Source organism: Vibrio sp. A1-b2 (assembly GCF_021726015.1).
GTDB classification, from domain to species: domain Bacteria; phylum Pseudomonadota; class Gammaproteobacteria; order Enterobacterales; family Vibrionaceae; genus Vibrio; species Vibrio diazotrophicus.
On the sequence record NZ_JAKKCI010000001.1, the window covers coordinates 922,740 to 980,410 of the forward strand.

General features: G+C 44.1%; 53 protein-coding genes, 8 tRNA genes and 1 other RNA gene (1 of these 62 only partly in view). 9 read left to right on the top strand and 53 right to left on the bottom strand.

Features of this window, described 5'->3' with window-relative positions; all coding sequences use genetic code 11:
* Window positions 1-69 precede the first annotated feature (69 nt).
* From lpxC to rsmI, 16 genes are all read right to left on the bottom strand, one after another.
* On the bottom strand, window positions 70-987 hold the full coding sequence (gene lpxC, locus L3V23_RS04175) for a UDP-3-O-acyl-N-acetylglucosamine deacetylase (RefSeq protein ID WP_042480433.1): 918 nt from the start codon (window positions 985-987) through the stop codon (window positions 70-72).
* Window positions 988-1,084: 97 nt separating this feature from the next.
* A complete protein-coding gene (ftsZ, locus tag L3V23_RS04180; protein WP_042480436.1) occupies window positions 1,085-2,299 on the bottom strand; it encodes a cell division protein FtsZ in 1,215 nt (404 codons plus the stop codon).
* Window positions 2,300-2,329: 30 nt separating this feature from the next.
* Window positions 2,330-3,592: a cell division protein FtsA gene (gene ftsA / locus L3V23_RS04185; protein WP_102940468.1), complete on the bottom strand. Its 1,263-nt coding sequence runs from the start codon at window positions 3,590-3,592 to the stop codon at window positions 2,330-2,332.
* The gene (locus L3V23_RS04190) at window positions 3,585-4,334 is read right to left on the bottom strand and encodes a cell division protein FtsQ/DivIB (protein WP_102954427.1); all 750 of its coding nucleotides are present in this window, start codon (window positions 4,332-4,334) and stop codon (window positions 3,585-3,587) included. Before L3V23_RS04190 ends, ftsA begins: the two co-directional genes overlap by 8 nt.
* 215 nt (window positions 4,335-4,549) lie before the next feature.
* A complete protein-coding gene (murC, locus tag L3V23_RS04195) occupies window positions 4,550-6,010 on the bottom strand; it encodes a UDP-N-acetylmuramate--L-alanine ligase (protein ID WP_102954428.1) in 1,461 nt (486 codons plus the stop codon).
* Between the two features lie 10 nt (window positions 6,011-6,020).
* Window positions 6,021-7,085 carry an undecaprenyldiphospho-muramoylpentapeptide beta-N-acetylglucosaminyltransferase gene (gene murG, locus L3V23_RS04200; protein ID WP_102954429.1) on the bottom strand — a complete coding sequence of 355 codons (1,065 nt, stop codon included), beginning with the start codon at window positions 7,083-7,085 and terminating at the stop codon, window positions 6,021-6,023.
* Window positions 7,075-8,265 (bottom strand): cell division protein FtsW, encoded by a 1,191-nt coding sequence (ftsW, locus tag L3V23_RS04205; protein ID WP_042480449.1) that lies wholly within the window; start codon window positions 8,263-8,265, stop codon window positions 7,075-7,077. The genes murG and ftsW overlap by 11 nt, the downstream gene beginning before the upstream one ends.
* 37 nt (window positions 8,266-8,302) lie before the next feature.
* Window positions 8,303-9,631 carry a UDP-N-acetylmuramoyl-L-alanine--D-glutamate ligase gene (gene murD, locus L3V23_RS04210; protein WP_042480452.1) on the bottom strand — a complete coding sequence of 443 codons (1,329 nt, stop codon included), beginning with the start codon at window positions 9,629-9,631 and terminating at the stop codon, window positions 8,303-8,305.
* A gap of 74 nt (window positions 9,632-9,705) precedes the next feature.
* Window positions 9,706-10,788 (bottom strand): phospho-N-acetylmuramoyl-pentapeptide-transferase, encoded by a 1,083-nt coding sequence (mraY, locus tag L3V23_RS04215; RefSeq protein WP_042480455.1) that lies wholly within the window; start codon window positions 10,786-10,788, stop codon window positions 9,706-9,708.
* Window positions 10,785-12,146: a UDP-N-acetylmuramoyl-tripeptide--D-alanyl-D-alanine ligase gene (gene murF / locus L3V23_RS04220; protein WP_102966086.1), complete on the bottom strand. Its 1,362-nt coding sequence runs from the start codon at window positions 12,144-12,146 to the stop codon at window positions 10,785-10,787. Before murF ends, mraY begins: the two co-directional genes overlap by 4 nt.
* Window positions 12,143-13,627 carry a UDP-N-acetylmuramoyl-L-alanyl-D-glutamate--2,6-diaminopimelate ligase gene (gene murE / locus L3V23_RS04225; protein WP_102966085.1) on the bottom strand — a complete coding sequence of 495 codons (1,485 nt, stop codon included), beginning with the start codon at window positions 13,625-13,627 and terminating at the stop codon, window positions 12,143-12,145. Before murE ends, murF begins: the two co-directional genes overlap by 4 nt.
* A gap of 20 nt (window positions 13,628-13,647) precedes the next feature.
* Complete coding sequence (locus L3V23_RS04230) at window positions 13,648-15,330, bottom strand: penicillin-binding transpeptidase domain-containing protein (protein ID WP_237291961.1); 1,683 nt, start codon at window positions 15,328-15,330, stop codon at window positions 13,648-13,650.
* Window positions 15,331-15,401: 71 nt separating this feature from the next.
* Window positions 15,402-15,719: a cell division protein FtsL gene (ftsL, locus tag L3V23_RS04235; RefSeq protein WP_042480467.1), complete on the bottom strand. Its 318-nt coding sequence runs from the start codon at window positions 15,717-15,719 to the stop codon at window positions 15,402-15,404.
* Between the two features lie 7 nt (window positions 15,720-15,726).
* The gene (gene rsmH, locus L3V23_RS04240) at window positions 15,727-16,677 is read right to left on the bottom strand and encodes a 16S rRNA (cytosine(1402)-N(4))-methyltransferase RsmH (RefSeq protein ID WP_102940477.1); all 951 of its coding nucleotides are present in this window, start codon (window positions 16,675-16,677) and stop codon (window positions 15,727-15,729) included.
* A gap of 186 nt (window positions 16,678-16,863) precedes the next feature.
* An RNA gene (gene rnpB / locus L3V23_RS04245) (RNase P RNA component class A) lies at window positions 16,864-17,293 on the bottom strand.
* A 91-nt stretch (window positions 17,294-17,384) separates the two neighbouring features.
* Window positions 17,385-18,248 carry a 16S rRNA (cytidine(1402)-2'-O)-methyltransferase gene (rsmI, locus tag L3V23_RS04250; protein WP_042480473.1) on the bottom strand — a complete coding sequence of 288 codons (864 nt, stop codon included), beginning with the start codon at window positions 18,246-18,248 and terminating at the stop codon, window positions 17,385-17,387.
* Window positions 18,249-18,318: 70 nt separating this feature from the next.
* Between rsmI and L3V23_RS04255 the strand changes: the two genes are divergently transcribed.
* From L3V23_RS04255 to L3V23_RS04270, 4 genes are read left to right on the top strand one after another with little or no spacing between them, the layout of a single operon-like run.
* Window positions 18,319-20,139, top strand: a complete 1,821-nt coding sequence (locus L3V23_RS04255; RefSeq protein WP_102966164.1) for a penicillin-binding protein activator — start codon at window positions 18,319-18,321, stop codon at window positions 20,137-20,139.
* Window positions 20,111-20,482 carry a YraN family protein gene (locus L3V23_RS04260; protein WP_042480476.1) on the top strand — a complete coding sequence of 124 codons (372 nt, stop codon included), beginning with the start codon at window positions 20,111-20,113 and terminating at the stop codon, window positions 20,480-20,482. The genes L3V23_RS04255 and L3V23_RS04260 overlap by 29 nt, the downstream gene beginning before the upstream one ends.
* Window positions 20,483-20,485: 3 nt before the next feature.
* Window positions 20,486-21,076 carry a phosphoheptose isomerase gene (locus tag L3V23_RS04265; RefSeq protein ID WP_042480478.1) on the top strand — a complete coding sequence of 197 codons (591 nt, stop codon included), beginning with the start codon at window positions 20,486-20,488 and terminating at the stop codon, window positions 21,074-21,076.
* A gap of 16 nt (window positions 21,077-21,092) precedes the next feature.
* Window positions 21,093-21,665, top strand: coding sequence for a BON domain-containing protein (locus tag L3V23_RS04270; RefSeq protein WP_102954435.1), 573 nt, complete (start codon window positions 21,093-21,095; stop codon window positions 21,663-21,665).
* A 69-nt stretch (window positions 21,666-21,734) separates the two neighbouring features.
* Here the strand turns inward: L3V23_RS04270 and sspB are convergent, their stop codons facing one another.
* The 8 genes from sspB to zapE all read right to left on the bottom strand — a co-directional run bounded on the left by sspB (window position 21,735) and on the right by zapE (window position 28,030).
* On the bottom strand, window positions 21,735-22,205 hold the full coding sequence (gene sspB, locus L3V23_RS04275; protein ID WP_102966083.1) for a ClpXP protease specificity-enhancing factor: 471 nt from the start codon (window positions 22,203-22,205) through the stop codon (window positions 21,735-21,737).
* A gap of 12 nt (window positions 22,206-22,217) precedes the next feature.
* Window positions 22,218-22,853: a stringent starvation protein SspA gene (gene sspA / locus L3V23_RS04280; RefSeq protein WP_042480488.1), complete on the bottom strand. Its 636-nt coding sequence runs from the start codon at window positions 22,851-22,853 to the stop codon at window positions 22,218-22,220.
* A 99-nt stretch (window positions 22,854-22,952) separates the two neighbouring features.
* Entirely contained in the window at window positions 22,953-23,690 is a 738-nt protein-coding gene (locus L3V23_RS04285) for a cytochrome c1 (protein WP_102966082.1), read from the bottom strand.
* Entirely contained in the window at window positions 23,687-24,952 is a 1,266-nt protein-coding gene (locus tag L3V23_RS04290; RefSeq protein ID WP_042480494.1) for a cytochrome bc complex cytochrome b subunit, read from the bottom strand. Before L3V23_RS04290 ends, L3V23_RS04285 begins: the two co-directional genes overlap by 4 nt.
* Window positions 24,952-25,545: a ubiquinol-cytochrome c reductase iron-sulfur subunit gene (gene petA / locus L3V23_RS04295; protein ID WP_042480497.1), complete on the bottom strand. Its 594-nt coding sequence runs from the start codon at window positions 25,543-25,545 to the stop codon at window positions 24,952-24,954. Before petA ends, L3V23_RS04290 begins: the two co-directional genes overlap by 1 nt.
* A 332-nt stretch (window positions 25,546-25,877) precedes the next feature.
* Window positions 25,878-26,270: a 30S ribosomal protein S9 gene (gene rpsI, locus L3V23_RS04300; protein WP_042480501.1), complete on the bottom strand. Its 393-nt coding sequence runs from the start codon at window positions 26,268-26,270 to the stop codon at window positions 25,878-25,880.
* 15 nt (window positions 26,271-26,285) lie between these two features.
* Window positions 26,286-26,714: a 50S ribosomal protein L13 gene (rplM, locus tag L3V23_RS04305; RefSeq protein ID WP_042480504.1), complete on the bottom strand. Its 429-nt coding sequence runs from the start codon at window positions 26,712-26,714 to the stop codon at window positions 26,286-26,288.
* A 212-nt stretch (window positions 26,715-26,926) separates the two neighbouring features.
* Entirely contained in the window at window positions 26,927-28,030 is a 1,104-nt protein-coding gene (zapE, locus tag L3V23_RS04310; RefSeq protein ID WP_102966081.1) for a cell division protein ZapE, read from the bottom strand.
* Between the two features lie 151 nt (window positions 28,031-28,181).
* On the opposite strand from zapE, the gene zapG reads away from it, so the two are divergent.
* From zapG to degS, 3 genes are all read left to right on the top strand, one after another.
* Complete coding sequence (gene zapG / locus L3V23_RS04315) at window positions 28,182-28,622, top strand: Z-ring associated protein ZapG (protein WP_042480508.1); 441 nt, start codon at window positions 28,182-28,184, stop codon at window positions 28,620-28,622.
* 142 nt (window positions 28,623-28,764) lie between these two features.
* Window positions 28,765-30,132: a Do family serine endopeptidase gene (locus L3V23_RS04320; protein ID WP_042480511.1), complete on the top strand. Its 1,368-nt coding sequence runs from the start codon at window positions 28,765-28,767 to the stop codon at window positions 30,130-30,132.
* Between the two features lie 293 nt (window positions 30,133-30,425).
* Window positions 30,426-31,484 carry an outer membrane-stress sensor serine endopeptidase DegS gene (gene degS / locus L3V23_RS04325; protein WP_042480791.1) on the top strand — a complete coding sequence of 353 codons (1,059 nt, stop codon included), beginning with the start codon at window positions 30,426-30,428 and terminating at the stop codon, window positions 31,482-31,484.
* A 109-nt stretch (window positions 31,485-31,593) separates the two neighbouring features.
* Here the strand turns inward: degS and rplS are convergent, their stop codons facing one another.
* From rplS to ffh, 5 genes are all read right to left on the bottom strand, one after another.
* Window positions 31,594-31,947, bottom strand: a complete 354-nt coding sequence (gene rplS, locus L3V23_RS04330) for a 50S ribosomal protein L19 (RefSeq protein WP_042480514.1) — start codon at window positions 31,945-31,947, stop codon at window positions 31,594-31,596.
* A 41-nt stretch (window positions 31,948-31,988) separates the two neighbouring features.
* Window positions 31,989-32,735 (bottom strand): tRNA (guanosine(37)-N1)-methyltransferase TrmD, encoded by a 747-nt coding sequence (trmD, locus tag L3V23_RS04335; protein ID WP_102963603.1) that lies wholly within the window; start codon window positions 32,733-32,735, stop codon window positions 31,989-31,991.
* Window positions 32,736-32,760: 25 nt separating this feature from the next.
* Window positions 32,761-33,315 (bottom strand): ribosome maturation factor RimM, encoded by a 555-nt coding sequence (rimM, locus tag L3V23_RS04340; protein WP_042480520.1) that lies wholly within the window; start codon window positions 33,313-33,315, stop codon window positions 32,761-32,763.
* 27 nt (window positions 33,316-33,342) lie between these two features.
* A complete protein-coding gene (gene rpsP / locus L3V23_RS04345) occupies window positions 33,343-33,591 on the bottom strand; it encodes a 30S ribosomal protein S16 (RefSeq protein ID WP_042480523.1) in 249 nt (82 codons plus the stop codon).
* 252 nt (window positions 33,592-33,843) lie between these two features.
* Window positions 33,844-35,232: a signal recognition particle protein gene (gene ffh / locus L3V23_RS04350; protein WP_042480526.1), complete on the bottom strand. Its 1,389-nt coding sequence runs from the start codon at window positions 35,230-35,232 to the stop codon at window positions 33,844-33,846.
* 246 nt (window positions 35,233-35,478) lie between these two features.
* Between ffh and L3V23_RS04355 the strand changes: the two genes are divergently transcribed.
* Together L3V23_RS04355 and L3V23_RS04360 are read left to right on the top strand one after the other, a co-directional pair.
* Window positions 35,479-36,273: an inner membrane protein YpjD gene (locus L3V23_RS04355; protein WP_042480529.1), complete on the top strand. Its 795-nt coding sequence runs from the start codon at window positions 35,479-35,481 to the stop codon at window positions 36,271-36,273.
* 100 nt (window positions 36,274-36,373) lie between these two features.
* Window positions 36,374-37,648 carry a CNNM domain-containing protein gene (locus L3V23_RS04360; RefSeq protein ID WP_042480532.1) on the top strand — a complete coding sequence of 425 codons (1,275 nt, stop codon included), beginning with the start codon at window positions 36,374-36,376 and terminating at the stop codon, window positions 37,646-37,648.
* A 70-nt stretch (window positions 37,649-37,718) separates the two neighbouring features.
* Here the strand turns inward: L3V23_RS04360 and luxS are convergent, their stop codons facing one another.
* From luxS to cysW, 24 genes are all read right to left on the bottom strand, one after another.
* Window positions 37,719-38,237 (bottom strand): S-ribosylhomocysteine lyase, encoded by a 519-nt coding sequence (gene luxS / locus L3V23_RS04365; protein ID WP_042480533.1) that lies wholly within the window; start codon window positions 38,235-38,237, stop codon window positions 37,719-37,721.
* A 113-nt stretch (window positions 38,238-38,350) separates the two neighbouring features.
* Entirely contained in the window at window positions 38,351-39,916 is a 1,566-nt protein-coding gene (gene gshA, locus L3V23_RS04370) for a glutamate--cysteine ligase (RefSeq protein WP_102966080.1), read from the bottom strand.
* A 125-nt stretch (window positions 39,917-40,041) separates the two neighbouring features.
* Entirely contained in the window at window positions 40,042-42,897 is a 2,856-nt protein-coding gene (locus L3V23_RS04375) for a pitrilysin family protein (RefSeq protein ID WP_102966079.1), read from the bottom strand.
* A 19-nt stretch (window positions 42,898-42,916) separates the two neighbouring features.
* Window positions 42,917-43,372: a YqaA family protein gene (locus tag L3V23_RS04380; protein ID WP_042480540.1), complete on the bottom strand. Its 456-nt coding sequence runs from the start codon at window positions 43,370-43,372 to the stop codon at window positions 42,917-42,919.
* On the bottom strand, window positions 43,369-44,316 hold the full coding sequence (locus L3V23_RS04385) for an NADP-dependent oxidoreductase (protein ID WP_042480544.1): 948 nt from the start codon (window positions 44,314-44,316) through the stop codon (window positions 43,369-43,371). The genes L3V23_RS04380 and L3V23_RS04385 overlap by 4 nt, the downstream gene beginning before the upstream one ends.
* A 160-nt stretch (window positions 44,317-44,476) precedes the next feature.
* Entirely contained in the window at window positions 44,477-45,607 is a 1,131-nt protein-coding gene (locus tag L3V23_RS04390) for a sodium ion-translocating decarboxylase subunit beta (protein WP_042480546.1), read from the bottom strand.
* A 9-nt stretch (window positions 45,608-45,616) separates the two neighbouring features.
* Window positions 45,617-47,401 (bottom strand): sodium-extruding oxaloacetate decarboxylase subunit alpha, encoded by a 1,785-nt coding sequence (gene oadA, locus L3V23_RS04395; protein WP_102966078.1) that lies wholly within the window; start codon window positions 47,399-47,401, stop codon window positions 45,617-45,619.
* Between the two features lie 19 nt (window positions 47,402-47,420).
* Complete coding sequence (locus L3V23_RS04400; protein WP_102954445.1) at window positions 47,421-47,705, bottom strand: oxaloacetate decarboxylase subunit gamma; 285 nt, start codon at window positions 47,703-47,705, stop codon at window positions 47,421-47,423.
* Window positions 47,706-48,089: 384 nt separating this feature from the next.
* A tRNA-Arg gene (locus L3V23_RS04405) sits at window positions 48,090-48,166 on the bottom strand.
* 41 nt (window positions 48,167-48,207) lie between these two features.
* A tRNA-Arg gene (locus tag L3V23_RS04410) sits at window positions 48,208-48,284 on the bottom strand.
* Between the two features lie 97 nt (window positions 48,285-48,381).
* A tRNA-Arg gene (locus L3V23_RS04415) sits at window positions 48,382-48,458 on the bottom strand.
* A gap of 39 nt (window positions 48,459-48,497) precedes the next feature.
* Window positions 48,498-48,574: transfer RNA gene (locus L3V23_RS04420), tRNA-Arg, on the bottom strand.
* Between the two features lie 103 nt (window positions 48,575-48,677).
* Window positions 48,678-48,754: transfer RNA gene (locus L3V23_RS04425), tRNA-Arg, on the bottom strand.
* Window positions 48,755-48,820: 66 nt separating this feature from the next.
* A tRNA-Ser gene (locus tag L3V23_RS04430) sits at window positions 48,821-48,913 on the bottom strand.
* Between the two features lie 47 nt (window positions 48,914-48,960).
* Window positions 48,961-49,037, bottom strand: a tRNA-Arg gene (locus L3V23_RS04435).
* 42 nt (window positions 49,038-49,079) lie between these two features.
* Window positions 49,080-49,172: transfer RNA gene (locus L3V23_RS04440), tRNA-Ser, on the bottom strand.
* 182 nt (window positions 49,173-49,354) lie between these two features.
* Window positions 49,355-49,552 (bottom strand): carbon storage regulator CsrA, encoded by a 198-nt coding sequence (gene csrA / locus L3V23_RS04445; RefSeq protein WP_042480555.1) that lies wholly within the window; start codon window positions 49,550-49,552, stop codon window positions 49,355-49,357.
* A 90-nt stretch (window positions 49,553-49,642) separates the two neighbouring features.
* On the bottom strand, window positions 49,643-50,830 hold the full coding sequence (locus L3V23_RS04450; RefSeq protein WP_102964573.1) for an aspartate kinase: 1,188 nt from the start codon (window positions 50,828-50,830) through the stop codon (window positions 49,643-49,645).
* Window positions 50,831-51,019: 189 nt separating this feature from the next.
* The gene (gene alaS, locus L3V23_RS04455; protein WP_102964574.1) at window positions 51,020-53,602 is read right to left on the bottom strand and encodes an alanine--tRNA ligase; all 2,583 of its coding nucleotides are present in this window, start codon (window positions 53,600-53,602) and stop codon (window positions 51,020-51,022) included.
* Window positions 53,603-53,779: 177 nt separating this feature from the next.
* Window positions 53,780-54,247 (bottom strand): recombination regulator RecX, encoded by a 468-nt coding sequence (recX, locus tag L3V23_RS04460; protein ID WP_102967130.1) that lies wholly within the window; start codon window positions 54,245-54,247, stop codon window positions 53,780-53,782.
* A gap of 99 nt (window positions 54,248-54,346) precedes the next feature.
* Window positions 54,347-55,396, bottom strand: coding sequence for a recombinase RecA (recA, locus tag L3V23_RS04465; RefSeq protein ID WP_042480567.1), 1,050 nt, complete (start codon window positions 55,394-55,396; stop codon window positions 54,347-54,349).
* Window positions 55,397-55,552: 156 nt separating this feature from the next.
* Window positions 55,553-56,035, bottom strand: coding sequence for a nicotinamide-nucleotide amidase (pncC, locus tag L3V23_RS04470; RefSeq protein ID WP_102955402.1), 483 nt, complete (start codon window positions 56,033-56,035; stop codon window positions 55,553-55,555).
* A gap of 128 nt (window positions 56,036-56,163) precedes the next feature.
* Window positions 56,164-57,294, bottom strand: a complete 1,131-nt coding sequence (locus L3V23_RS04475) for a sulfate/molybdate ABC transporter ATP-binding protein (protein WP_042480572.1) — start codon at window positions 57,292-57,294, stop codon at window positions 56,164-56,166.
* Window positions 57,291-57,671 carry the 3' end of a sulfate ABC transporter permease subunit CysW gene (gene cysW, locus L3V23_RS04480; RefSeq protein WP_042480575.1) on the bottom strand. It continues 498 nt past the right edge of the window, so only the last 381 of its 879 coding nucleotides appear in the window; its start codon lies beyond the right edge, outside the window; it ends in the stop codon at window positions 57,291-57,293. Before cysW ends, L3V23_RS04475 begins: the two co-directional genes overlap by 4 nt.

Consider the following 57,671-nt stretch of genomic DNA (forward strand, 5'->3'; position numbering starts at 1 on the left):
TAAAGTAGTTTTACCAACGATAGACACAAAAAAGCCAGACTTAGTCTGGCTTCTTAAAATCTTGATGTTTTACGCTAGAACCACGTTTGGGTCTGCAAACGCTACTGGTGAACCAACTTCCTCTTCGAAAGTCGCCCACTCCCAAGCTTCTTGATCTGCCAATACTTTACGTAGTAATTGGTTATTCAGACCATGACCTGATTTATAAGCACTGAACTCACCAACAATAGCATGACCACACATGTACAAGTCACCAATTGCATCAAGTACTTTGTGAGTCACAAACTCGTTAGCGAAACGCAGGCCTTCTTCGTTAAGAATGCGGTAATCATCCAAAACGATAGCACAGTCAAAGCTGCCACCTAAACATAGGTTTTGCGATTGCAAGTACTCGATATCACGCATGAAACCGAAAGTACGAGCGCGAGAAATCTCTTTGATAAAGCCTTGAGTTGAAAAATCAAACACTAAGCGTTGATCGTCACCATCGATTGCTGGGTGGTCAAACTCAATTTGGAAATCCATTTTGAAGCCGTTATGTGGACGCATTTCAGCCCACTTATCACCATCTTCAAAACGAACAGGCTTTTTAATACGGATGAATCGCTTAGGCGCGTTTTGAGTCTCGATACCTGCTTGTTGAAGAAGGTATACAAACGGACTCGCACTACCATCCATAATTGGAATTTCTGGTGCATCCACTTCGATAATGACGTTATCAATACCCATACCAGCAAGAGCTGCACTTAAGTGCTCTACGGTAGAGATACGAATGCCTTCATCATTAACTAATGCAGTACACAGCATAGTGTCGCGTACAGATTCTGGGTCAGCTGGAAAATCAACTGGTGGATTTACGTCAGTACGACGGTAAATAATACCTGTGTTTGCAGCGGCTGGGCGAAGAGTAAGCGTGACTTTACGACCAGAGTGGAGACCCACACCAGTTGTTTTCACTATCTCTTTCAGAGTACGTTGTCTGATCATCTGTTTGCCTCTAAATCAATGCCACAAAGCTCGGCCGGTAACTTTACCGACCGACATATTACCAAAATTTTGAACACTGTCAAATTGTGGCGGTATTTTAATCAGCCTGACGACGTAAAAACGCAGGTATATCCAGATATCCACTCTCTTTTTCTGGCTTCGGAGCAACATTCTGCCCTTGGCTAGAAGAAGAAGAGGTATTTGACGTCGGTGAAGGCTGTACTTTCACTTCTGTCTTTTCATGCAAAGGCTGTGCCGGTTTCTCTTCCACTTTTGCTGCTACCGCAACTTGTGGTTGAGTGACTGGTGCAACTTTCGCTTTACCGCCTGCAACTAAAGTAATATCTGGTTTTCTTTCGTTACCAATACCTGTAGCTACAACCGTTACGCGAATTTCATCAGCCATATCTGGATCTAACGATGTACCGATAACGACAGTTGCATTGTCAGAAGCAAACGCTTTAACAGTGTTACCAACCGTTTCGAACTCATCAAGTCTCATATCCAGACCAGCAGTGATGTTAACCAATACGCCGCGAGCACCAGCAAGATCGATGTCTTCAAGTAGAGGACTTGAAATTGCCATTTCAGCAGCTTCTTCAGCGCGGTCTTCACCTTTGGCAATACCACTACCCATCATAGCGTGACCCATTTCAGACATTACTGTGCGTACATCTGCAAAGTCCACGTTAATCATGCCAGGGCGAGTGATTAGCTCTGCAATCCCTTGTACTGCATTCTTAAGTACGTCATTCGCGCTAGCAAAGGCTTCAAGTAAAGTGATACCACGACCCAGTACTTTCAACAGTTTTTCATTTGGAATAGTAATCAAAGAGTCAACATGTTTAGAAAGCTCTTCAATTCCTTGTTCAGCAAACGCAAGACGTTTTTTACCTTCAAAGCTAAATGGTTTAGTCACTACAGCAACGGTTAAGATGCCCAGTTCTTTTGCCACTTCAGCAATAACAGGAGCAGCACCAGTACCGGTACCGCCGCCCATACCAGCTGCGATAAACACCATATCGGCACCAGCTAGTAATTCTTTAATTCGATCTCGGCTTTCTAGAGCTGCATCACGTCCCACTTGAGGATTAGCACCTGCGCCCAAACCTTTAGTGATATCACCACCGATTTGAATGACGCTGCTTACGCTGGTTTTGCGAAGTGCTTGTGCATCCGTGTTGATACTGATGAATTCCACGCCTTCAATGGACTCACGCACCATATGTTCTACAGCGTTACCGCCGCCGCCACCAACTCCAACAACTTTAATTACCGCGTCGTCAGACATTTCCATCATCGGTTCAAACATGTGTTATCTCCGTTTTTCCTGCAACTCAGGTTAAAACTCTTTTTGTATCCAATTACGCAAACGACCAAATACACTAGACACTGATTGGCGCTTAGGCTCTTGAAACTCAATGTCGTCATTAATTTGACTGTCTTTCGCGTAATGAAGTAAACCAACTGCCGTAGAATGATACGGCTCTTTAACGTAATCAGTAAGTCCACTCACTTCGAGAGGCTTACCTACCCTAACTTGATTGCGGAATACACGCTCTGCACATTCCACTAAACCTTCAATTTGCGAAGCACCACCAGTTAGAACAACACCTGCAGCTAAATGGTGCTTAATGCCTTCTTTTCGCAAATTCTCTTGGACAGTATCGATAGTCTGGTTAACTAAGCCCATTAACTCAGTGTAGCGAGGCTCAATCACTTCCGACAAGGTTTGACGTTGTAAACTTCGTGATGGTCTTCCGCCAACACTTGGTACGTTTACCGTATCATCCTTACTCACCAACTCACTTAACGCACAACCGTACTTAACTTTGATCTCTTCAGCGTCGTTAACTGGGGTGCCGAAAGCAAACGCTATATCGCTTGTAACCGCATTGCCCGCGTACGAGAATACTTCTGTATGTCTTAGCGCACCACCAGTCCAAATAGCGATATCCATCGTACCTGCACCAATGTCAATAACACACACACCAAGCTCTCGCTCGTCTTCAGTGATAACAGCATTACTTGCTGCTAACCCTGAATACACTAACTGCTCAACTTTCAATCCGCAACGTTCAACAGCTTTAATAATGTTTCTTGCCATATCACTATGGCAAGTAATCAAGTGCACGCTGACTTCCATGCGTACTCCCGATAATCCTAGCGGATTTTTTATACCTTCCTGATAATCAATCGTAAATTCTTGAGGAATTACATGCAAAATACGCTGTTCCTCACTAATTTTAATCGACTTCGCGGTATGAATAGCACGATCCATATCTTCTTGAGAAACTTCGCCCTCAGAAATAGTTCCCATGCCTTTTTCAATTCTACTTGTAATATGTCGACCAGAGATCGATAGAAACACATTACTAATTTGGCACTCAGCCATCAATTCAGCTTGGTCAATTGCACGCTGAACAGATTTAACCACCGACTCTAGATCATTTACGCCGCCTTTATCCATTCCTCTGGAAGGGCTGGTACCTGCGCCAATGATATTAATTTGACCGTCAGGAAGTAATTCACCAACTAAGGCTGAAACGGTGGCTGTGCCTATATCGAGACCAACAATTAATTTGTCATCAGCTGTTTTACTCATCTGTGCTCTCTTGCGCTAATTCTTGATCAGGAAACCAACCAACGGCCGCTCCGGTATCGTATCTGAGATCGATATAACTCACTCGTTCAGCATCATTACCTAGCTGCTTGTAGAGTAAAAAGAAACGGTTAATTCGCTCTTCTAAAGACTCTTTTCCTAATTCTAAGCGAATTCCATTGTCTAAAATAATTTGCCAAGCTCGACGCTCGTTTAATACCAGAGAGGATATATTTAAACCAATCTGCTGAAATTTAGGGCTGTATTCTTTCCAAATATTTAAAACTTCAGGTGCACTGCCATCTGGTCCATATAGTTTTACGTGTTCTTCATTTACTTGAGCAATATCGCCATTAAAGACAATACCTTTATCATCAAGCAACGAATTACCATTCCAAATAGCTTTAACCTGATATTCAGTTAAAAATACTTTTATTGTGTCTGGCCACTGTTTGCGGATTGAAGCATGAGATACCCAAGGAATTGACTGAGCACTGGATTGCAGCTCGTTAATATCCTGCGACATAAATGTGCCAATATGATCAAGTTGACCAAAAGCACGCTGAACATCAAACGCGGATACGTATTGTAAGTCACCTTGCAAAACTATCTTTGAGAGCGGCAGCCTCTCTTCATCCCACATCCAACTGATCGTTGAATACAACAAAACACCAACCAACAACAACACCATAAGTAAAAAGCTGGCACCTACGATGTGCTCTCTGACTAATGGTGAACGGGACATAATACGACCTTGAGAAAATGTACTATTTATCAAAGTTCGTTGTTCCTGTTGACGACTGGCAATTTAATTCCCTATTTCAATGTACAATAGAGGCAAAAGCAATAACTTTAACCTAAGGATTATACTGAGGACACTAAAAGTATCAAACACTCAAATAAATAAAACTGGTAGGAGTACCACCAATATCACGAATGGGACACCCATAAGCAACGAATTTAATATTTTTGCATCTTTTCAATATTCAATTGTAAAGATTGTAAGTGTTTGGCTACTTTGCCCACATCACCAGCGCCTTGAGTCAGAACTAAGTCACCATCTTGTAATACATTAGCTAACACAGCAGGCAAAGTCTTACTATCTGAAACGAAGATAGGGTCAACTTTTCCTCGACTACGAATGGTTCGACAAAGTGAACGACCATCTGCACCTGCAATTGGCTTTTCACCTGCAGAATAAACATCCAGCATAATCAGTACATCGACCTGCTCTAGCACATTAGCAAAATCGTCATAGAGATCGCGAGTACGAGTATAACGGTGTGGCTGGAATATCATCACCAGACGCTTATCAGTCCAGCCGCTACGAGCAGCTTTGATGGTAACGTCCACTTCTGTTGGATGGTGGCCATAGTCGTCCACCAGCATTGCAACACCATTACCGGTTTCGAATTCACCTAAATGGTCAAAGCGACGACCTGTACCTTGTGTACTAATCAATGCTTTTAGAATGGCTTCATCACTGATGTCATCTTCCGTCGCAACCGCTATTGCAGCCGAAGCATTAAGAGCATTGTGGCGACCAGGGATGTTCAGCGTAATATCTAAATTCTGTTTTCCTTTACGAACAACCGTGAACTGGCCTTGTTGTCCTTGCTGACGGTAGTTTTCAATACGCACATCCGCATCTTCAGAGAAACCATAAGTAATAACCTGACGGCTAATTCGTGGAATCAGTTCACGAACCACTGGATCATCAATACATAAAATGGCTTGACCGTAAAATGGCAGATTATGCAAGAAGTCGACGAACGTCTGCTTCAACGTTTCAAAGTCACCGCCATAAGTATCCATATGGTCAGCTTCAATGTTGGTCACAATGGTAGCCATTGGCTGCAAGTGAAGGAATGATGCATCACTCTCATCGGCTTCAGCAATCAATACGCGGCTTGAGCCTAAACGAGCGTTTGTGCCCGCGCTTTTCACTAAACCACCGTTAACAAAAGTCGGGTCCATACCTGCTTCTGAATAGATTTGAGTCACTAGAGCGGTAGTGGTTGTTTTGCCGTGCGTACCCGCAACTGCGATACCATGACGAAAGCGCATCAACTCAGCTAACATTTCAGCGCGACGTACAATTGGAATACGCTTTTCACGAGCCGCTTGAATTTCTGGGTTTTGCTCATTAATCGCCGTTGATACAACCACCACACTTGCTTGGTCAATGTTCGACGCTTGATGACCAATGAATACAGACGCACCGATACTTTCTAAACGTTCGGTCACCGCATTAGCCGCGATGTCAGAGCCTGTGATCTGATAACCTTCATTCAGCAACACTTCCGCTATACCGCTCATACCTGCACCACCTATGCCGATAAAGTGTATGCATTTAACTCGGCGCATTTCAGGCACCATTGCTCGGATTTGAGCTAAGTCTTGAGTATGTTTGATCTTCATGAATAGGTTCTCATTTCTCAGTAATAGCGATAATGGCATCAGCAACCACTTGGTCTGCATCTAATTTTGCTGCTTGACGAGCTTTGTTAGCCATATCTAATAATTGGGTACGTTCGAGTTGAGCAATAGTTTGACTGAGCTTTTCAACCGTCAATTGCGGTTGTTCTATCATTTTGGCTGCGCCACATTCTACTAAATGATCGGCATTCAGTGCTTGTTGCCTATCTTTGTGCATAAATGGGATAAAAATAGCAGCAACGCCCGCTGCTGAAATTTCTGAAACCGTTAACGCACCAGAGCGACAAACTAACAAATCCGCCCATGCATAAGCTTGCGCAACATCATCAATAAATTCGGTTACCTGAAAGTTCTTAGCACCAGCCACTTGGTAAGCTTGCTCAACTTCCGCTTGATTGTCTTTACCAGCCTGATGACGCACTTCATAGCCTTCGCCTAATTTAGCCATCACTTCCGGTAATGTTTGATTGAGAATTCTAGCACCTTGGCTACCGCCCATGACCAACACACGGATAGGGCCACTGCGTTCAGCAAGACGTTGATTCGGCTCGGGCAGTTCAACGACATCCGTACGAACAGGGTTTCCGACCACAGGCGCATTCGGAAATGCACCATTGAAAGCCTGAAACACTCGCGATGCAATTTTCGATAACCACTGATTGGTTAAGCCTGCGACCGCATTTTGTTCATGCAGAATAACGGGAATACCTTGCAACCAAGCAGCGATACCACCAGGTCCGCTGACGTATCCGCCCATACCAAGTACCGCATCAGGTTGCCAAGCTTTCATGTGGCGTCTGGCTTGCAAAATGGCATTAATGATTTGAAAAGGCGCTTTAATCAAACGAGCAATACCTTGCCCACGCAACCCTTTTACACGAATAAAATCAATCTCAATACCATGCTTAGGTACTAAGTCGGCTTCCATTCGGTCAGCCGTACCTAACCAGCGAATTTCCCAGCCTTGCTGTTGAAGCTTCTTCGCCACTGCCAATCCCGGGAAAACGTGACCGCCAGTACCACCAGCCATCACCATTAAACGTTTCTTATTCTTCATCCGTATTTTCTTCTATCTGTCGAACTCGTTCTACTCGGCATTCATGATCAATACGAAGCAAAATAGATACTGCTACCGACATAACAATTAAACTGGAACCACCGTAACTAATCAGGGGTAAAGTAAGACCTTTGGTTGGCACCATACCAGCAGCAGCACCAACGTTAACCAGCGTTTGAAAAGCAAACCAGATACCGATACTGAGTGCCAAATAGCCACCAAACTGGTGGTCATGTTCAAATGCCTTTTTACCGATGAAAGCCGCTTTGAGAACCAGACTAAATATCAGCATTAAAATCAGCACTACGCCAACGAAGCCAAGTTCTTCACCTACGACTGCAAATACGAAGTCTGTATGTGCTTCAGGCAAATATTCTAGCTTTTGAATGGAATTACCTAGCCCCTGACCAAACCACTCACCACGGCCAAAAGCCATCAGTGATTGGGTTAACTGATAACCGCTTCCGAACGGGTCATCCCAAGGGTCAAGAAAAGAAGTTACACGGCGTATACGATAAGGTTCTGCGGCAATGAGTCCGACAATCACCAAAATACCGGCCACCATTAAGGCGAGGAACTGGGACAACTTCGCACCAGCAATAAACAACATGCCGAACAAAGTCACCAGCATCACAACCACAGTACCTAAGTCCGGCTGCAACAGCAGCAATACCGCTAACGCCATAAACACCAAGATAGGTTTGATGAATCCGCCAAAGAAAGTCTCCCGAACTTCATCCTGTTTACGAACCAAGTAACCCGACATAAAGATGAACAGTGACAGCTTTGCGACCTCTGCTGGCTGCAAGTTAAATAGCCCCAAAGGAATCCAGCGAGATGCACCGTTAACCGATTTACCACCGATCAGTACCACAACTAACAGAAAAAAGGATATAGCGAGTAATGCAGAGCTATATTGAGACCAACGCTGAATAGGTATTTGCAAAATGACCGATGAGGTAATGATTGCTAATAACAAGAACAGAGCATGGCGAAACATAAAGTGGAACGGTTGATCCGTTAGCCTTGAACTGATCGGAAACGATGCGGATGTCACCATCACAAGACCAATCAACATTAAACCCAATGCTATCCAGACGAGCTGACGATCAAACAAAGCCTCTGGGGAGGGTGTTCGTAGCCACTTATGAATAGAATTTATTGGTTTAAATCGTCCCAAAACATTACCTTTCGATTACTTGACTCTTAGGCTCAAGTTACTTATCTGCAAATTGTTTAGCTAGAGCGGCAAACTGCTCGCCTCGGTCCATAAAGTTCTTAAACTGATCCATGCTGGCACAAGCAGGTGACAGTAACACCATATCGCCTTGTTTTAGCTCAGGATGAATGGTTTTAACTACCTGTTCCATTGTCTCAAATCGACGTGCAGACGAGTGAAGAGGCATAAACTGATCGCCATCTGCGCCAAAACAACAAAGTTTCAGAGGTAAAGTTGCGAATACAGGCTTGAGCGAAGAGAAATCTGCGCCTTTACCGAGTCCGCCAACCATCAAATACAAACGCCCTTCCAGAGATAAACCTGATAGCGCCGCTAGCGTGCTTGCTACGTTTGTGGCTTTCGAGTCATTTACCCACTTAACACCATTTTTGTCTTCAACCACCTGACAACGATGCGTCAATCCGGTGTAAGACTTCAATGCACTGAGCAGTGAGTCACTGTAATCAATACCAGCCGCTTTAAGTAACGCCAGAACAGTTAATACATTGGCTACATTGTGACGCCCGACTAAGCTCAGCTCTGCCGATGGTAATACAGCTTCATCAACAGCCATTAACCACTCTTGCCCTTGGTTCTCTTTAGTGTAGAAATCCGCAGGATTATCTAAGCCAAAACTCACCAGATTAGCGCTGTTTGAATCTGGATAGGTTTGACGATCATCGGCGTTCACAACTAAGGTTTCAGCATGTTCAAAGATGCGTAATTTAGCTTGGCGGTAAGATTCCATACCGTCATAGCGATCCATATGATCTTCAGAAAGATTTAAAAATGCTGCCGCTTTAAGCTTTAGGCTGGAAGTCGTTTCAAGTTGAAAACTCGACAGTTCAAGAACATAAAGATCAGAATCTTCAGAGAGCAAATCGAGCGCTGGAACACCGATATTGCCACCAATCGAAGTTTTAATCCCAGCCGCGTTGCCTAGCACACCCATGAGGTCGGTAACTGTACTTTTACCATTGGATCCCGTAATTGCGACTACTGGTTTTTGCACTTGCCAAGCAAACAGTTCGATATCACCTACTACAGGAATATTGGCGGCAATCGCTTGCTGAACCTGCGGTGTCGCTAACGCAATCCCCGGATTTGCCACGATCAAATCTGCGGCCAACAACCAATCCATATTCCAGCCGCCGCTATGCAAAGCAACGTCTGCCGGAAGCTGTTCTTTGCTCGGCGGATTTTCGCGAGTATCAATCACTTTCACCTCAATTTGAGGATGAAACTTTCGCAGATAATTAACGACAGAGAGCCCGGTAATACCGAGCCCTACGACCACAACATGCTGAATGCCTTGCCAACGGTCCATTTTAAATCCATATCCTTTGGGGATGTTCCCCAATCATTATTTCTGTTTAGCTCGTAACTAACGTACTTTAGCTATTAACGTACTTTAAGTGTTGCTAAGCCAATTAAAACTAACACAATCGAGATGATCCAAAAACGAACGATTACGCGCGGCTCTGGCCAACCTTTTAGTTCATAGTGGTGATGAATTGGCGCCATACGGAAAATACGTTGACCACGTAGTTTGTATGAACCCACCTGTAGGATCACTGAAATGGTTTCCATGACGAATACACCGCCCATGATAACCAACACAAATTCTTGTCGAACAAGTACCGCGATGGTACCTAAAGCGCCACCAAGAGCCAACGAACCGACATCGCCCATAAACACTTGTGCTGGGTAAGTGTTAAACCATAAGAAACCTAAGCCAGCACCAACAATGGCGGTACACACTACCACCAACTCTGAAGTGTAAGGGATGTATGGAATATGAAGGTAACTTGCAAAGTTAACGTTACCTGTTGCCCATGCAATCACACCAAAACCAGCCGATACAAGCACAGTTGGCATAATAGCAAGACCGTCTAAACCATCGGTCAAGTTAACAGCGTTACTGGTGCCAACAATCACAAAGTAAGTCAGGACGATATAGAGCATACCTAGCTGAGGCATTATGTCTTTGAAGAAAGGCACAACAAGTTGAGTCGCAGCTGTATCTTTACCATGTGCATACAATGCAAAAGCGACAACCAGAGCAATGGCTGATTGCCAGAAGTATTTCCAGCGAGCAATCAAACCATCGGTGTTTTTACGTACGACTTTACGATAGTCATCAACAAATCCGACGGCGCCATAACCACCAAGAACCGCTAATACAGCCCATACATACGGGTTGGAAAGATCCGCCCAAAGCAGAACCGTGGCAAAAATAGACGCTAATATCATCACACCGCCCATAGTCGGTGTACCACGCTTACTAAAGTGAGATTCAGGTCCGTCATTACGAACGACTTGACCAATTTGCAGAAGTTGTAAGCGCTTAATTAAGTGAGGCCCCATCCATAACGACAGTGCAAGTGCTGTCAAAATGCTCACAATTGCTCGAAATGATAGGTATTCGAACAAACGAAAAAACGAAAAATATGGCTGGAGTAACTCCGCTAGCCAAATAATCATGAGTAATTCTCCTTAAGAGCAGCAGCAATCTTACTCATACCTGCACTATTAGCGCCTTTGACTAACAGCACATGAGAACGATTCTGTTGTTGTTCTAGAACCTGCTCGATGAAACTGATCATCTCTTGATGACTTTCAAAATGCTTACCATGACAAACATCGCTAATCACTTTCGCGTCAGCGCCATAGGTCAAGACAAATTCAAAATTGAATGGTGCAGCATGTTCTCCGACTTGTTGGTGAAGTGCAAGACTTTCATCACCCAACTCCGCCATATTGCCTAAAATTAACCAACGGCTGTCAGAAAAACTCGCCAACAAGTCAACAGCAGCTTTCATAGCTGGAACGCTCGCGTTGTAGCTGTCATCAATTAAGGTGATGTTATCGGTTAACTTTTGCACATCCACTCGGCCTTTTACCTTAGGTAAATGAGACAAACCAAATTGAATTTCGTTTAACGTCGCGCCCATTTCAATTGCCAGAGCCGATGCCGCTAGCGCATTAGACACGTTGTGCTGACCAATAATGTTTAAAGAAATGCGAATCTCACCAATTGGTGTCACCATATCAAATGAGGCTTGACCGGCTGAATCCAGTTGAACGTTCTTCGCATGAAAATTTGCACTCGTGTTCAGGGCTGAAAAGGTTTTCACCGTTTTGTCTGCCAATACAGATTGCCACAGTTCGCCACCATTGCTATCAAGATTCACTATCGCCGTACTTGCAGCTTTTAAACCTTGATAAATTTCACCTTTGGCACGTTTCACACCGTCAATAGAGCCAAAACCCTCTAAGTGCGCAGCGGCCACATTGTTCACTAAGGCAACATCCGGTTGAACTAATTCGGTGGTATAGGCGATTTCACCAATGTGGTTGGCACCTAATTCGATGACCGCATAATCATCTTGCTCCGTCGAACGAAGCAGAGTCAGAGGTACACCAATATCATTGTTAAAGTTACCAGAAGTGAAAAGTACCTGTCCTTTAGAAGACAAAATACTCGCCACCATTTCTTTAACGGTGGTTTTACCGCAACTGCCAGTAATCGCTACTGTCGGAGTAGCGCATACTTGGTGAACCCATGCACCGAGCTTACCCAATGCTAATTTACTATTGGCAACAACTAACTGCGGTAAAGCAATATCTAACTCTCGTTCCACCAAAAGCGCACAAGCGCCATTACCCAAAGCTTGCTGGGCAAAGTCGTGCGCATCAAAACGCTCACCGACCAAAGCAACAAATAGAGCCTTCTCTGGCACCTGACGAGTATCAGTAGTTACCGCTTCGATATTGCAGTCTTGACCAACTAAACGTGCACTTAAAACTTCACTTAACTGGGATAAAGATGTCTTAATCATAATGCTAACCCCAATAAAGTTTGAGCAGACTCTCGGTCTGAATAATGAACGGTTTCATGCGCCATCACTTGGTAATCTTCATGACCTTTTCCGGCCAGCAGGATGATGTCATCCGCTTCAGCATTATCAACCGCAAATTTTGCTGCTAAATAACGGCTGTGCTCAATCTGAGCGTCATCCGGTTTGTCTAAGCCTGCCAGCATATCTTGTACAATTGCGGCCGGATCTTCGCTACGCGGATTGTCATCGGTGAGGATGACACGATCGGCAAACTTTTCAGCAATTGAAGCCATCATAGGGCGTTTGCCCTTATCTCGGTCACCGCCACAGCCAACAATTGCCCAAAGCTTACCGCTGCAATGCACTCGAAGCGCCAGCAGCGCTTTCTCTAATGCGTCAGGAGTATGCGCATAATCCACCACAATTTTTGCTTTATTCGGCACTTGGAACAGTTCCATGCGGCCAAGCACTGGTTTTAATTGTGGCGCGGTTTTGATTAGCTCTTCTTTCGCAAAACCCAGCGATAACATCGTCGCAAAAGCTTGCATGACATTCGAAGCGTTAAACTCACCAATCAAAGGAACGTGCAGTTCGCCAGCGCCCCAACTACCGTCAAAACTAAGGGTAATCCCCGTTTCTGCATAATTGACTTGTGTTGCCCAAAGCGCTCGCTCTGTATTAGGTTTTGATTTCAGAGAAATGCCAACAGCGTGAGGCAGTTTAGCACTCCACTCCAAGCCTACTGCATCATCAACATTGATAATCGCATTTTTACATTGGTGTTCGGTAAAGAGAGAGAATTTAGCTTTCGCATACTCTTCCATGGTGCCGTGATAATCCAGATGATCACGACTTAGGTTCGAAAATACGCCGACATCAAAATTGAGCTTTTTCACTCGTCCTTGCACCAAACCATGAGAAGAAACTTCTAAAGCGGTAAAGTCTGCGCCCTGCTTAGCAAGCTGGTGCAACTGAGCCTGAATCTCAATCGCGCTGCCAGTGGTGTTTGCTGCAGGAGCTAAATTAGCAAGGAAACCATTACCTGTTGTTCCCATCACCGCCGCTTTTTGCCCCAATAAATCAATCCATTGTGCGATGAGCTGAGTAATTGTGGTTTTACCGTTGGTTCCGGTAACGCCCACTAAACGACTTTGGTGAGAACCATACAGATTTCCAGCCAGTTCAGACAAATGCTGATCAAGCTGATCAATATAGATAACTGGAACGTCCGATTTCCATTCAACATGGCCGTGATTGTTGAGCGAACACGCTTGAGCTAACACGGCATTTGCGCCACGTTCTATAGCGGTATCGATAAATTTTCTACCATCGACGGCATGCCCAACGATGGCAACAAAAGTATCACCAGCCTGAATTTTACGGCTGTCGAGATCTAAACGAGTAACAGAGATATTGGCCCAAGCTGGGTTTGCTTGAAGCCAAGGAGAGATAAGTTCAGATAAAGCCTTACTAGTGTTCATACGGATTCTCACACTAATTGTTATTCTTGAAATTTGTTTTCGTCAGGGACAATGTTCAGAATTTGCAATGCCCCTTTCATGATCTCTGAGAAAACAGGACCCGCTACTGCGCCGCCGTAGTAGGAATCACCTTGCGGTTCATTGACCATCACCACCAGCGAAATTCTCGGATCGCTAACTGGAGCAACACCAGCTGTGTAAGCAAAGTATTCATCACTATACCCACCAGCAATAGCTTTACGCGATGTTCCTGATTTTGCTGCAATACGATACCCAGGAACCGCAGCTTTAACCGCCGTACCACCTGGTTGAGTCACGGTTTCTAACATTTCCAGCACTTGTTTTGCGTACTTAGCGTCCACCACGCGATGCGACAGATCCTGTTGATTGTTCTCGATAATATGAATAGGTTGATAAACCCCGAAATTACCTAAAGTGGCATAAGCATGTGCTAATTGGATTGGAGTAATCGCCAGGCCGTATCCAAAAGCGAGTGTGGCAATTTCAAATTGAGACCAGCGGTTGCGGCTTGGGAAAATACCCGCGGTTTCACCGACTAGGTTAAGCCCAGACATTTCTCCCAGACCAACAGAGTTATACATACCCAACAGCGCTTCGAGAGGCATTTGAAGAGCAAGTTTCGTCACACCAACGTTGCTCGACTTTTTCAAAATCATTTGCAGATTAGCTTTGCCGACTTTTGATGTGTCGCGCACACGGCTACCACCGATCTGCAACACGCCATCACCGGTATCAATAATTGTGTTTTTATCTGCTATACCATTAGCTAAAGCAGCAAGGACGACAAAAGGCTTCACTGTTGAACCCGGTTCAAACGCATCCGTAATCACACGGTTACGCATTTTGAAACTTTGCCAGTCGTTACGGTTATTCGGGTTGTAAGACGGCGCGTTAACCATCGCCAGTACAGCGCCTGTTTTCACATCTAACATCACAGCGGATGCGGACGTTGCTCGGTAGTCAGCCATCGCCTGTTTCACCGCGCGGAAAGCTATTGCTTGTAGACGTTGATCAATTGTCAGTTGCAGTGGTTTACCTTCCTCACTCTCTTCTAGTGAGATGTTTTCCACTACACGACCATATCTGTCTTTACGAATAATGCTTTTGCCTGACTCACCAGTCAGCCACTTATCGTAACTGCGCTCAGCACCTTCCAAACCATGACCATCGATCCCTGTTACACCGATGAGGTGAGCACTGACTTCACCTGCGGGATAATAGCGACGGGATTCGGCTTTTAGACCAACACCATTGAGTTTTAACTCGCGAATATATTTCGCCATCGCCGGACTCACTTGGCGTTGAAGGTAGATGAAACGACGCGTGCTGTTGTCTGATATTTTTTTCAACAGCGCATTGCGGTCTAACCCCAACACATCAGCAAGAGCATGCCAGCGATCTTTTTCCTGCAACCCGCCATTTTTAAAAATGGCTACCGGATCTGCCCAGACCGCTTCCACGGGAACACTAACTGCGATCGCTTCACCATTTCTGTCTGAGATAATGCCGCGCGCCGAGTGCAGTTCTTTTGCACGAATAGAGCGCATATCCCCTTCGCGGATTAAGTTGTCAGGCTCGATAACTTGGATAAAAGCGACACGCCCGATAAGCGCAGCCATAGCGGCCAGAAGAAAGAAAATAAGCAGATAGAAACGCCAGCGGATGAAAACTGGAGCTGGCATCGCTTCTTTAGATGGAGCAGGTTTAGTGGCAGATTTGTTAGATTTCGCTTTTGCTTGAACTGGCTTTTTTTTCATTTCAGGTTAACCACAACTTCCTTATCCGCATCTGGACGTTTCATTTCCAGATCTTTTTGAGCAAGTTCTTGAACTCGGCTGTGTTCAGCAAGAGCAGTTTCTTCGAGAATCAAATTGCGCCATTCATTATCCAATCTATCCCTTTCCATAAAAGCCTGATCTTTTTCAGAAATAGCTTGGCGAGTGTGATGGGTGGTAAATACCACGCCCATTGCACTCGCAAAGATCAAGATTAATAACACTAACGGCACCCGACCCACAGTAAACAGGTCAACGACGATCAGTTTGGCAAGGTTAGTTTTAGATTGAGGCATAAATAAATCAAAGTTTCTCAGCAATACGCAGAACCGAACTGCGTGAGCGTGGATTCATTTCAACTTCTTCTTTCGAAGGCATAATCGCTTTGCCTATCGCTTTTAAATTTGCGCTACCCAAAGCTTTGATTTGGTCTTGAGTAAGAGGAATACCATGAGGAACTTCCGGACCTTTACTCTCTTTACGAATAAAGCGTTTCACCATGCGATCTTCTAATGAGTGAAAGCTGATCACCGATAGACGACCTTCAGGAGCCAGAATTGATGCCGCACCTTTTAATGCCGTATCAATTTCTTCCAGTTCACTGTTGATGTAGATGCGGAATGCTTGGAAAGCGCGAGTGGCTGGGTGCTTTTTCTCTTTAAAACTTTTTGGTGCTGCATCAGAAATTAACTTCGCTAACTGACTGGTACGCGTTAGTGGCTCGTTCTCTTCCTCTTCACGATAAGCAACAATGGCTTTAGCGATTCGGCGAGCATGTTTGTCTTCACCAAACTCACGAATCACCCAAGTAATGTCATCAAGGTCAGCTTCCATCAACCACTGAGAAACGGGGATACCTGACGTTGGATCCATACGCATATCCAGAGGGCCATCTTTCATAAAACTGAAGCCTCGTTCTGCGTCATCAAGTTGTGGTGACGACACGCCTAAATCAAACAGAACACCATCGACTTTTCCAACTAAATCATAACGTTCAGCGTACTCAGCGATACCAGAGAATGGGCCATGTACGATAGTGAAACGAGGATCATCAATCTTCTGTGCTTCTGCGATTGCTTGTGGATCGCGGTCAATACTGTATAGACGACCGTTTTCACCCAGTTTGGACAGAATGGTACGACTGTGACCACCACGGCCAAAAGTTCCATCAATATAGATACCATCAGGTTTGATCGCTAAGCCATCAATTGATTCATGAAGAAGTACAGAAATATGTTGGAAAGTGTCAGTCATAAGTTTCTCGTTCTGCGGGCCAGCCCGTACATAATCATCCTGTAGTGTACCGAATTCTTACACTACTGCTACCCATAAGCGCTTACAGGGCGTGACATTGTACTAAGTTTAGTGGTTTTGCTATCAACTAAGTCAATATAAAGCAAAAAACCCATCATAACGAGGTAGTTATGATGGGTCTGAAATAGGTGGAGTCGACGTATAAGCCGGGTTCTGTTCCGCTTGCGCGGCAGTAGCCATTCGTCTAGGCCAGCAATCACTCACTGGCTCAAGCAACCTACCCGCCTCCTTACGCGAGCAACGCAATGTGGAGGCCTATTTGGTCTTGCTCCGGGTGGAGTTTACCTTGCTACGAACTGTTGCCAGACGCACGGTGCGCTCTTACCGCACCCTTTCACCCTTACCTGATCCCTTACGGGCCATCGGCGGTCTTCTCTCTGCTGCACTTGTCGTAGGCTTGCGCCCCCCAGGCGTTACCTGGCACCCTGCTCTATGGAGCCCGGACTTTCCTCCCCTTTGTCAGTCTCCCGAAGGACGTCAACGTCAGTCTCCCAAAGGACTTCAACGCCAGTCTCCCGAAGGACATCAACAAAGCAGCGACTACCCAGTCAACTCCGAGCGCGAATTCTATAGATAACTCAACTCAGTGTCTAGGAAGAATGCCTTCCAAGCGCCAATTAACCCTTAGATGCTTAAAATACAGACGATTAATTCAGATTTTCCAATCCCCACTTATAAAGCGCATTTTTCTTCAGGTTGTAAATTTCTGCAGCTAATGCCGCCGCTTTCTTAAGTGGCAATTCTTTAGTCAAGATGGCTAGTGTACGCAATGCTTCATCAGGAAGAGCCTCGTCTGCTTGCTCTCTGTGCCCATGGATAAGCAGCACCATTTCACCGCGTTTGCGGTTTTCGTCTTCTTCAATCCATTCAATCAACTCGCCAAGCGGCATACCTTGAATCGTTTCAAAAGTTTTCGTCAACTCACGAGCCAATACCACTTCTCGCTCTGGACCAAGGACAGACAGCATATCTTGCAGCGATTCCGTAATACGATGTGGAGATTCATAGAAGATACAAGTGCGTTCAACTTTTGCAATTTCCATAAATTTATCTTTACGACCCTTGCTTTTAGCAGGCAAGAAGCCTTCAAAACTAAAGCGGTCTGACGGCAGACCAGAGGCACTTAACGCTGTAATTACCGCACACGCACCTGGAAGTGGCACAACTTTAACTCCAGCCTGACGACATTGTGTCACCAAGTGGTATCCTGGATCACTGATAAGTGGTGTTCCAGCATCTGAAACCAATGCAATTGATTCTCCAGCTAACAATTTTTCAACTAATACTTGAGCTTTTTGTTGTTCGTTGTGATCATGCAAAGCGAAGGTTTTGGTTTGGATATTAAAGTGAGAAAGTAATTTGCCAGTATGGCGAGTATCTTCTGCTGCGATAACGTCAACACTTGAGAGCACGTCTAAGGCGCGCTGGGTAATATCCCCTAAATTGCCTATCGGAGTAGGAACAATGTATAAAGTTGGGACCTCTGCCGGCAAGGTTTTGTTATCTGTCATTTGTTTACCATCACTTCAACGATTAATATAGAGACAATTTCACTCGGGATAATGAAAAGAACTCATGGCTATAAATAACCATCAGAGAATCAGTGTACCACGCTTACTCGCTCCAGTTGCATTAGCAATCACGTTAGCAGCTTGTTCGTCTAAACCTTCAGCACCTCAATATGTTGATATCACCGCTGAAGCGAACCAGCCGACGCAAAATTATCTTATGAAAGCTGATAGTAGCCAGGGTAGCTTGCAGAATGACTGGTTAATTATGGCCATGAAAGCCGCTATCGCGAGTAACAACACAGAGCAAGCTCAGTTACTCATTTATCGACTGTCAAAACAGAATCTTAGTGACGTTCAACAAGCCGAATGGCAAATGGGCAAAGCTCAGCTTTCGATGAATGCTGAACAGTACAGCCAGGCGTTAAATCAGCTTAATTTTAACGCTCAATGGGCATTAGCTGATTCGCAATGGGTTCAATACCATCAAATGAGAGCAGATATTTTTACCGCACTTGATCGCCCTTTTGACACGAGCCGCGAGTTGTCTGCACTGTATGGTCTGATCCCGAACGATCAAGAAGAAGCAGTTTCTGATCAAATCTGGGCTAATTTACAACGTTATTCAGGTCAAACTATCACTCAATTGACGGCGCAACCGGAAGAAGAAATTTTAGACGGCTGGTTACAACTGGCTATCTACGTGAAGACGTTCGGCAACGATATCCCACAACTGAAGAACACCCTTGAGAAATGGCTGGCAGAAAATGCCGATCATCCGGCTGCAAAATATACGCCTAAATCGATTACCGACATCTTAAATCTCACTATCATCCAACCTGTAAACACTGCGCTATTGCTGCCGCTAACAGGGAAGTTTGATAAGCAAGCTCAGTTAATTCGTGACGGCTTCATCATGGCAATGATGAATGACGAAAAGCGTGAAGATAACGCGACACTTACCATCATCGATACCAACTCAGAGTCTTTAGAAACAATAAAAGCAAAAGTCCAAGAGAAACAGATTGATTTCATCGTTGGTCCTCTGCTTAAAGAAAATATCGCACAGATGCAGCAGCAACACGGAACTGAAGATCGCATGATCCCAAGTCTTGCATTGAACATTCCAGATGAATTGATCGAAGGCACGGATATTTGTTACCTCGCACTGTCTCCGGAGCAGGAAGTGGCACAAGCGGCTAAACACCTCGCGGCTGAAGGTGCGCAATATCCTTTGATTCTTGCACCTCAAAGCAGTTATGGCGAACGCGTTGTTGAAGCTTTCAATGATGAATGGCGTAAATACAGTAACAACAAAGTGGCTGTGAACCTGTTTGGTGACAAACGCCAGCTTCAACGCAATATAAACAATGTATTTGGTTTGCAAGATAGTCAGCAGAACATCGCTCAGATGGAAGGCTTACTCAACATTAAACTTGAGAGTCAGCCTCGTAGCCGTCGCGATATCGATGCAGTATACATAGTTGCAAGCAGTGATGAACTCACTCTGATTAAGCCATTTATTGAAGTAGCGATTAACCCGGACACTCGTCCACCAAAACTTTACTCGAATTCGAAAAGTAACGGCGGTGGTCGTCAGTATGAAGACTTAACTGGCGTCAGCTACAGTGATATTCCACTTCTTATTCATCCTCAGGCAGAAATCTCTGAGCAGATGGAGCGTTTGTGGCCTAAAGATTCAAACGCAGAGCGACGATTACAAGCTCTGGGTATGGATGCTTATCGTTTAATGGTTGAACTTCCACAAATGAAAACCGTCGAAGGATATACTATTGATGGTCAGACAGGTGTACTCAGCATTGATGGCCAATGTGTAGTACAACGCGAAATCAGTTGGGCAGAGCATGGCGCTACTTCTGAGCAAGCGCAGTAAAGGCCAACAGTTTGAACAGATGGCGGCAGAATATCTACGCCGCCAAGGTTTATCTCTAATAGATAAGAACTTCCTTGCCCGAGGTGGTGAGTTAGACCTAATAATGAGAGAAAACAACACCATAGTTTTTGTCGAAGTTAAGTATCGCAACAGTCAGGCTTATGGTCACGCAGCGGAAAGTGTGACCCGACAGAAACAGCACCGCTTGATCAAAGCGGCCAATTGGTGGATGCTCAAGCAAGGCTTAAACGCCGACGCTACAGATTTTAGATTTGATGTGGTCGCCATCCATAGTAATGGTAGTCATATCGAGTGGATAAAAAACGCAATTACCGAAGGATAATCAATGCTAGAAAGCATTAAAGACAGTTTCACTGAAAGTATTCAGATTCAAATCGCAGCAGCAGAAGCACTGCCAGATGCTATTTTACATGCCTCACAGGCGATTGTTGCTAGCCTGTTGAACGGAAGCAAAATTCTCTGTTGTGGTAATGGTGGTTCATCTTCTAACGCTCAACAGTTTGTCTCCTGTTTACTTAACCGTTTTGAAACTGAGCGTCCTAGTTTACCTGCCATGGCTTTAACGGCAGATATCACTACTCTTACAGCAGTAGCTAATGACTACCACTACCAAGAAGTGTTCTCTAAACAAGTTCGCGCATTCGGTCAGCCGGGCGATATCTTACTTGCTATTTCAACCAGTGGTAACAGTAAAAACATCATCAAAGCAATGGAAGCGGCCGTAACTCGTGATATGACTATCATAGCCCTGACTGGCAAAGATGGTGGTGAAATGGCTGGGTTACTAGGTGAGAATGATGTGGAAATTCGCATTCCATCTCACCGTACCGCACGCATTCACGAAGTACATATGCTCACACTGCATTGCCTGTGTGATTTGGTTGATCAAGTGCTATTCCCATCCCACGAAGAATAACAGTAGAAGGTTTGTTATGAAGTCTCTCCGCCTAGCGTTAATATTAAGCGCCACAATGAGTTTGTCAGGGTGTGCCGGGTTATTTATTGCTGGTGCTGCGACGACCGCGAATTTGGTAACAGATCCTCGAACGACACAGCAGATTTGGAACGACAACCAAATTGAGTTTGAAGTAGCTGGCCTTGGTAACAAAGCGCCTTACAGAGGTGCTGCTCGATTTGTCGCAAGTTCATATCAAGGAACCGTCGTTCTTCTCGGTCAAGCGAGAAATGCCGAATTGCTAGACCAATTTATTGCCCAAGCACAGAAAGTTAAAGGTGTGAAAACGCTGCATAATCAGGTCAAAATTGCTGAGCCTTTGTCTGTGAGTGCAATAAGTAACGACAGTTGGATAACAACCAAAGTAAAATCAGCACTACTCGCAGATTCCGACCTTAACGGTACAAAGATTAAAGTGATTACAGAAGCCAAAGAAGTGTATTTGTTTGGCTATGTCTCTCATGAGCATGCGGATAAAGCGACAGAAATTGCCCGTAACATCTCTGGCGTAAAACAGGTCATCAGAGCCTTCGAATATGGCGCTGAGTAAGAGCAAATAAAAATCTCATAAAGAAAAAGCAGCTCATTGAGCTGCTTTATAGTATTACTTCACGACCTGTTACTTCACAACACGCAAACTTGGTTTGCCTTTTGGACGAGGTGGCTCATCATCTGAAGGGCCATCATCAACAAAAGTTTCAACTTCGATGTTTTCGTCTGTCACATCTTCCACAATCATATCTGAATCCAGTTCTTGCTCGTAAGCTGGCTCTGGATCAAACATGGTTCCGGCACCGTTTTCACGAGCATATATTGCTTGTACGGCATACAACGGAACAACAACAACTTGTGGTCGGCCACCAAATCGAGCATTGAAAGTAACTTCATCGTTACCTAGCTCTAAGTTACCAACCGCACGAGGTGCCACATTGAGGATGATTTGTCCATCTTGTACGTATTCCATTGGAACTCGTACGCCACGCATCGTCGCGTCTACAACAAGATGAGGAGTCAAATCGTTTTCTAGCAACCAATCATAAAATGCTCGCAGCATATATGGTCGGCGAGGTGTCATTTGATCAATATCCATCAAATACAACCATTAACGAGCAAGACGCATCTCGCGTTCTGCTTCAGTTAGAGAAGCTAGGAATGAATCGCGTTCAAATACACGGTTCATATAAACTTTAAGCTCTTTCGAACCTGGGCCAACTAGCTCAATACCCAGAACTGGTAGACGCCATAATAGCGGTGCTAAGTAACAATCAATTAGGCTGAACTCTTCACTCATGAAGTATTCATATTCAGCAAATACTGGTGCTAGAGTTAGCAAGTCGTTACGTAGTTTGTTACGTGCAGATTCCGCTTCTTCACCCTTGCCATTTACGACTTTCTCAGCAAGTGAATACCAGTTTCTTTCGATACGATAGATCATCAAACGGCTATTACCACGAGCAACCGGATATACAGGCATTAGTGGTGGATGCGGAAAACGTTCATCAAGGTATTCCATGATGATTTTTGAATCATAAAGCGCAAGCTCACGATCGACTAAAGTAGGTACCGTTTTGTATGGGTTAAGCTCAACTAGATCAGCTGGTAGGTTATCTTCATCAACCAACTCAACCTCAACACTGACACCTTTTTCAGCCAGCACAATACGAACCTGATGGCTATACATATCAGATGCACTTGAAAATAGAGTCATCACAGAACGTTTATTGGCAGCTACAGCCATGGAGCCCTCCAGCACACTTACACAGACACAAAAAACAATGGAGGCTAAGCCCCCATTGCAGAATTAAATACTAGGATTTAGCGCGGTATAATAGCACAATTAGTGCACATCACGCCAATATTCTTTCTTAAGTGCTACTACTACGATAGTGAACACAACTAAGAATGCGAATACCCACCAACCCATAGCTTGGCGTTCCAATTTAACAGGTTCACCCGAGTACTCTAAGAAGTTAACCAAATCCAGAACGGCTTGGTCAAACTCGCCAGTACTTAACTCACCGTTACCTTGAGACTTAGTACCAATCACAACCTTAACTTCTTCACCATCGACTACATGAGTATCGAAGATAGGTTCCGGAGTACCTTGCAGCTCTTCAAGAACATGTGGCATACCAACGCTTGGGAAAACAATATTGTTTACACCAAATGGGCGACTTGGGTCCGCATAGAATGAACGCAAATAGGTATACAGCCAATCAGCACCACGTACACGTGCGACTAATGTCAAATCTGGCGGTGGAGCACCAAACCATTTCGCAGCGGATTTGTCAGGAATCGCGTTCTCCATCAACTCACCAATCTTAGAGGTAGGGTTGAAAATAAGATTCTCTTTCATCAAATCTGCTGGAATACCTAGGTCATTAGCAACACGCTCATAACGTTGGTATTGCGTTGAGTGACAACCAAAGCAGTAGTTCATGAATAACTTGGCACCACGTTGCAATGACGCCTGATCAGATAAATCATTCTCTGCTTTATCTAAATGTACATTTCCACCTGCTGCCATCACCATCGAAGGCAACAATGCAAACAAAATTACAATCCATTTCTTCATTTGAATGTCACCCTCTTTGGTAGTGGCTTGGTTGCTTCATTTTTACTGTAGAAGAACAGCAATACGAAGAACATGAAGTAACCTAAACTAAAGATTCGAGCTAGTAAGGTATAAGTTGGAGTCGCTGGTAGCGCACCAAGGATACCTAAAGCAATGAAACAAATGGTGAATTGAATAATGTTGATTAAATGCAACTTACTGCGGTAGCGGTAAGAACGAACTTTACAACGATCCAACCAAGGCAATAGGAATAGCACGACAATCGATGCACCCATCGCAACAACACCAATTAGCTTATCCGGAACTGCACGCAAAATCGCATAGAACGGAGTAAAGTACCAAACTGGCGCGATGTGCGCTGGTGTTTTCAGTGGGTTTGCTGCTTCAAAGTTAGGCGGCTCAAGGAAGTATCCACCCATTTCTGGGTTGAAGAACAACACATAGCTGAACAAGAACAAGAAGCCAGCAACACCTACCATATCTTTTACCGTTCCATAAGGATGGAAAGGAATAGAATCGATAATGTCGTATTTCTTCGAGTAGTAATCGTGGAACTTGAACTGTGATTGGTAATCGTCACCCATAGAGCCTTTTGGCAGTTTAGTTTCGATACCATCAGGGTTGTTTGAACCCACTTCATGCAGAGCAAGAATGTGCAGCACAATCAACAGGAGTAACACGATTGGTAAAGCGATTACGTGTAGGGCGAAGAAACGGTTCAACGTTGCACCAGAGATAACGTAGTCACCACGAATCCATAGTGTTAAGTCATCACCGATTACAGGAATCGCACCAAACAGAGAAATGATTACCTGTGCACCCCAGTAAGACATTTGTCCCCAAGGTAGCAAGTAACCCATAAACGCTTCAGCCATCAGCACTAAGAAAATTAGCATGCCGAACAACCAAAGAAGTTCACGAGGCTTTTGGTATGAACCGTAGATTAGGCCACGGAACATATGTAGATACACAACCACGAAGAATGCAGAAGCGCCCGTTGAGTGCATATAACGTAGCAACCAACCGAACTCCACATCACGCATGATGTATTCAACAGAAGCAAAGGCACCTTCACCAGAAGGAACGTAGTTCATTGTCAACCAAATACCCGTTAGGATCTGGTTTACAAGCACCAGCATCGCCAAGGAACCAAAAAGGTACCAAAAGTTGAAGTTCTTCGGCATTGGATATTCAGAAAGATGCTTTTTATACGCGTTCATCGCGGGTAGACGTTTTTCTACCCAATCAAGTAGAGCTTGCATTATGCCTCCCCTGTTTCATCGAGACCGATGACAATTCTTGTATCGCTTAAATACATATGCTTCGGAATGACCAGGTTCAGTGGTGCAGGAACGCCCTGGAACACTCGTCCAGCCATATCAAACTTCGAACCGTGGCAAGGACAGAAGAAACCTGACTTAACGCCTTGGACTTGCTCGCTGAAAGAATCTGGCAAATAGCTTGGTGAACAACCTAAGTGCGTACAGATACCCACAGCGATGAAATATTCAGGCTTAATTGAGCGATAAGTGTTTTGAGCGTAATCCGGCTGCTGCTCTTCACCAGAGTTCGGATCACGTAATTGATTGTCGTGCTCTTTAAGAGCGTCAACGATTACTTGCGAACGACGAACAACCCATACAGGTTTACCTCGCCACTCAACACGAACCATTTGCCCTTCCTCGAGTTTGCTTACATCAACCTCGACAGGGGCGCCGGCCGCTTTTGCTTTCGCACTTGGGTTCCAAGATTTTATAAAAGGTACAGCAACTGCCGCCGCTCCTAACCCACCGACAACCGCAGTTGTCGCAGTTAAGAAACGTCTGCGACTGTTGTTCAAAGGCGCATTGCTCATCCAGACATTCTCCCATTTGCTCCTTGTGGATTGCTTTTATTCCGCTTAAGAGCATGGCTAACAAAATACTAATTTAGTTGTATTTATTTGACGGCAAATGATAAATAAAACCCTACTTTTTGACAAGATAAAGCTACCTTTTTGTAACATTCGTGAAGCAAACCCTAAGTTGCGTCACAAAAGGGAGTAAGGCTGTAAAAGTTTCGGAAGTGATTATTGATAAATGAAATTTTTCATAAGAGAAGAAAAACAAAAAGCCCGGCGTAAGCCGAGCTTTTTTTTGTCCCAATCCAGTAAAACTGGACCAACGAACATCTTCCAATAAAGAAAGATTAACGTTTTGAGAACTGTGGACGACGACGTGCTTTACGTAGACCAACTTTCTTACGTTCAACGCAACGAGCGTCACGAGTAACGTAGCCAGCCGCACGTAGTGCAGGACGTAGTGATTCATCGTATTCCATAAGAGCGCGAGTGATACCGTGACGGATAGCACCTGCTTGACCAGAAATACCGCCACCTTTAACAGTGATGTATAGATCTAGTTTCTCTACCATCTCAACTAGCTCAAGAGGTTGTTTAACAACCATGCGAGAAGTTGGACGACCGAAGTATTCATCAAGGCTACGCTTGTTGATTACGATGTTGCCGCTGCCTGGTTTAATAAAAACGCGTGCAGCTGAGCTTTTGCGACGGCCAGTGCCGTAGTATTGATTCTCTGCCATTTCCGATATCCCCAATTAGATGTCTAGTACTTTAGGTTGTTGAGCAGCGTGGTTGTGCTCAGCGCCTGCGTAAACTTTAAGCTTACGGTACATAGCACGGCCTAGAGGACCTTTTGGAAGCATACCTTTAACCGCTAGCTCAAGTACCATCTCAGGCTTACGCTCGATCAGCTTCTCGAAGCTGAAAGATTTTAGGCCACCTGGGAATTCAGTGTGACGGTAGTACATTTTGTCTTTAGCTTTGTTACCAGTTACAGCAACTTTCTCCGCGTTAACAACGATGATGTAATCACCAGTGTCTACGTGTGGAGTGTATTCAGCTTTGTGCTTGCCACGTAGGCGAGATGCAATTTCACTTGCTAGACGGCCTAGAGTTTTACCTTCAGCGTCTACAACATACCAGTCGCGTTTTACAGTTTCTGGTTTAGCAACGAATGTTTTCATGCTAATAATAACCCGTTAATTAAAATTTACACTTAAAGGAGCAAATTGCTCCCACTGTCTAAGAGCCCAGACAACACCCCTTCGAGTGGGTGGTACTCCCGGCCTAAAAAGACCTGCAGTAACGGTGGGTCGCAGGATTATAAAGAAGAGTGAAGGAAAAATCACCTCTTTTTATACAAAAAAGTCATTTTTCCTTATCAATTTGGTAAGGCTTACGCTAAGTGTTCCTGAGCTAGGTAATCATGGCTTTGCATCTCGATTAAACGAGACTGACAACGCTTAAATTCAAACTCCAACTGACCTTGTGTATAGAGCTGTTCTAACGGTACTTCAGCTGAAATAATAAGCTTCACATTCCGCTCATAAAACTCATCAACCAACGCAATAAAGCGTCTCGCCGCATCTTCAATGGTACGATCCATCTGTTTAACTTCAGCGAGTAAAACCGTGTGGTAGAGTTTTGACAGCTCAATATAATCATTCTGACTCCGAGCCGTCTGACACAGTTGCTCAAATGACGCATAGAGCAAACCGTCGTTAGCTTCAATCACATCAATAGTGCGGTGGTTAATCTCTATCTGATGCTGTTTCGGCTTTTCGCTTCCAGCAAGTTGTTCATAGTATTTGTTCAAGTTCTCAGAAGCTTTAGCATCGAGCGGATAATGATAAATTTCCGCTTGTTGCAATGTTCTTAGACGGTAATCCACACCACTATCAACATTTAAGATATGACAGTATTTTTCAATCAGAGCGATAGCGGGTAAGAAACGAGCACGCTGCAAACCATTTCTATATAGGTCATGAGGCGGAATATTAGACGTTGCAACCAAAACAACACCGCGCTGGAACAGGGCTTGAAATAACGTTCCTAAAATCATTGCATCTGTAATATCAGATACAAAAAACTCATCAAAACAGATAATCACGGCTTCTTTACTGAATTTATCAGCAATAAGCTCCAGTGGATCGCTGACATGATCAAGAAGTTTTAATTCATCATGTACCCGATACATAAAGCGATGGAAATGAACCCGCATTTTTTTATCTGTTGGCAAAGCATCAAAAAACGTATCCATCAAATACGTTTTACCGCGCCCTACTCCCCCCCAAAAATACAAACCCTTAGGAAGTTCAGGTTTCTCTTCTTTCTTTCCCAGTAGTTTTTGCCAACGAGATGGTTTGACCACTGGTGTATTCACGTAATCAATTAACTGATGATAAAGGTCATCCAGCGCATTCACAGCCATAGCTTGCGCTTCATCTTGTTGAAAATCCGACCTTTTTAAATCTTGTTCGTATCGCTGCTTCGGAGTCATGACTATCTGCTCAAAGAAAGAGGGGAAGAAACTGCAATGTAGAGCACATGCTTTTTGCTTTATCCATTCGGGGAGTCATAGTACCATGAGACATACGCATGTGTAACCAGCTGGTAAAAAACATGTTAAATAACAACAATAAGGAGCTGTTATGCCTTGGATTTATGCGATTGTTGGATTGTTAGTCGGCCTCGTTGCTGGCGTTGTGATTTCTCGTTTAACCACGCCTCAATATAAGGCACAGAAATCCTTACAAAAAGATTTAGACGGTGCGAAGTACGCCCTTGAGCAACAACGTCAAGAGCTCGCTGATCATTTTGCCCAAACAGCAGAAATGCTCGATACACTTGGTAAAGACTACACTAAGCTTTATCAGCATATGTCTAAGACCTCTAGTGAGTTACTTCCGAATCTTCCTGAGCAAGATAACCCGTTTGTTAAACAAATTGCTCAACAAAAAGATGAAAGCGCTACCGACGATACTTTAGAAGAGCAACCAAAAGACTACGCTTTAGGTGCTACGGGACTACTAAAGAATGAAGAAAAAACCATTCTTCGTTCTTCAGATGTTATTGATGTCAAAGCGAGCTAATTGACACTCATATTGATAACAACCAATCTCAAGTGAACTTTAAAAAGGTTTTTGAGTCATAACTCTCACTGAGTCTGTTGAAGTTTGATATTTAGCACAAATATTATTCACGACCAGATACTTATCAATGAGGAGTTTCATGATGAAAAAACCTTTGCTTGCTTTAACGGTCCTATCCTTAAGCTTAAGTTCTATCATTACACCAATGCCAGCGACTGCGGCACTGCCTGTATCTGTGAATGGAGAGCAAATGCCTAGCTTGGCGCCTATGCTCGAGAGAGTCACACCAGCAGTGGTAAGCATTGCAGTAGAAGGTACCCAAGTCTCCAGACAGAGGCTTCCAGAACAATTCCGATTCTTCTTTGGTCCAGACTTCCCCGTTGAACAGATGCAAGAGCGCCCATTTAGAGCGCTAGGCTCTGGAGTCATTATTGATGCGGGCAAAGGCTACGTTGTGACTAACTACCACGTCATCAACAATGCAGAAAAAATTCGCGTTAAATTGCATGATGGTCGAGAACTGAATGCCGAGCTTGTTGGCGGTGATGAAATGTCTGACATTGCTTTACTGAAACTAGAAAAAGCAGAAAACCTAACGCAAATTAAGATTGCAGATTCGGATCAACTTCGGGTCGGCGATTTCGCTGTAGCGATCGGTAACCCATTCGGTCTTGGTCAAACAGTTACGTCTGGTATCGTTTCAGCACTCGGCCGAAGTGGTTTGAATATAGAAAACTTCGAAAACTTCATTCAAACCGATGCAGCGATTAACAGCGGTAACTCCGGCGGCGCATTGGTAAACCTAAACGGTGAACTGATCGGTATCAATACTGCGATTCTCGGTCCAAATGGTGGGAACGTAGGCATTGGTTTCTCCATCCCTTCAAATATGATGAAAAACCTCACCGGTCAAATTTTAGAGTTTGGTGAAGTGAAACGCGGCATGCTAGGTGTACAAGGTGGTGAAGTTACTTCTGAGCTTGCTGAGGCAATGGGGTATTCATCTACTAAAGGGGCTTTTGTCAGCCAAGTAGTGCCAGACAGTGCAGCAGATAAAGCAGGCCTTAAAGCGGGTGATATTGTTGTTTCTGTAAACGGTAAGAAGATAGAAACCTTCTCCGAATTGCGAGCCAAAGTCGCTACTTTAGGTGCAGGTAAAACAGTAAAACTGGGCATCATTCGTGAAGGTAAAGAGAAAACTTATGAAGTCACACTTGGTGAAGCTACCAATGCTAAGACTAAGGCAGACAATCTACACCAAGGGCTACAAGGTGCGGAATTAAGCAACACAACAGCCACCGACCCTATTGAAGGTGTAAAAGTGACAAGTGTTGCGAAAGACTCACCAGCCGAAAGTTATCAACTTAAGACTGATGACATCATTATTGGAGTGAACAGACAACGGGTAAAAAATATCGCGGATTTAAGAGCAATAATGGATAAAAACCCAAGTATCCTAGCGCTGAATATTCAACGTGGTGATCGTACTATTTACTTAGTTGTTAGATAAAACTCAGAGCTTTATTGTTAATACAACACGTAGAAGGACCACTATTTGATGTGGTCCTTTTGTTATTGGGTCGGGTAATGCTATTCTTCGTTTCTATAACAGTATCCTAAACCTTTTCGGATACAACTATTTATAGCTCACTCGATTATACCCAAACAACTTGGTATTGCAGGCAAACGGCTGGTGAATAATTCCCCTTACATATATCTTATGTAATCGAGAATAATAAACCTCGAAATCGCAACTGCACTATTGAGAAGGAAGGATATAGCTGCGTTGATTTTGGGGAAATTATGCTTAAAGTTTTGCTTCGTTCTGTTGTGATAGGCTTGGTTACTGCTGCTATCATTATCGCTGCAATGCCATCTTTACGAGAAAATATTCTTCCTAAACGCAGCAATGCATCCACTGACATTACGTCACTGCAAATCTCATTCAATAGTGCAGTGAGTAAGGCCGCACCAGCAGTGGTTAATATCTATAGTCGTAAATATTCAGAAAACAATCGCAACAAATTATCGACTCAGGGTTTGGGTTCAGGTGTTATCGTCAGTGAGAAAGGCTACATCATTACCAACTATCACGTTGTCGCTCAAGCCGACCAAATCATTGTTGCTCTGCAAGATGGACGAGTAGCAGCGGCTCAGCTGGTTGGTAAAGACAGAAGAACCGATATCGCCGTATTACGCGTTGAAGGCAATAATCTACCTGTTATCCCCCTTAATCCTAACTATCAAGCTAAGGTTGGCGATGTTGTGCTGGCTATTGGCAACCCATACAACCTAGGGCAAACCACTACATTTGGTATTATCTCTGCCACTGGTCGCTCTTCAATCAGCGCTGATGGTCGACAAGCTTTTATTCAAACTGATGCAGCCATCAATGAAGGTAATTCAGGTGGTGCTCTTGTCAATACTCAGGGTGAGTTGGTCGGTATCAATACCGCTTCTTTCCAACAAGCTACAGATTTAGAAACCTACGGTATTTCATTTGCCATACCCTATGCGCTTGCCAATACCATCATGGAAAAGATCATTGCAGATGGACGTGTAATTCGTGGCTACATCGGCGTGGACGGCCAAGACATTAATTCTGTCACCTCACGCTTACTCGGCAGCGAACATGTTGGCGGAATCATTATTTTAGCTGTAGACCCGAATGGTCCGGCGGCTAAAGCTGGCTTTGAACCCCGTGATATCATCTTGAAGATTGACGATCACAAAATCAATGGTCGCCAAAGCGTAATGGATCTCGTCACCAACCTGAGACCAGGAACAGTTGCGAACTTTACATTATTACGCAAAGGTGAAGAAATCACCGTACCAGTAACAATTTCGGAAGACACTCGCTAATCTCTGATTCATGATAATGAAGTGTTTATTGCGTATCTTAGTCGAATTAGAAGTATAAAAAACGGAGCCAACTGGCTCCGTTTTTTTTATGAGAATGCGATATGAAGTATTACTTCTTAGCAAGTTTCTCTTTAATACGAGCAGACTTACCAGAACGCTCACGCAGGTAGTACAACTTGGCACGACGTACTGCACCGCGACGTTTAACTTCAATTCCGCCGATAGCAGGAGAGTGAGTTTGGAACGTACGCTCAACACCTTCACCGTTAGAAATCTTACGTACAGTGAATGCAGAGTGTAGACCACGGTTACGGATAGCGATTACAACACCTTCGAATGCCTGTAGACGCTCACGTTCACCTTCTTTTACCTTAACTTGAACTACAACAGTGTCACCTGGTGCAAATTTAGGTAGGTCTTGTTTCATTTGCTCTTGCTCAAGAGCTTTGATGATGTTACTCATTTTTTAAATTCCTAGAATAAACTGATACTAAATTTAATAGGTTACCGGTTATTCCGAGTTTCTTTAATGAACTCAGCCAGCAATTGTTCCTGTTCGTCAGTCAGAGCTAGGTTTTCCAGGAGCTCCGGACGTCTTAACCAAGTTCGGCCTAGCGACGATTTCAGTCGCCAGCGACGAATGTCCTCGTGATTGCCGGATTTCAGTACCGCTGGTACTTCTTTTCCGTCTAGCACTTCAGGACGCGTGTAGTGTGGACAATCTAACAAGCCATTGGCAAAAGAATCTTCTTCTGCTGACGCGAAATCTCCAAGTACCCCCGGAATAAACCGAGATACTGAATCAATCAACGTCATGGCTGGGATTTCCCCACCCGTCATTACAAAATCACCAATTGACCATTCTTCGTCAACTTCAGATTCAATAATGCGTTCATCTACCCCTTCATAGCGACCACAGATAAGAACAAGATTCTCATTTGTAGCCAACTCTTCAACTCCTTGCTGGTCGAGCTTTCGACCTTGAGGAGAAAGATAAATGACTTTCGTCTTTCCCGGTGCGGCTTGTTTGGCAGCATGAATAGCATCGCGCAAAGGCTGTACCATCATTAACATGCCAGGGCCACCACCGTAGGGTTTATCATCGACAGTGCGACGTTTGTCGTGAGTGAAATCTCGAGGATTCCATGTATCAACAGACAACAACCCTTTTTTAACCGCTTGGCCTGTGACTCCAAAATCTGTAATGCTGCGGAACATTTCAGGAAATAGGCTTATAACGCCAACCCACATGTGTTCTTTGCCTTATATTTTAGAGTTAAAACGCTGGATCCCAGTCAACTTCGATCCGTTGAGCTGTGCGATCAATATTCTTGATCACTTGCTCTTCAAGGAACGGGATTAATCGTTCCTTTTGTCCGAAAGCATCTTTCAGATTTGCTTTAACTACGAGAACATCGTTCGAGCCTGTTTCTAACATGTCAGTAACTTTACCAAGGTCGTAGCCCTGGGTGGTTACCACTTGCATGCCGAACAATTCACGCCAGTAGAATTCATCTTCTGGCAATTCTGGTAGTACTGCAGGATCAATTGAAATTTCAAAGTTCGTCAGCAGATGCGCATCTTCACGAACATCAAGACCTTCTAGTTTTGCTACAAGACCTTTGTTGTGACGCTTCCAGCCTTCTACTTTATATTCAACTGACTCACCCTTGTGGTTAACAAACCAAGGGGCGTAATCAAAAATACTTTCCGGATTGTCTGTATAGGAAAAAACCTTAAGCCAACCACGAATGCCGTAAGTAGCTCCAAACTTGCCTACAACAATTCTCTCGTTTTGTTTGCTCATTGTTTCTTTACCTTTCATCGACATAAACTAGTTACTCACTAAATGTAAGAATTAAGCCGCTTTTTGAGCGTCTTTAACTAGTTTAGCTACGCGGTCAGATACAGTAGCGCCTTGTGATACCCAGTGGTTCACACGGTCTAGATCTAGACGTAGGCCTTCTTCTTGACCAGTAGCAGTAGGGTTAAAGAAACCTACTTTCTCAATGAAGCGGCCAGTAGCTGCGTTGCGGCTGTCTGCAACAACGATTTGATAGAATGGACGCTTCTTAGCGCCGTGACGTGCCAAACGAATGGTTACCATGTCGTCCTCTTTGCTTTCTCAAAAATAAAATTAACCCCAGTAACCGTCTTAGATAAAACAGCTTGGGGTCTCGTGCCAAAATAAAGCCCCGGAATTTTACTCTTATTCCGAGGCATTGCAAGGTTTTTAGCTAAATTTTCACCACCAAAAGCAGGGGTAAATTACTGTGACCTTGATAACACTTTGAAAAGTTGAGAACGTTTTTTGAACAAACAATATTCTCAACTTAACAAATCGAGGTCTGGGCTTAGTTTAACGACCGAAGAAACCGCCACCGCCTCCGCCCATACCTCCCATTCCGCCCATCATGCCTTGCATGTTGCGCATCATGCCTTTCATGCCGCCTTTCTGCATTTTTTTCATCATCTTTTGCATCTGAGTGAATTGCTTTAATAGGCGGTTAACGTCTTGCACCTGTGTACCGGAACCTGACGCAATACGTTTCTTACGAGAACCTTTGATCAAATCAGGGTTACGACGTTCTTTCATCGTCATAGAGCTGATAATGGCTTCCATCTGCTTGAACATACCGTCATCAACTTTATCTTTAACACCGGCAGGAAGCTGAGACATGCCCGGAAGCTTATCCAGCATGCCCATCATGCCGCCCATGTTTTTCATTTGGCCAAGTTGTTCACGGAAGTCTTCTAGGTCGAAGCCTTTTTTCTCTTTAAACTTCTTAGCTAGCTTTTCCGCTTTATCTTGGTCAACATTACGTTGCAAGTCTTCAATCAGTGACAGAACGTCACCCATACCTAGAATACGGGAAGCAACACGATCTGGATGGAATGGTTCTAGAGCGTCAGTTTTTTCACCCACACCCAAGAATTTAATTGGTTTTCCAGTGATATGACGTACAGACAGAGCTGCACCACCACGAGCATCACCATCCACTTTGGTAAGAATTACACCCGTTAGTGGAAGTGTGTCACCAAATGCTTTAGCCGTGTTTGCCGCATCTTGACCTGTCATCGCATCGACAACAAATAGCGTTTCAACAGGGTCGATCGCTTTATGCAGGTCTTTGATTTCTGCCATCATTTGTTCATCGATAGCAAGACGACCTGCTGTATCGACAATCAATACGTCGTAGAATTTTTTCTTCGCATGGTCAATAGCCGCATTCGCAATATCAATTGGCTTTTGGTCAGCTGAAGACGGGAAGAAGTCAACACCGAGATCTGTTGCCAAAGTTTCTAGCTGTTTGATCGCCGCTGGACGATAAACGTCGGCAGAAACCACCAGCACTTTCTTCTTATCACGCTCTTTTAATAGCTTAGACAGTTTACCAACACTGGTTGTTTTACCAGCACCTTGCAAACCTGCCATCAGAATCACAGCCGGTGGCTGAGCGGCTAAGTTAAGCGCTTCATTGGACTCACCCATGACCTTTTCAAGTTCGCTACGTACGATCTTGATGAATTCTTGGCCTGGGGTCAGCGATTTAGAAACTTCGACACCTACCGCGCTCTCTTTAACACGGTTTACGAAATCACGAACTACAGGAAGTGCAACGTCAGCTTCCAATAGTGCCATGCGAACTTCACGTAGGGTCTCTTTAATATTGTCTTCTGTAAGACGTCCTTTGCCGCTGATATTTTTCAGCGTCTTGGATAGTCGATCCGTTAAATTCTCAAACATCTTTATTCTCTTCGCGGTACGGCGATTAATTGTTGTGAGTATACCTTAGCCAAGTCCATAGGCATACCCTAATCCCCACAACTGGGAACGCAGACATCTCTATAACTGGGAACACTGAGGTTTGTCTTCTAGATTGGGTTAACTTTGTGAGATCTCAACTATCAAAAATCAATCAAGATCCACCGTAGCTCATTAGGGTTATGCAATGTATAATTCGTTAATTCAGCAGCCATTTATGTGAGAAGTATGGATAACTTAATCGCTATCGTTGCCACTCTAATGTACGTTTTATCGATCGCAACCATAGTGCCTAGCCTAGTCAACCACACAGGTATAAGAGCAAAGTCAGTTTTTATTTCTGCTTTCTTAGCACTTGTTTTTCATGCTTGGCTGCTTGGAGATCTGATTCTCAATGTCACTGGGCAAAACTTGAGTATGCTCAACGTTGCGTCACTGATTAGCTTTATTATCTCTCTAGTCATGAGCGTAGCGATGTTTAAAACTCGCTTATGGTTCTTGTTGCCTGTGGTTTATAGCTTTTCAGCTATTAATGTCTCGGCCGCAACATTTCTACCGAGTACTTTCATTACGCACTTGGAAAACGACCCTAAACTGCTCGTTCATATATCACTGGCTCTGTTCTCGTACTCGACTTTGTCTATTGGCGCGCTCTATGCGTTGCAACTTGCTTGGCTCGATTACAAATTGAAAAAGAAAAAAGCTTTAGCAATTAACCCTAATTTGCCACCATTGCTGATGGTTGAACGTCAACTGTTTAAAATAATTCTGATTGGCAACTTGCTACTAACTGGTACTCTTATCACTGGTTGGTTTTTCGTTCAGGATATGTTTGCTCAAGGTAAAGCACACAAAGCGATACTTTCCTTTATAGCTTGGGTGGTTTACTCCATTTTACTTTGGGGCCATTACCAAAAAGGCTGGCGAGGAAGAAAGGTGACATGGTTTGCAGTTGCCGGTGCAACACTTCTGACTCTGGCTTACTTTGGTAGCCGATTTGTCAGAGAAATCATCCTAAGCTGAGTAACGTTTTGCGAGTTGTCTTGATTGACTTCCCGCTTATCATAATCCATTAATTAATAAAGTTTATTTACCTAAATCTGTTATAAGGAAAAAGATCGTTTTGGACGATATCTCTACGGGTATTTTATTTGCGCTGCTTGCGTGTCTTATCGTTATTTCTGCCTATTTTTCCGGTTCTGAGACAGGCATGATGTCTCTCAACCGTTATCGTTTAAAGCACCTCGCCAACACAGGGCACAAAGGTGCAAAACGAGTTGAGAAATTACTTAGTCGTCCAGATCGTCTTATTGGCCTAATTCTTATCGGTAATAACCTAGTCAACATTCTCGCTTCTGCGATTGCGACGATTATCGGTATGCGTCTGTATGGTGACTACGGTGTTGCTATCGCAACAGGTGTGTTGACTCTTGTGGTACTTGTCTTTGCTGAAGTCACACCAAAAACATTAGCTGCGTTGTTCCCTGAGAAGGTCTCTTACGCAAGCAGTGTTCTGCTGACAATACTGATGAAAGTCTTTGCACCATTAGTCGTATTCGTAAACTTTATTACCAACGGTTTTATTCGTCTATTGGGCGTAAAGAACTTAAGCAGTGGCGATGATCATCTGAGTTCTGAAGAGCTTCGCACAGTCGTAAACGAAGCAGGTGGTCTTATTCCTCGTCGTCACCAAGATATGCTGTTGTCGATTCTTGACCTTGAGCACGTGACGGTGAATGACATTATGATTCCACGTAATGAAATTACGGGGATCAATATTAATGATGACTGGAAATCCATTGTTCGTCAGTTAACTCACTCTCCTCATGGTCGTGTAGTCTTGTATCGTGACCAAATAGATGAAGCCGTAGGTATCTTGCGTTTACGTGAAGCATCTCGCTTTGTGTTGGAGAAAAGCGAACTGAGCAAAGAGATCATCCTGCGAGCCGCTGATGAGATTTATTACATCCCTGAAAGCACACCGTTAAACGTTCAGCTACTTAAATTTCAACGTAATAAAGAGCGAATCGGTCTAGTCGTTGATGAATATGGCGATATTATTGGTTTGATTACTTTGGAAGATATTCTGGAAGAGATTGTGGGCGAGTTTACCACGTCTATTGCTCCAAGCTTATCTGAAGAAATCACGCCACAAGGTGATGGTAGCTTCCTTATTGAAGGCAGTGCGAACATTCGAGATATCAACAAGAGCCTGAAATGGAAACTTCCTACAGACGGTCCAAGAACGCTTAACGGTTTAATTCTGGAGCATCTTGAAGAGATCCCGGAAAGCCATATTAGCGTCAAAGTAGCCAATCATCCGATGGAAATTGTTGAGCTGGAAGAAAACCGTATTAAGCTGGTTCGAGTTCATCCTCGCAAACCGAAGAAAGTGTAAATCTCTTTTCTGAGAACACAAAAAAGGCTTGGTAAACCAAGCCTTTTTAATATCTGCAATCTGACGATGTTTAGTCGATTTTTAGCTCTTTCAGCATATCTTCTGGCAAAGCTAACTCATCGTTACGGTTAACACTGATACCCGCTGCGATAACAGTCTTAGCAATTTCCTTCGCTTCTTCTAGCGAGTGCATTGCTGCTGTACCGCATTGGTATTCATTCAGTTCAGGGATCTTATTTTGAGATTCCACTTTCAGCACATCTTGCATTGCTGCAAGCCAAGCATCAGCCACTTCTTGCTCAGTTGGTGTACCAATCAGGCTCATGTAAAAACCTGTACGGCAACCCATTGGTGAAATATCAATAATCTCTACATTTGAACCGTTTAGGTGTGCACGCATAAAACCTGCATATAGATGTTCAAGGGTATGAATACCTTTTTCAGACAAAATCGCTTTGTTTGGCATAGTAAAGCGCAAGTCAAAAACCGTAATAGTATCGCCCTTAGGGGTTTGCATTTTCTTAGCTACGCGCACCGCAGGTGCATTCATTCGAGTATGGTCAACCGTAAAGCTGTCTAATAATGGCATTGTTCTTTCTCTCCAATGGTGCTGGAATTTAATTCTATTCCAGCACAGATAAATGGTTTGCTAACTATTTTATTTACTAATGATAGCGATCTAAGCATCAATGGTGAAGCTGCTTATTTCAGGTAAGCAAAATACTGTTCAAGGTACTCATCAAAACTCACCGTATCTTGTTGTTCGATACTGAGTTGTTCTTGAGCAGAACGAATGACCTCTTCTTCCATCAACTCTTTTGAATAAACTTGATATTGATGCTCAAGGTTTTGTTGACGATATTGCATACCTAACGCACACCCAGCTTTACCTAAACCACCGGCCGTTTTTACGATTTCTAGCAGTTGTGCCGATAACGTTTTGTCAGGATTATCGATCCACGTTTCTAGCTCATTGCACACTTGCTGATACGCATTACCGCCAAGCTCTGCATCCATCACTTCAGCAATTTGGCGTAAATCAGCAAACACTCGCTTCGCCCAGTCTTGTAACGATAGTTTTTCACCATGGCAGCCAATTTGCAGCTCAAGACCCACTTGACGGCCTTGAACAATGACTTTGTTCCAGTTGTCTCTCCAACATTCCAGTTCACAACTGTCCATAGGATCTGAGTCTGAAAGCGCTGCCCATGTTAAGAACAGATCTAAGAATCGGACTTGCTGTTCTGTTACACCCACAGGGCTGAATGGGTTCACATCCAGAGAGCGAACCTCAATATATTCAACACCACCTCGAGCTAACGCTTCTGATGGTTTCTCACCACTCTTCGCTACTCGTTTAGGGCGGATTGGTGCATACAGTTCATTTTCAATTTGCAGAACGTTGCTGTTGAGCTGACGATACTCACCATCCACTTTGACACCAATTTCGGCAAACTCAGTAGAAGGCGTACGGATTGCTCTGTTCAATCCTTCAAGATACTGATTTAAACCGTTGAAGCCGATTTTCAGCCCACTCTGAGCACTGTTGGTATAACCTAAATCACTCAAGCGCAGAGACGTTGAGTGTGGAAGATACAAAGTGCCGCCAACTTTCTCAAATGGCAGCTTTGTTTCGCGGCCACGAATAAAGGATGAACAGAGTGCTGGCGATGCACCAAAGAAATACGGGATCAACCATCCAAATCGATAGTAATTACGGATCAACGCAAAGTAGGCTTCCGATTTTGTATCCTGACGCGTAATTTCATCTTGCTCACCATACAAAGCGTCCCAGAATGAATCAGGGAAAGAGAAGTTGAAATGAACGCCGGAGATAATCTGCATCAAGCTGCCATAACGCTTTTTAAGACCTGCGCGATACAAAGTTTTCATTCGTCCGGTATTCGACGAGCCATATTGAGCAAGATTAATGTCATCTTCACTGCCCACATAGCAAGGCATAGATAACGGCCACAATTTCTCATCATTGATCTTAGACTGAGCAAAATGATGTATGTCTTTCAATTGTGACATTAACGTTGCAACATCATTAGAAACTGGCGTTATAAATTCCAGCAAAGACTCTGAAAAATCTGTTGTGACCCAACGGTTCGTCAAAGCACTGCCAAGTGATTGAGGATGTGGCGTCAAAGCCAGCTCACCATCTGATGTATAGCGTAATGTTTCACGTTCAACACCACGGCCAAACTGCTGAAATACTTTAGATTTATTTGCAACTCGTTCAAGTCGCTCGGCAAAATTAGTCAAATTGAAATTCGCTTATATGTATTGTGAGTCGGCCTAATCCTCTAGCGGTTCAACCTTGTTAAGTGGAAGAATCTACGAAGACAGACAGGAGGCACGCGAACGTCGCCTCCTCTTTTATGTGTACTCTAGCGGATGATTTCAAGCTCTTCTACGGGAATTGTTAATTTTTCTAGTTGAGGCTTGAGTGTTTTTGCATCACCGACCACGATAATCTGGTAATCATTCGGATTAAACCATTTCGCAGCTAAACGATCTAGTGTCACTTTATCAACGCGTTTTACTATCTCATTACGAACTTGTAGATAATCTCTATCCAAGCTGTAGGTCAATATGCTACTCAATAAGGAGGCTTTTTGTCCCGGAGTTTCATACTTCAATGCATCTTGCTGCCCCACAGCCAGACGTAAGAAATCCATTTCTTGCTCAGTTAAACCATGCTCGCTGAACTTCGCCATTTCATTCTGTAACTCAATAATCGAGTCTAACGTAGCATCTGCTCTGACTTGAGCATTAAACACTACAGCCCCCACTTCTCGGTTGCTGGAAAAGTAACTGCTCGCACCATAGGTAAAACCTTTATCTTCACGCAGATTCTGATTGATACGACTATTGAAATTGCCGGCAAGATTAAAGTTTGCCAGTTGGCTCAGGTAAAGTTCACCCGTTGCGTCAAACGGTAAACCGCGTCTAACTAGGCGAACGACTGATTGAGGCGCATCCGGTTTATCCACCAGATAAACTTTTTTGCTGGTTAAGTTAGGAACAATTTGCGGATCAATCAGAGGCGAAGCTTCCCCCTTCCAATTGGCGAAGAAGTTAAGCTGTTTGCGAATATCCTGCTTTGAAACATCCCCAACGACCACAATTTGAGCTCCATTCGGTGTGTAATGTTTACGATAGAAATGCTTCACATCTTCCAAGGTCAAACTGGCGATAGAATCATTGGTACCATCACTGGAGCGAGCAAAAATCGAAGAGCCAAACAACACTTGGCGAGTTGCTTGCGATGCTAGCCATTCCGGTTGCTGATGCTGGTAGACCATTCCTTGAATCATCTGCTGCTTGATTCGGTCAAAATCTTCTTGCTTAAAGCCCGGTTGGAATAACACCTCTTCAATGACCGACAAAGTTTCAGCCAGATTCTTCTCTAAACTAGAAACCACAACGCTTGTTGAATAGGTATTCGCATTCACGCTGATGGTTGAGCCTAGTTTATCCAACTGCGCTTGAATCTCTTCTACATTCCTTGATGCTGAGCCCTGTTCCATCATGGCTGCGGTTAGATTTGCTAAGCCTTCCTTTCCTCTCGGCACATGTCTTTCACCTGCTGGAAGTTTAAATTGAATGACCACAGTCGGAGTTTCAGATGTTTTGGTTCCAAGCAGTTCAGCACCGTTGTTGAAGTAAATGTCATACAACATCGGTAAGCGAGCCTGAACTCCCTCGGCGACTTTCGGCATTACTGAACGGTCGAAATTATCTTCTACATGACGGTACGTCAGTTGCTGTTCAGAAATTTTTTGGTGCTCAGGCAAATCACGTTCAGGTGTAACAAATGTCGCCTTCTTCACTGCAAAACTTGTCTTACCTTGTGGGACAACACTAAGCGTGACTTTATTTTTGCCATTAATGTACTTGTTATATGCCGCTGTGAGGTTTTTTGGCGATACATGGCGCAGTTGTTCCAGCTGATCTTCAATACGATCCGGTTGACCATAAAAGGTTTCATTTGCCGCCAACTGAGCCACTTTTCCTGACACACTCTGCAAAGCAAATACCGAGTTCGCTTCAGCCATTCCTGTGATTTGTTCTAAACGCTCAGCCGCAACGCCCTTCGATTTGAACTCATCAAGTGTCTGCATAAGCTCTTTATATAAAGGCGCTAACTGACCTCTATTACCAGCAGGGGCCATAGCAAACACATAGAAATTACACGCCAGCTCTGAACAGTCATGGAAAGAACCAGCACTGACCGCCTTCTGAGTTTTAACTAAGTTTTGGTACAAATAGCTGTTAGTTCCACTCCCAAGAACACTAGCTAAAACATCCAGAGACATTTGATCACCAGCACCACGATATGACGTCGGCCAGCCAATCACCACCATAGGCTGTTGAATACGGTCTTCCATGGTTATAAAGCGGTTTTCAGGCAAAATCGCTGGCTGCTTTTTGGCATTTTTCACTTCCGGACCTTTAGGAATAGATCCAAAATATTTGTTTACCCATTGAAGCGTTTCATCGACGTCAATGTCACCACCGATAGTCAAAACAGCATTGTTTGGACCGTACCAGCGCAGGAAAAACGCTTTTAAATCGTTAACATCGACTTTATCCAAATCTTCGACATACCCGATTGTCTGCCAAGAGTATGGGTGCCCTTGCGGATAAATGGCTTCACCCATTTTCTCCCACATAAGACCATATGGACGGTTGTCATAATTCTGCGCACGCTCATTCTTCACTGTATCGCGCTGGATTTCGAACTTACGTTGAGAGACCGCATCAAGTAAGAAACCCATACGATCTGCTTCTAACCACAGTACTTTTTCCAGTTGATTAGCCGGTACCGTTTCATAGTAGTTTGTACGGTCTCGATTAGTTGTGCCATTCAAGGAACCGCCCGCTTCAGTGAGCAGCCGAAAGTGTTCTTGGTCACCCACATTCTTGGATCCTTGGAACATCATGTGTTCAAAAAAGTGTGCAAAACCAGATTTGCCAACTTCTTCACGAGCAGAGCCCACATGATAAGTAACGTCTACATGCACTAACGGATCAGAATGATCCGGAGAAAGAATAACGGTTAATCCATTATCTAACTGGTATTTAGAATAAGGGATCATCACTTTGCCGGACGCTGCTTCAACTTGTTCAACTAAGTGAATGCCTTGAGGAAGTGAGGAGAGATCAGCCTCTGGTTTGGTTTGAGTACTACAGCCATAAATGGCGATTAACGAGAAGGCTCCAGCCCAGATTTTCCTCATAACATCTCCTTAGAAAATCTTAGAAAAAGAAAAGAACGGCTAGAATGGAATATCGAAGCGCTTTGCCAATCAAAATCATGACAAATGAAGGTAAAAATTTCATTCTTAACCAGCCGGCCGCTAAACACAGTGGATCGCCAATAATAGGTAACCAACTAAACAGTAAAGACCAGTAACCGTACTTAGTTAGCCAAGCTAAAGCTTTATGACCATGCTTTTGCTGCTGAGTTCTATTCGGCAGCCATAAACCTAACCAATAGTTGACTAAGCCACCAAGGGTATTACCCAAAGTTGCGATTGTAATGACAGAAAACACGGAATATTGATTAAGCGCTAAAGTAGCGAGTAAAGCGGCTTCTGAACCACCGGGAAGTAGAGTTGCACTAAAAAAGCCGCCAAAAAAGAGAACCCACAATGCTGAATCAGAGAATAACTGCGCAAATTGGGTAAAAAGAGAGTTAAAAAACTCAATCATTTCATATCTAACAAAACCTTGCCTCGTGTATGACCCGTTTCTATTTGTTTGTGGGCTTGTTGAACTTCATCCATAGGATAAATGTGTTGAATTTCAGTTTTTAGCAATCCAACACTAACCATGTATAGCATAGTGTCTAATTGTTCAGGATTAGGATCTACCAACATACCTGTGGCTTGAAAACCCAACATTTTCGCTTTCTCACAAATCAGTTCAGCACTTAATGTCGGAACAGTGACAACACGAGCATTATCATTTAGACACTTCAACGCATCCAAAGCAGCATCTCCGCCAACAAGGTCGATCAATACATCCACTTTTTCAATACGCTGTGATACAGGCGCAAACTGATAGTTAATCGCATGGGCACCAAGAGTAGCCAGATAATCCAGATTACTTTCACTGCAAGTGGTATAAACCTCTGCTTTTGCAGCAATGGCTATCTGTACAGCCAAATGCCCGACACCACCAGCACCCGCTAAAATCAGTACCACATCACCTTCTTTCACTTCCGCTTTATTCAAAGCCTGAGCAGCAGTTTGCCCCGCAAGAGGAAGCACGGCAGCGGCTTCTAAAGTTACTGCTTCAGGCACCAGGCTCAGTTCCTTTTCTGGAACACAAACATATTGGCTATAACCTCCACCTTGAGTAGGAAAACCAATAAAACCAGCAACGTTATCGCCATCTTGCAAACGAGAAACACCCTCGCCGACTTTTATAATCTGCCCTGCAACATCATAGCCCGGTACCCAAGGTAAATTGTCTTTATTTTGAGCTGCAGCCCAACCTAAACCAGCCCGTGTTTTTACATCAATCGGATTGATTCCAGAATATGCGACACGGACTAATACCTCGCCAGCTTTCGGCTCTGGTATTGGTGACGATAATATTGATAAAACTTCAGGCCCACCAAACTGGGTAATAGCAATTTGCTTGTTTTCCATTTCAACTGTCCCTATAGCGCAAATAAAAAAGGGATGCTGCAGCATCCCTTTGAATATATACCAATATTTACAAACACTACAGTTTCATACCGCGAAAGCGTTAAGCAAAGATAATGTCCTCTATTGATACGTTCAACCAATTGGTTTCATCAGCCAGCTATTAACCTACTAATGCGAGTAACACACCAGCGGCAACCGCAGAGCCAAGAACACCCGCTACGTTGGGTCCCATAGCATGCATCAACAAGAAGTTTTGAGGGTTAGCTTGTAAGCCAACCTTGTTAACCACTCGTGCTGCCATAGGAACCGCAGATACACCAGCCGCACCGATAAGCGGGTTGATATCCTCTTTAGAGAATTTATTAAGTACCTTAGCCATAATGACACCACCAGCAGTACCGATACTGAATGCCACTGCGCCTAAAGCCAAAATACCCAACGTTTCTAAATTTAAGAATTTATCCGCTTGCAACTTAGAACCAACACCAAGCCCTAGGAAAATAGTGACGATGTTGATCAACTCATTTTGCGCAGTCTTAGACAAACGCTCAACGACACCCGCTTCGCGCATCAAGTTTCCTAAACAGAACATACCAACGAGTGGAGTTGCTGACGGTAGGAACAAAATAGTCATCAGAAGGACAATCAGAGGGAAAATGATTTTTTCTGTTTTCCCAACATGACGAAGCTGAGCCATTTTAATCTGGCGCTCTTCGGGAGTCGTCAGAGCTTTCATAATTGGCGGCTGAATAATAGGTACTAATGCCATGTAGCTGTATGCTGCTACAGCAATCGCACCCAGCAGATCCGGCGACAGCTTACTCGCTAAGAAAATCGCTGTCGGGCCATCAGCACCACCGATGATTGCAATCGATGATGCATCTGCCATGGAAAATTCCATTCCCGGAACATAGTTAAGGAAAATTGCACCAAATAAGGTTGCAAAAATACCTAACTGAGCAGCCGCACCTAACCACAATGTTTTGGGGTTTGCGATTAAAGCGCCAAAGTCAGTCATTGCTCCTACACCCATAAAGATCAACAACGGGAATACACCCGATTCGATCCCTACGTGGTAAACGTAGTAAAGCAAACCTCCCGGTTCGGTGAAACCAGCATTTGGAATATTTGCCAGAACCGCGCCAAAGCCAATTGGCAGAAGTAACAAGGGTTCAAAACCTTTACGAATAGCAAGGAACAGCAGCAAACAACCAACCATGATCATAATGATCTGACCTAGTTCAAAGTTAGCTATACCTGTTTCACGCCATAAGGTTATTAATCCGTCCATGGTACTCCCTTACGCCAAGCTCAGCAGTGGTGAACCAACAGCAACAGCATCACCCTCTTTAACATGAAGATCCTGAACTAAGCCTGAGCGAGCCGCTCTGACTTCCGTTTCCATCTTCATTGCTTCGAGAATAATGAGTACATCGCCTTCTGCAACTTCTTCACCAGCTGCTACGTTTACTTTGAAAATAGTACCGGCTAGTGGCGCAGGAACGTCTTCAGCGTTATCAGCAGCGGCAACTGGAGCCGTAGCCGCAGGTTTAGCCTGCGCAGGTGTAACCGAAGTAAGCTGACCTTGAGGACCGACTTCCACTTCGTACACGTGGCCATCAACTTTAACACTGTAAGTTTCGATGCCACCAACCGCTGACGCAGCAGGTTTAGTTACAACTGGAGCAGCCACTTCTTTACCCGGTGCAGGCTCGAAAGCTTCTGGGTTGTGGCGGTTCTTCAGGAACTTCAAGCCAACTTGAGGGAACAGCGCATATGTCAGGACATCATCAACGGTGTCTTCTGCCAAAGAAATACCTTCCGCTTTTGCTTTCTCTAGCAATTCGGTCGTTAAGTGTTCCATCTCGTCTTGCAATAGATCTGCAGGACGGCAGGTGATCACTTCTGCACCATCGAGAACACGAGCTTGCAACTCAGTGTTTACTTCAGCAGGAGTCGCACCGTATTCACCTTTCAATAAACCCGCCGTTTCTTTAGTGATGCTCTTATAGCGCTCACCTGTCAGAACGTTGATCACAGCTTGAGTACCGACGATTTGTGACGTCGGCGTTACCAAAGGAATATAGCCAAGATCTTTACGAACACGAGGGATCTCTTCGAGAACTTCATCGATACGATCAGCCGCGCCTTGTTCTTTAAGCTGACCTTCCATATTGGTCAGCATACCGCCAGGGACTTGAGCAATCAAAATGCGAGAATCAACGCCTTTTAACTGACCTTCCCACTTCGCGTATTTCTTACGCACTTCACGGAAGTAAGACGCAATAGGTTCGATCTGCTCAAGCTTCAAATTCGTATCGCGTTCAGTACCTTGCAGCATAGCGACAACAGTTTCTGTTGGCGTATGACCGTAAGTCTGGCTCATGGAAGAAATTGCGGTATCAAGAATGTCGATACCAGCTTCCACCGCCTTCACCGCTGTTGCTGTCGATAAACCTGTGGTTGCATGGCAATGTAGAGCAAGTGGAACATCGCACGATGCTTTAATACGAGTAATCAGCTCTTCAGCTTCATATGGTTTAAGCAGGCCAGACATATCTTTGATACACAAAGAATGACAACCTAAATCTTCCAATCGCTTAGCAAGATCAACCCAAGTATCGGCATTGTGAACCGGACTGGTGGTATACGAGAGCGTACCTTGAGCATGAGCACCGACATCAATTGTCGCTTTTACTGCTTTCTCAAAGTTACGCACATCATTCATCGCATCAAAGATACGGAACACATCCATACCATTGGTATGCGCACGCTCAACAAATTTCTCTACCACATCATCAGCATAGTGACGATAACCCAGTAAGTTTTGACCACGCAAAAGCATTTGCATTGGTGTGTTAGGCATTGCTCTTTTCAACTCTCGTAAACGCTCCCATGGGTCTTCGCCCAAGAATCGAATACATGCATCAAATGTTGCTCCTCCCCAAGTTTCAAGAGACCAATAGCCAATTTTGTCCAACTCTGCTGCAATCGGCAGCATATCTTCGATACGCATGCGCGTAGCAAATAAAGATTGATGGGCATCGCGAAGGACCACATCGGTTATGGCAAGTGGTTTAGACATGCTTATTAACTCCTTTTAATTATTTACTACCTTTCGCAGCAGCTAGAGTACGGTGCTGATGTACAGCAGCAGAAATAGCCGCTACAACCTGTGGGCTAACCGTTTGTTGGTTCAACGCCCCAGATTTCACTGGTACTTTTTTATTTTTAGTAGGTGTACTGATCGGTTGAGGTACTTCTTGAGGTACCAATTTAGACATTAACCGAACGAGATAAACCAATATGGTTAGGAATAGAAAAACGAAGCCCATCCCTGTCATCATCAGGGTGGCCGCGTCTACTAGCAGGCTTCCAATGTTTGTCATGTTGCTTCCTTTCTTTTGTCATCCTGACAACAATCGTCAAAAAAAACGAGATTCCTCGTTATGACAAGTGAGCGAAAATTATCTCAATTGATTAAAAATTGTCAATTTAGTTGAGAGTACTCTTCTAGAAGCGCCACATATTGAGTGTCAGATTTATGGCATAGCTAACAAAACGGCGCAAACCGATTGTAAGCAAACCAACGCGTGAGCCACGTATTTGTATCCATTACGATGAGAATAGTGAAACTTTGAAATGAAATAAGAAATATGGGAGGTAAAGTCATGTTGGTTCGATACAGAACAGTGACTTACTACTTGCAGATAAACAAGAATTGTATTTTTAACAAAAGAAAAAAGCCTCGCATTATGCGAGGCTTTAAATAGTGGCGCGTCCTGGAGGATTCGAACCTCCGACCGCCTGGTTCGTAGCCAGGTACTCTATCCAGCTGAGCTAAGGACGCGCAGAGTTAATGAGTTTAAATAAAAACATCAACTTAAATAATGGCGCGCTCAGGAGGATTCGAACCTCCGACCGCCTGGTTCGTAGCCAGGTACTCTATCCAGCTGAGCTATGAGCGCGCAGTTTTTAATATTCTAGTCTTAAAGATTGAGACTGATATAAGGGCATTACCCTGATGCTTAGGACTCTTTTTACAGACATCTTAAACATAAATAGTGGCGCGTCCTGGAGGATTCGAACCTCCGACCGCCTGGTTCGTAGCCAGGTACTCTATCCAGCTGAGCTAAGGACGCGCAGAGTTAATGAGTTTAAAAAAACATCAACTTAAATAATGGCGCGCTCAGGAGGATTCGAACCTCCGACCGCCTGGTTCGTAGCCAGGTACTCTATCCAGCTGAGCTATGAGCGCGCAGTTTTTAATATTCTAGTCTTAAAAACTAAGACTGATATAAGGGCATTACCCTACATCCAAGATTCTTGTTGTTACCAACAACATCTTAGACGATAAATAGTGGCGCGTCCTGGAGGATTCGAACCTCCGACCGCCTGGTTCGTAGCCAGGTACTCTATCCAGCTGAGCTAAGGACGCGCAGGGTGTGAAGCATATCACACTAAGTTTATTTCAGAACAAAAAAATTGACCGTTGGTCAATAAATGGCGGTGAGGGAGGGATTCGAACCCTCGATGCGGCTACAAACCGCATACTCCCTTAGCAGGGGAGCGCCTTCGGCCTCTCGGCCACCTCACCGCATTATTCACATTCAATAACTTGCTATAAAAACAAGAGAAAGAATATGGCGCGTCCTGGAGGATTCGAACCTCCGACCGCCTGGTTCGTAGCCAGGTACTCTATCCAGCTGAGCTAAGGACGCACTTTGTTCTTTGCTTGGCTGCTAACCCAAACAAGGCAAGAATGGCGGTGAGGGAGGGATTCGAACCCTCGATGCGGCTACAAACCGCATACTCCCTTAGCAGGGGAGCGCCTTCGGCCTCTCGGCCACCTCACCGTCTTGCGGAGGCACATATTACGATTTACCAAAAATATGTCAAACATTTTCTTGGCAAAAATAGCAAAAACCAAGTCAATCGTTGCCTATTTAATCAAAGCGCTATGAAATTACACTTTTATTAAAAATCGCATCTCTTAAAAACAAAAAAGGCTGGCTAATTTGCCAGCTCTTTTTGAAAATTAGTAGTTGCCAGATGAAACGTTACCATTGCCCTTTTCAGCTTGAATGCGCATGTAAATTTCTTCACGGTGAACAGATACTTCTTTCGGCGCATTTACACCAATACGTACTTGGTTACCTTTTACGCCTAAAACAGTAACAGTGACTTCATCACCGATCATTAGAGTTTCGCCAACACGACGAGTCAAAATTAGCATTCTTTGCTCCTTGAGTAATCTCTGAATTATCTTGCAGTTACACTATTATCCAACAGAAGTTATATTTTGGTAAACTCTGTTGGCAGTCTATTAACCTAAAGATACTTGCCTAGGTTGAAAATCTAATAGTTCGTCAGAAGTTATAAAAGCCTCATGCAAAATATTAGCTGCTGAATTAACACTTTCTGGACTTAACATAAGCATGAATGATTGCGAAGTCGTTGAAACATAATGAATATTTATGTCGTGTTCAGCCAGTAATGCAAAAGAGCGGTCAACGAAGCTCGGGGCCTGTAAACCTACTGTGGTTAATAAACTCACATGTTCACTATTACGGATTTTGTCACTGAACACCAGCTTCAACTTAGCACAAGCATCAAGTTTTATGACCACTCCTGCCCAATCTGTATCCTCGATCACACTCCACACCTCAATACCTAACATTTGGCAACGTTTCTGTAGGTTTGAAAGTGCTTCATGTTCAATGGTAATCAAAGCCATATCTCTTTGAATGGCGATACCACAGACAGGTTTGGTTCCCTGCTCCCCTTTAATCAAACTACCTTCATTAACATCGAAAGTAGACAAGACACGAAGTGGAACCGCATTATCCCATGCATACTGAACACATGGTAAATGTAAAACTTTTGCACCCTTACGAGCCATTTCTTCCATAGATGGGAAATCTACAACATCTAATTTCTGAGCATTCGGTACCACTCTTGGATCACAAGAGTAGACACCATCTACATCAGTAAAGATTTGGCATTCGTCAGCCTTGAGAGCTCCGGCAAGTGTCACAGCACTTGTATCTGAGCCACCGCGCCCTAACGTGGTGATGTCCCCATTCTCATTAACACCTTGAAAACCAGCTACTATCACGATTTGATCTTGTTCTAGTAGCTCGTTAATCGTTCGTGTATCAATGTACTTAATCGTCGCGTCATTGTGCAGGTTATCTGTCACTATGTTCGCTTGAGCTCCGGTTAGTGAACGGGCAGCAAAACCTAATTTATTTAAAGTCATTGCTAACAGTGCCATAGACACTTGTTCACCAGCAGAGAGCAAAACATCAAGTTCTCTTGCAGTTGGTACGCTATCGATTTGTTGGGCTAATGCCACTAATCGATTCGTTTCACCCGCCATTGCAGATACAACTACAACAACTTGATTACCATCATTTTTCGCCTTTATGATGTGTTCAGCTACAGTATGGATTGTTTCAATTGAACCCATAGAAGTTCCGCCAAACTTTTGCACGATAAGGGACTTTTTCACCAGTATTCACCTTCCCAAGACCGAAGTCTCATACGCACCAACTCGTTTATCCAACCGATAAATTCGTTTAGTAATAACAAAAACAAAACCAAGCAGATAACTGAGCGGAAAACTCCACCCAATTAAACCACTTGGTCAATGGAATTAAACATACGTCAGTTTAAGGTGAAACTGACGTAGCTAATTAATTTATAAGCGTTCTTCTAGCCAAGGCTGAACAGTTTGCATAGCCGCAGGTAAAGCTGATACATCGGTACCACCTGCCTGAGCCATATCAGGGCGACCGCCGCCCTTACCGCCAACTTGTTCTGCAACCATTTTAACTAAATCACCTGCTTTAACTTTGCCAGTCAAGTCGTTAGTTACACCAGCAATAAGACCGACTTTGTCGTCCGCCACATTGGCCAGTAGAACAACACCACTACCAAGTTGATTCTTAATATCGTCAACCATGGTTCTTAGATTCTTACTGTCTGCGCCTTCAAGACCAGCGATAAGAACTTTAGTGCCGTTGATCACTTGAGCTTTGCCCATAATGTTGGCACTTTCAGCCGCTGCCATTTTGTCTTTCAGCTTCTGAATTTCTTTCTCTAACGCTTTCGCTTTGTTAGCTGCTTCAACAAGCTTCTCTTCATACTTGCGTGTTTGAGCATCGATAACATCTAGTGCTGATTCACCAGTAACTGCTTCAATACGGCGAATACCTGCTGCGATACCGCCTTCGGAAGTGATCTTGAACAGACCAATATCACCCGTATTTGATGCGTGAATACCACCACACAGTTCAGTTGAGAATTCACCCATTGAAAGCACACGAACTTGGTCATCGTATTTCTCACCGAACAGTGCCATTGCACCTTTCTTCTTCGCTGATTCGATGTCCATGATGTTCGTTTCAATCACGTGGTTACGACGTACTTGTTCATTAACCAAACGCTCTACTTCTTTCAGCTCTTGAGCAGTTACAGCTTCAAGATGAGAGAAGTCAAAACGCAGACCTTCAGGTTTCACTAAAGAACCTTTCTGAGCCACGTGTTCACCTAATACTTGGCGAAGTGCTGCATGTAACAGGTGAGTCGCTGAGTGGTTAAGAGACGTTGCTTGACGACGTTTAGCATCGACAACCGCTGTCACTTTATCGCCTTTAGCAAATACACCTTCAACAAGTACACCGTGATGAGCAAAAGCATTGCCTAGTTTCTGAGTGTCTTCGACTTTGAACAAACCTGATTCAAGTTTTAGTACACCAGCATCACCACACTGACCACCGGATTCTGCATAGAAAGGGGTTTCGTCTAGTACAACAATCGCTTTGTCGCCCGCTGACAATGAATCAACTTCGTTGCCTTCAACGAACATAGCAGTGATAGTGCCTTGACCTTCTGTCGCACTATAGCCACAGAACTCAGTGCTACCATCGACTTTGATTAGCGTGTTGTAATCAGTGCCGAATTGACCTGCTTCGCGAGCACGTTGGCGTTGCTCTTCCATTGCCGCTTCAAAACCAGCTTCGTCGATTGTGAAGTTACGTTCACGAGCAACGTCGTTAGTTAAGTCAGCAGGGAAACCGTATGTGTCATAGAGTTTGAATACTGTTTCACCGTCAAGCTCATTGCCTTCTAGGTTATCCAGTGCTTCATTTAGAATAGCCATACCGCGATCAAGTGTGCGACTGAAGTTTTCTTCTTCAATGCGAAGTACTTTCTCAACCACAGCTTGTTGCTTCTTAAGCTCTTCACCTGCTGTACCCATAACATCAGCCAGTACAGAAACAAGTTTGTAGAAGAAAGAGCCTTGAGCACCCAGTTTGTTACCATGGCGAACTGCACGACGAATGATACGGCGCAGTACATAGCCACGACCTTCGTTAGAAGGCATAACACCGTCTACGATTAGGAATGCACATGAACGAATATGGTCAGCAACAACGCGCAATGACTGGTTAGAAAGATCGTCATGACCTGTCACTTCAGCGGCTGCTTTAATTAGCGTTTGGAATACATCGATTTCGTAGTTTGAGTGTACGTTTTGCATAATTGCAGAGATACGCTCAATACCCATACCCGTGTCCACAGATGGCTTAGGTAGTGGTTCCATCGTGCCATCAGCATGACGGTTGAACTGCATAAATACGTTGTTCCAGATCTCGATGAATCGGTCACCATCTTCTTCTGGAGAGCCCGGAGGACCGCCCCAAATATGATCACCGTGATCGTAGAAAATTTCTGTACATGGACCACATGGACCAGTATCGCCCATCTGCCAGAAGTTATCTGATTCATACGCTTTACCGCCTGGCTTGTCACCAATGCGAATAATGCGATCTGCCGGAATACCAACCTGTTTGTTCCAGATATCGAATGCTTCATCATCAGTTTGGTAAACCGTGACTAGCAGGCGATCTTTTGGTAGTTGCAGAACTTCAGTCAGAAATTCCCATGCGAATTTGATGGCGTCTTCTTTGAAGTAATCACCAAAGCTGAAGTTACCCAACATTTCAAAGAATGTGTGGTGACGCGCGGTGAAACCCACGTTCTCTAAGTCATTATGTTTACCACCAGCACGAACACAGCGTTGAGCTGTTGTTGCGCGAGTGTATGCTCGTTTCTCTAAACCTAGGAAACAATCTTTAAACTGGTTCATCCCTGCGTTAGTGAACAGCAAGGTAGGATCGTTAGCAGGCACCAAAGACGAACTTTCGACGATTTGGTGGCCTTTACTTTCAAAGAATGAGAGGAACGCGCGGCGAACCTCATCCGTGCTCATGTACATGCAGCTCTTCCTGAAATACTCAAGTTAGAATTTTGCGCTATTGTAAAGCATGGATAAGAGTTCGCCTAGTTTTCTTAAAGAAAAGACGAACAAGAATTGAAATTTAGCGGAATGTCATGAAGTTAAATGACGAATAGAATTGAGACGAGTGACAGCAAGCGGTAGAGCAATTTGTTCTCAGCGCCCACCTTCTTCATCGTTACTCAAAGCGTAGTTTATTTGGTCGAAGTTAAAGCCACGGTACTGAAGGAATCTTACCCTCTTCGCGTACTCTTTTTGGTCTTGAGTCATAACGTGTTTGAATTTCTTTTCTGCCGTTTGCTTCGCTAACTCAAACCAATCGACTTCTTCTTGTTCTAATGCGCTATTAACCGCATCATTTTCAACACGTTTTTGTTGCAGTTCCTGACGAATTCGCCTTTCACCATGCCCTTTTGCAATATGCTGTCTAACTTGGCTCCGAGCAAAGCGTTGATCATCTAGGTAACCTTGCTCTTTACAATAGATGACCGCTTGTTGAACTTCCTCTTCTTCAAAGCCTTTCAACAGTAACTTTTGCCAAAGTTCAAACTCGCCATGATCACGTCTTGTCAGCAGATACAAAGCGCGTTCTTTGCAGCTCATCTTATTAGGGCTTGAATACATATCACCTCAAAGCTCACACCTAAATTTTAATAACAAAAAGCCCCGCTAATCAGCAGGGCTCTGAAATCGCTATCACTGTGTTGATTAAACCAGTAGTGATTAAAATTCTTCTTCTTCAACAGACGGCTGAGCTACATCAGCAGATACAGGTGCTTCTAAGCTAGGGTTTAGTAGCATCTCGCGAAGTTTAGCGTCAATCGTTGCTGCTGCTTCTGGGTTCTCTCGTAGGTATTTACATGCGTTAGCTTTACCTTGACCGATCTTGTCGCCATTATAGCTATACCAAGCACCAGCCTTCTCAACCAGCTTGTGTTTAACACCTAAATCAATCAGTTCACCTTCGCGGTTAAAACCTTGGCCGTAAAGAATTTGCGTATCAGCTTGTTTAAATGGCGCTGCAATCTTGTTCTTAACCACTTTGATACGTGTTTCGTTACCAACAACTTCATCGCCTTCTTTGATAGAACCAGTACGACGAATATCTAGACGTACAGAAGCGTAGAATTTAAGAGCGTTACCACCCGTTGTTGTTTCAGGGTTACCGAACATCACACCAATCTTCATACGAATTTGGTTGATGAAGATACACATACAGTTTGACTGCTTCAGGTTACCCGTTAATTTACGCATTGCTTGAGAAAGCATACGAGCTTGAAGACCCATGTGGCTATCGCCCATTTCACCTTCAATTTCTGCTTTTGGAGTTAGTGCTGCAACTGAGTCGACAACCATAACATCTACCGCACCAGAACGAGCCAATGCGTCACAGATTTCAAGTGCTTGCTCACCAGTATCTGGCTGAGAAACCAATAGTTCATCAATATTAACGCCGAGTTTGCGAGCGTAGATTGGGTCTAGAGCATGCTCAGCATCAATAAAGGCACAAGTTTTACCTACACGTTGCGCTGCAGCAATCAGTTCAAGAGTCAGTGTTGTTTTACCTGAAGATTCTGGACCGTAGACTTCTACAATACGTCCCATTGGTAAACCACCAGCACCTAACGCGATATCCAAAGAAAGTGAACCCGTAGAGATGGTTTCTACATCCATAGTACGGTTGTCACCAAGGCGCATAATCGAACCTTTACCGAATTGCTTTTCAATTTGACCTAGGGCTGCGGCTAACGCCTTCTGTTTATTCTCGTCCATTACTTTCTCCAGACTGTCACTTGCGTGATGTTAGGGTTCATTGACCCTGGAAATTGGTTGACTTAATTACGTCGAATGCTGCTCATTATACTGTTGATTCATACAGTGTCCACCCCTGTATGGAAAAAAGTTGTCACTTGCCGAAAAGTCAGAGACTTAAGACAAATGCTCTTTAATTGTTTCTAAGGCATGGATCACAGCTTGGGTTCGAACAGCACTGCGATCGCCAGTAAAGTGTTGAGTTTCAACCTTGAGCCATTCGGATTTATCTGCCCAAGCAAAGCACACTGTCCCAACTGGTTTTTCTTCACTTCCTCCAGTCGGTCCTGCAATACCGCTGATCGAAACACCGATAGTCGCGTTGGAATTTTTCAGTGCTCCTTGCACCATTTGAATCACAACGGGTTCAGATACCGCGCCAAATTCCGCGAGAGTTTGCCCTTCAACGCCAATCATTTCTTGTTTTGCTTCATTGCTATAGGTAACAAAAGCCCGATCAAACCATGCAGAACTTCCTGCAATTTCAGTGATTGCATTGGCGACACCACCACCAGTACAAGACTCAGCCGTCACTAAAATCTGTTTGTGCTTAAGCAATAACTCGCCCAGTTGTTGGCTTAATTGTTCTACGGAATTCATGAGAAAATACCTAACCTTTTATCAATCAGATAAAGCTAACTGATAGTCAACCAATTGCCAACCGCAGAAATAATAAGAGTGCCAACAGGCACTCTTATCTTTAGCGTTTGTTCAGACATATAGAACAATTAAATCTCGAACATTAAGTTACCCGGAGCCAAGAACGGCCAGCGTATAACTTCCGGTGCTTGATGGGAATCATCAGCAAAGAAGTACCCTACTTGAGGCAAAGCGAAAACCTGATCGCCGCGCTTTAGAGATTGCTCATTGAGAGAACGGTGAGAAAGTTTCGCTTCCCAAAGTTCATCGGTTTGCCAACCAATTGGTGATAACTCAACTCGCACTTCAGCCCCAACAGGGTTGATAGACACCACTTCACAAGGCAATGATGCTTGGCTGTTTTCTTTTGTCGATAGGCTCAGCTCATGGCTACGTATGTAAAGCTGACCGTTTTTCTGTGTCGTTTCATTAAATGGTGGCAAAACAAACGCTTCGCCATTCTTCCACTGTTCTTGCTGCCAGTTCGCTTTGAACTGGTTGACGTTACCAAAGAAATCAAACACAAAACGGCTATTCGGATGTGCATACAGCTCAACTGGCGAATCCACCTGCTCAATTCTACCATTACTCATTACCACTACGCGATCAGATAGCTCTAGAGCCTCATCCTGATCATGAGTCACGAATACGCTGGTAAAACCAAGTTCATCATGCAAACTGCGTAACCAGCGACGCAAGTCTTTACGTACTTTTGCATCCAATGCGCCGAAAGGTTCATCAAGTAAAAGTACTTCTGGCTTCGTTGCTAGCGCTCGCGCAAGTGCGATACGCTGCTTTTGCCCGCCAGAAAGCTGCTCTGGGTAGCGACCAGCTAAATGTCCAAGCTGCACAATTTCCAGCAGTTGCTTTACTCGCTTATTGATTTCAGCTTGAGAAGGACGTTGTGAACGTTCCATAACCTGCAAACCAAACGCCACGTTGTCAGCCACCGTCATGTGACGAAATAGCGCATAGTTTTGGAAAACAAAACCGACTCGGCGGTCACGTACGTGTACGTTAGTCACATCGCGATCGCGGAAATGGATAGTTCCAGAATTGGCACTTTCCAAACCCGCAATAATACGCAGTAATGTTGTTTTACCTGAACCTGACGGTCCAAGTAAGCCAATCATTTCACCATCTTCAATATGCAAGGAGAGTGGCGAAAGTGCCTGAAATTTGCCGAAATGCTTCGAAATATTGTCTAAACGAATACTCATAACGTTCCTTGCTGCTCTTGTTTAATGACATGATTTCGTTCTTGGCGCCATTCAACAAAGGCTTTCAAAATCAAAGTTAATAAGGCGATAAAGGCCAAAAGTGACGCACTCGCAAATGCCGCTTCTGATTGGTAATCCTCATAAAGAAGCTGAACATGTAAAGGCAAGGTGTTGGTTTCACCACGGATATTACCTGACACAACCGCCACTGCACCAAACTCACCAACAGCTCTTGCATTGGTTAGGATGACACCGTAAATCAATGCCCACTTAATGTTTGGCAGTGTGACTCGGCGAAACAGTTGCCACCAAGAGGCACCAAGGATCACCGCTGCTTCTTCATCGCTACGACCTTGTTGCTGCATCAAAGGAATCAA

Coding starts and splice junctions, on each gene's coding strand:
- lpxC (WP_042480433.1), bottom strand. CDS start 987: ATGATCAGACAACGTACTCTGAAAGAGATAGTGAAAACAACTGGTGTG.
- ftsZ (WP_042480436.1), bottom strand. CDS start 2,299: ATGTTTGAACCGATGATGGAAATGTCTGACGACGCGGTAATTAAAGTT.
- ftsA (WP_102940468.1), bottom strand. CDS start 3,592: ATGAGTAAAACAGCTGATGACAAATTAATTGTTGGTCTCGATATAGGC.
- L3V23_RS04190 (WP_102954427.1), bottom strand. CDS start 4,334: ATGTCCCGTTCACCATTAGTCAGAGAGCACATCGTAGGTGCCAGCTTT.
- murC (WP_102954428.1), bottom strand. CDS start 6,010: ATGAAGATCAAACATACTCAAGACTTAGCTCAAATCCGAGCAATGGTG.
- murG (WP_102954429.1), bottom strand. CDS start 7,085: ATGAAGAATAAGAAACGTTTAATGGTGATGGCTGGTGGTACTGGCGGT.
- murD (WP_042480452.1), bottom strand. CDS start 9,631: ATGGACCGTTGGCAAGGCATTCAGCATGTTGTGGTCGTAGGGCTCGGT.
- mraY (WP_042480455.1), bottom strand. CDS start 10,788: ATGATTATTTGGCTAGCGGAGTTACTCCAGCCATATTTTTCGTTTTTT.
- murF (WP_102966086.1), bottom strand. CDS start 12,146: ATGATTAAGACATCTTTATCCCAGTTAAGTGAAGTTTTAAGTGCACGT.
- murE (WP_102966085.1), bottom strand. CDS start 13,627: ATGAACACTAGTAAGGCTTTATCTGAACTTATCTCTCCTTGGCTTCAA.
- L3V23_RS04230 (WP_237291961.1), bottom strand. CDS start 15,330: ATGCCAGCTCCAGTTTTCATCCGCTGGCGTTTCTATCTGCTTATTTTC.
- ftsL (WP_042480467.1), bottom strand. CDS start 15,719: ATGCCTCAATCTAAAACTAACCTTGCCAAACTGATCGTCGTTGACCTG.
- rsmH (WP_102940477.1), bottom strand. CDS start 16,677: ATGACTGACACTTTCCAACATATTTCTGTACTTCTTCATGAATCAATT.
- rsmI (WP_042480473.1), bottom strand. CDS start 18,248: ATGACAGATAACAAAACCTTGCCGGCAGAGGTCCCAACTTTATACATT.
- L3V23_RS04260 (WP_042480476.1), top strand. CDS start 20,111: ATGGCGCTACTTCTGAGCAAGCGCAGTAAAGGCCAACAGTTTGAACAG.
- L3V23_RS04265 (WP_042480478.1), top strand. CDS start 20,486: ATGCTAGAAAGCATTAAAGACAGTTTCACTGAAAGTATTCAGATTCAA.
- L3V23_RS04270 (WP_102954435.1), top strand. CDS start 21,093: ATGAAGTCTCTCCGCCTAGCGTTAATATTAAGCGCCACAATGAGTTTG.
- sspB (WP_102966083.1), bottom strand. CDS start 22,205: ATGGATATTGATCAAATGACACCTCGCCGACCATATATGCTGCGAGCA.
- sspA (WP_042480488.1), bottom strand. CDS start 22,853: ATGGCTGTAGCTGCCAATAAACGTTCTGTGATGACTCTATTTTCAAGT.
- L3V23_RS04285 (WP_102966082.1), bottom strand. CDS start 23,690: ATGAAGAAATGGATTGTAATTTTGTTTGCATTGTTGCCTTCGATGGTG.
- L3V23_RS04290 (WP_042480494.1), bottom strand. CDS start 24,952: ATGCAAGCTCTACTTGATTGGGTAGAAAAACGTCTACCCGCGATGAAC.
- petA (WP_042480497.1), bottom strand. CDS start 25,545: ATGAGCAATGCGCCTTTGAACAACAGTCGCAGACGTTTCTTAACTGCG.
- rpsI (WP_042480501.1), bottom strand. CDS start 26,270: ATGGCAGAGAATCAATACTACGGCACTGGCCGTCGCAAAAGCTCAGCT.
- rplM (WP_042480504.1), bottom strand. CDS start 26,714: ATGAAAACATTCGTTGCTAAACCAGAAACTGTAAAACGCGACTGGTAT.
- zapE (WP_102966081.1), bottom strand. CDS start 28,030: ATGACTCCGAAGCAGCGATACGAACAAGATTTAAAAAGGTCGGATTTT.
- zapG (WP_042480508.1), top strand. CDS start 28,182: ATGCCTTGGATTTATGCGATTGTTGGATTGTTAGTCGGCCTCGTTGCT.
- L3V23_RS04320 (WP_042480511.1), top strand. CDS start 28,765: ATGAAAAAACCTTTGCTTGCTTTAACGGTCCTATCCTTAAGCTTAAGT.
- degS (WP_042480791.1), top strand. CDS start 30,426: ATGCTTAAAGTTTTGCTTCGTTCTGTTGTGATAGGCTTGGTTACTGCT.
- rplS (WP_042480514.1), bottom strand. CDS start 31,947: ATGAGTAACATCATCAAAGCTCTTGAGCAAGAGCAAATGAAACAAGAC.
- trmD (WP_102963603.1), bottom strand. CDS start 32,735: ATGTGGGTTGGCGTTATAAGCCTATTTCCTGAAATGTTCCGCAGCATT.
- rimM (WP_042480520.1), bottom strand. CDS start 33,315: ATGTCGATGAAAGGTAAAGAAACAATGAGCAAACAAAACGAGAGAATT.
- rpsP (WP_042480523.1), bottom strand. CDS start 33,591: ATGGTAACCATTCGTTTGGCACGTCACGGCGCTAAGAAGCGTCCATTC.
- ffh (WP_042480526.1), bottom strand. CDS start 35,232: ATGTTTGAGAATTTAACGGATCGACTATCCAAGACGCTGAAAAATATC.
- L3V23_RS04355 (WP_042480529.1), top strand. CDS start 35,479: ATGGATAACTTAATCGCTATCGTTGCCACTCTAATGTACGTTTTATCG.
- luxS (WP_042480533.1), bottom strand. CDS start 38,237: ATGCCATTATTAGACAGCTTTACGGTTGACCATACTCGAATGAATGCA.
- L3V23_RS04375 (WP_102966079.1), bottom strand. CDS start 42,897: ATGAGGAAAATCTGGGCTGGAGCCTTCTCGTTAATCGCCATTTATGGC.
- L3V23_RS04380 (WP_042480540.1), bottom strand. CDS start 43,372: ATGATTGAGTTTTTTAACTCTCTTTTTACCCAATTTGCGCAGTTATTC.
- L3V23_RS04385 (WP_042480544.1), bottom strand. CDS start 44,316: ATGGAAAACAAGCAAATTGCTATTACCCAGTTTGGTGGGCCTGAAGTT.
- L3V23_RS04390 (WP_042480546.1), bottom strand. CDS start 45,607: ATGGACGGATTAATAACCTTATGGCGTGAAACAGGTATAGCTAACTTT.
- oadA (WP_102966078.1), bottom strand. CDS start 47,401: ATGTCTAAACCACTTGCCATAACCGATGTGGTCCTTCGCGATGCCCAT.
- L3V23_RS04400 (WP_102954445.1), bottom strand. CDS start 47,705: ATGACAAACATTGGAAGCCTGCTAGTAGACGCGGCCACCCTGATGATG.
- csrA (WP_042480555.1), bottom strand. CDS start 49,552: ATGCTAATTTTGACTCGTCGTGTTGGCGAAACTCTAATGATCGGTGAT.
- alaS (WP_102964574.1), bottom strand. CDS start 53,602: ATGTACATGAGCACGGATGAGGTTCGCCGCGCGTTCCTCTCATTCTTT.
- recX (WP_102967130.1), bottom strand. CDS start 54,247: ATGTATTCAAGCCCTAATAAGATGAGCTGCAAAGAACGCGCTTTGTAT.
- recA (WP_042480567.1), bottom strand. CDS start 55,396: ATGGACGAGAATAAACAGAAGGCGTTAGCCGCAGCCCTAGGTCAAATT.
- pncC (WP_102955402.1), bottom strand. CDS start 56,035: ATGAATTCCGTAGAACAATTAAGCCAACAACTGGGCGAGTTATTGCTT.
- L3V23_RS04475 (WP_042480572.1), bottom strand. CDS start 57,294: ATGAGTATTCGTTTAGACAATATTTCGAAGCATTTCGGCAAATTTCAG.